The 57,671-nt window shown below is 53.5% G+C and carries 47 protein-coding genes and 1 tRNA gene (1 of these 48 running past the window's edge); 24 read left to right on the forward strand and 24 right to left on the reverse strand.

From position 1 onward, the window contains the following. Positions 1-208 precede the first annotated feature (208 nt). The 4 genes from ACQ4M4_RS23120 (at position 209) to hpsP (ending at position 6,116) form a co-directional block, all read left to right on the forward strand. Entirely contained in the window at positions 209-802 is a 594-nt protein-coding gene (locus tag ACQ4M4_RS23120; protein WP_430686834.1) for a DUF924 family protein, read from the forward strand. Continuing rightward, positions 802-1,380 carry a DUF3122 domain-containing protein gene (locus tag ACQ4M4_RS23125; RefSeq protein ID WP_430686835.1) on the forward strand — a complete coding sequence of 193 codons (579 nt, stop codon included), beginning with the start codon at positions 802-804 and terminating at the stop codon, positions 1,378-1,380. The genes ACQ4M4_RS23120 and ACQ4M4_RS23125 overlap by 1 nt, the downstream gene beginning before the upstream one ends. A gap of 176 nt (positions 1,381-1,556) precedes the next feature. Beyond that, positions 1,557-4,907, forward strand: a complete 3,351-nt coding sequence (locus ACQ4M4_RS23130; protein ID WP_430686836.1) for a UPF0182 family protein — start codon at positions 1,557-1,559, stop codon at positions 4,905-4,907. A gap of 24 nt (positions 4,908-4,931) precedes the next feature. After that, on the forward strand, positions 4,932-6,116 hold the full coding sequence (hpsP, locus tag ACQ4M4_RS23135) for a hormogonium polysaccharide biosynthesis glycosyltransferase HpsP (RefSeq protein WP_430686837.1): 1,185 nt from the start codon (positions 4,932-4,934) through the stop codon (positions 6,114-6,116). A gap of 21 nt (positions 6,117-6,137) precedes the next feature. On the opposite strand, the gene ACQ4M4_RS23140 is transcribed toward hpsP, so the two are convergent. Next, positions 6,138-6,842 carry a phosphoribosyltransferase gene (locus tag ACQ4M4_RS23140; RefSeq protein WP_430686838.1) on the reverse strand — a complete coding sequence of 235 codons (705 nt, stop codon included), beginning with the start codon at positions 6,840-6,842 and terminating at the stop codon, positions 6,138-6,140. 294 nt (positions 6,843-7,136) lie between these two features. Here ACQ4M4_RS23140 and ACQ4M4_RS23145 point away from each other — a divergent pair, with 294 nt between their 5' ends. Continuing rightward, entirely contained in the window at positions 7,137-7,829 is a 693-nt protein-coding gene (locus ACQ4M4_RS23145) for a uracil-DNA glycosylase (protein ID WP_430686839.1), read from the forward strand. Between the two features lie 268 nt (positions 7,830-8,097). Here the strand turns inward: ACQ4M4_RS23145 and ACQ4M4_RS23150 are convergent, their stop codons facing one another. The 4 genes from ACQ4M4_RS23150 to tyrS form a co-directional block, all read right to left on the reverse strand. Next, a complete protein-coding gene (locus ACQ4M4_RS23150) occupies positions 8,098-9,489 on the reverse strand; it encodes a BamA/TamA family outer membrane protein (RefSeq protein WP_430686840.1) in 1,392 nt (463 codons plus the stop codon). A gap of 252 nt (positions 9,490-9,741) precedes the next feature. Continuing rightward, entirely contained in the window at positions 9,742-10,332 is a 591-nt protein-coding gene (locus ACQ4M4_RS23155; protein WP_430686841.1) for a hypothetical protein, read from the reverse strand. Next, positions 10,329-11,072, reverse strand: a complete 744-nt coding sequence (gene pyrF / locus ACQ4M4_RS23160; protein WP_430686842.1) for an orotidine-5'-phosphate decarboxylase — start codon at positions 11,070-11,072, stop codon at positions 10,329-10,331. Before pyrF ends, ACQ4M4_RS23155 begins: the two co-directional genes overlap by 4 nt. Positions 11,073-11,166: 94 nt before the next feature. Next, positions 11,167-12,387 carry a tyrosine--tRNA ligase gene (gene tyrS, locus ACQ4M4_RS23165; RefSeq protein WP_430686843.1) on the reverse strand — a complete coding sequence of 407 codons (1,221 nt, stop codon included), beginning with the start codon at positions 12,385-12,387 and terminating at the stop codon, positions 11,167-11,169. A gap of 529 nt (positions 12,388-12,916) precedes the next feature. Here tyrS and ACQ4M4_RS23170 point away from each other — a divergent pair. Further along, entirely contained in the window at positions 12,917-14,830 is a 1,914-nt protein-coding gene (locus ACQ4M4_RS23170; RefSeq protein ID WP_430686844.1) for a transglycosylase domain-containing protein, read from the forward strand. 218 nt (positions 14,831-15,048) lie between these two features. Here the strand turns inward: ACQ4M4_RS23170 and ACQ4M4_RS23175 are convergent, their stop codons facing one another. Further along, positions 15,049-15,366: a DUF1825 family protein gene (locus tag ACQ4M4_RS23175; RefSeq protein ID WP_430686845.1), complete on the reverse strand. Its 318-nt coding sequence runs from the start codon at positions 15,364-15,366 to the stop codon at positions 15,049-15,051. Between the two features lie 350 nt (positions 15,367-15,716). Between ACQ4M4_RS23175 and grxC the strand changes: the two genes are divergently transcribed. The 3 genes from grxC (at position 15,717) to ACQ4M4_RS23190 (ending at position 17,694) form a co-directional block, all read left to right on the forward strand. Beyond that, the gene (gene grxC / locus ACQ4M4_RS23180; protein ID WP_430686846.1) at positions 15,717-16,034 is read left to right on the forward strand and encodes a glutaredoxin 3; all 318 of its coding nucleotides are present in this window, start codon (positions 15,717-15,719) and stop codon (positions 16,032-16,034) included. Positions 16,035-16,036: 2 nt separating this feature from the next. Next, on the forward strand, positions 16,037-16,537 hold the full coding sequence (gene tadA / locus ACQ4M4_RS23185) for a tRNA adenosine(34) deaminase TadA (protein WP_430686847.1): 501 nt from the start codon (positions 16,037-16,039) through the stop codon (positions 16,535-16,537). 101 nt (positions 16,538-16,638) lie between these two features. After that, the gene (locus ACQ4M4_RS23190) at positions 16,639-17,694 is read left to right on the forward strand and encodes a threonine aldolase family protein (protein ID WP_430686848.1); all 1,056 of its coding nucleotides are present in this window, start codon (positions 16,639-16,641) and stop codon (positions 17,692-17,694) included. On the opposite strand, the gene ACQ4M4_RS23195 is transcribed toward ACQ4M4_RS23190, so the two are convergent. Next, positions 17,691-18,095 (reverse strand): universal stress protein, encoded by a 405-nt coding sequence (locus ACQ4M4_RS23195; protein ID WP_430686849.1) that lies wholly within the window; start codon positions 18,093-18,095, stop codon positions 17,691-17,693. The two genes, ACQ4M4_RS23190 and ACQ4M4_RS23195, sit on opposite strands and share 4 nt — an antisense overlap. A 455-nt stretch (positions 18,096-18,550) precedes the next feature. On the opposite strand from ACQ4M4_RS23195, the gene ACQ4M4_RS23200 reads away from it, so the two are divergent. Beyond that, complete coding sequence (locus ACQ4M4_RS23200) at positions 18,551-19,756, forward strand: phosphoglycerate kinase (protein WP_430686850.1); 1,206 nt, start codon at positions 18,551-18,553, stop codon at positions 19,754-19,756. 374 nt (positions 19,757-20,130) lie between these two features. Here the strand turns inward: ACQ4M4_RS23200 and ACQ4M4_RS23205 are convergent, their stop codons facing one another. Then, positions 20,131-20,616, reverse strand: coding sequence for a hypothetical protein (locus ACQ4M4_RS23205; protein WP_430686851.1), 486 nt, complete (start codon positions 20,614-20,616; stop codon positions 20,131-20,133). Positions 20,617-20,823: 207 nt separating this feature from the next. Here ACQ4M4_RS23205 and ACQ4M4_RS23210 point away from each other — a divergent pair, with 207 nt between their 5' ends. Continuing rightward, positions 20,824-21,141 (forward strand): thioredoxin family protein, encoded by a 318-nt coding sequence (locus ACQ4M4_RS23210; RefSeq protein ID WP_430686852.1) that lies wholly within the window; start codon positions 20,824-20,826, stop codon positions 21,139-21,141. Between the two features lie 273 nt (positions 21,142-21,414). Here ACQ4M4_RS23210 and ACQ4M4_RS23215 read toward each other — a convergent pair whose 3' ends face one another. After that, positions 21,415-21,639 (reverse strand): hypothetical protein, encoded by a 225-nt coding sequence (locus tag ACQ4M4_RS23215; protein ID WP_430686853.1) that lies wholly within the window; start codon positions 21,637-21,639, stop codon positions 21,415-21,417. A gap of 33 nt (positions 21,640-21,672) precedes the next feature. Then, positions 21,673-23,463, reverse strand: coding sequence for a S8 family peptidase (locus ACQ4M4_RS23220; RefSeq protein ID WP_430686854.1), 1,791 nt, complete (start codon positions 23,461-23,463; stop codon positions 21,673-21,675). Positions 23,464-23,523: 60 nt separating this feature from the next. On the opposite strand from ACQ4M4_RS23220, the gene ACQ4M4_RS23225 reads away from it, so the two are divergent. From ACQ4M4_RS23225 to ACQ4M4_RS23255, 7 genes are all read left to right on the forward strand, one after another. Beyond that, positions 23,524-24,054, forward strand: a complete 531-nt coding sequence (locus ACQ4M4_RS23225; protein ID WP_430686855.1) for a hypothetical protein — start codon at positions 23,524-23,526, stop codon at positions 24,052-24,054. Between the two features lie 435 nt (positions 24,055-24,489). Continuing rightward, positions 24,490-25,533 carry an XDD3 family exosortase-dependent surface protein gene (locus ACQ4M4_RS23230; RefSeq protein WP_430686856.1) on the forward strand — a complete coding sequence of 348 codons (1,044 nt, stop codon included), beginning with the start codon at positions 24,490-24,492 and terminating at the stop codon, positions 25,531-25,533. A 543-nt stretch (positions 25,534-26,076) separates the two neighbouring features. Further along, positions 26,077-27,003, forward strand: a complete 927-nt coding sequence (locus tag ACQ4M4_RS23235; protein ID WP_430686857.1) for a cell division protein FtsQ/DivIB — start codon at positions 26,077-26,079, stop codon at positions 27,001-27,003. 800 nt (positions 27,004-27,803) lie between these two features. Beyond that, entirely contained in the window at positions 27,804-28,901 is a 1,098-nt protein-coding gene (gene ftsZ, locus ACQ4M4_RS23240) for a cell division protein FtsZ (RefSeq protein WP_430686858.1), read from the forward strand. 396 nt (positions 28,902-29,297) lie between these two features. Further along, complete coding sequence (locus tag ACQ4M4_RS23245) at positions 29,298-30,170, forward strand: M48 family metallopeptidase (RefSeq protein WP_430686859.1); 873 nt, start codon at positions 29,298-29,300, stop codon at positions 30,168-30,170. Then, a tRNA-Leu gene (locus tag ACQ4M4_RS23250) sits at positions 30,149-30,231 on the forward strand. The genes ACQ4M4_RS23245 and ACQ4M4_RS23250 overlap by 22 nt, the downstream gene beginning before the upstream one ends. Before the next feature lie 203 nt (positions 30,232-30,434). Further along, positions 30,435-30,707 (forward strand): hypothetical protein, encoded by a 273-nt coding sequence (locus ACQ4M4_RS23255; protein ID WP_430686860.1) that lies wholly within the window; start codon positions 30,435-30,437, stop codon positions 30,705-30,707. 65 nt (positions 30,708-30,772) lie between these two features. Here ACQ4M4_RS23255 and ACQ4M4_RS23260 read toward each other — a convergent pair whose 3' ends face one another. Continuing rightward, complete coding sequence (locus ACQ4M4_RS23260; protein WP_430686861.1) at positions 30,773-30,985, reverse strand: hypothetical protein; 213 nt, start codon at positions 30,983-30,985, stop codon at positions 30,773-30,775. 606 nt (positions 30,986-31,591) lie between these two features. Here ACQ4M4_RS23260 and ACQ4M4_RS23265 point away from each other — a divergent pair. Continuing rightward, on the forward strand, positions 31,592-35,176 hold the full coding sequence (locus ACQ4M4_RS23265) for a hypothetical protein (RefSeq protein WP_430686862.1): 3,585 nt from the start codon (positions 31,592-31,594) through the stop codon (positions 35,174-35,176). A gap of 613 nt (positions 35,177-35,789) precedes the next feature. Then, positions 35,790-38,393 (forward strand): response regulator, encoded by a 2,604-nt coding sequence (locus ACQ4M4_RS23270; RefSeq protein WP_430686863.1) that lies wholly within the window; start codon positions 35,790-35,792, stop codon positions 38,391-38,393. Here ACQ4M4_RS23270 and ACQ4M4_RS23275 read toward each other — a convergent pair. Together ACQ4M4_RS23275 and ACQ4M4_RS23280 are read right to left on the reverse strand one after the other, a co-directional pair. Next, the gene (locus ACQ4M4_RS23275) at positions 38,371-40,215 is read right to left on the reverse strand and encodes a ShlB/FhaC/HecB family hemolysin secretion/activation protein (RefSeq protein ID WP_430686864.1); all 1,845 of its coding nucleotides are present in this window, start codon (positions 40,213-40,215) and stop codon (positions 38,371-38,373) included. The genes ACQ4M4_RS23270 and ACQ4M4_RS23275 overlap by 23 nt on opposite strands. Positions 40,216-40,408: 193 nt before the next feature. Further along, positions 40,409-41,752 carry an ATP-binding protein gene (locus ACQ4M4_RS23280; RefSeq protein WP_430686865.1) on the reverse strand — a complete coding sequence of 448 codons (1,344 nt, stop codon included), beginning with the start codon at positions 41,750-41,752 and terminating at the stop codon, positions 40,409-40,411. A gap of 424 nt (positions 41,753-42,176) precedes the next feature. Here ACQ4M4_RS23280 and ACQ4M4_RS23285 point away from each other — a divergent pair, with 424 nt between their 5' ends. Both ACQ4M4_RS23285 and ACQ4M4_RS23290 read left to right on the forward strand, forming a co-directional pair. Continuing rightward, positions 42,177-42,482 carry a TMEM14 family protein gene (locus ACQ4M4_RS23285; RefSeq protein ID WP_430686866.1) on the forward strand — a complete coding sequence of 102 codons (306 nt, stop codon included), beginning with the start codon at positions 42,177-42,179 and terminating at the stop codon, positions 42,480-42,482. A 197-nt stretch (positions 42,483-42,679) separates the two neighbouring features. Then, on the forward strand, positions 42,680-43,378 hold the full coding sequence (locus tag ACQ4M4_RS23290; protein WP_430686867.1) for an alternative oxidase: 699 nt from the start codon (positions 42,680-42,682) through the stop codon (positions 43,376-43,378). A 724-nt stretch (positions 43,379-44,102) separates the two neighbouring features. Here the strand turns inward: ACQ4M4_RS23290 and ACQ4M4_RS23295 are convergent. From ACQ4M4_RS23295 to ACQ4M4_RS23315, 5 genes are all read right to left on the reverse strand, one after another. Then, positions 44,103-44,702, reverse strand: coding sequence for a CPBP family intramembrane glutamic endopeptidase (locus ACQ4M4_RS23295; RefSeq protein ID WP_430686868.1), 600 nt, complete (start codon positions 44,700-44,702; stop codon positions 44,103-44,105). Between the two features lie 61 nt (positions 44,703-44,763). Then, complete coding sequence (locus ACQ4M4_RS23300) at positions 44,764-45,876, reverse strand: DUF3326 domain-containing protein (protein ID WP_430686869.1); 1,113 nt, start codon at positions 45,874-45,876, stop codon at positions 44,764-44,766. 81 nt (positions 45,877-45,957) lie between these two features. Then, a complete protein-coding gene (locus ACQ4M4_RS23305) occupies positions 45,958-46,143 on the reverse strand; it encodes a hypothetical protein (protein WP_430686870.1) in 186 nt (61 codons plus the stop codon). Positions 46,144-46,214: 71 nt separating this feature from the next. Then, positions 46,215-46,541: a 2Fe-2S iron-sulfur cluster-binding protein gene (locus tag ACQ4M4_RS23310; RefSeq protein ID WP_430686871.1), complete on the reverse strand. Its 327-nt coding sequence runs from the start codon at positions 46,539-46,541 to the stop codon at positions 46,215-46,217. A gap of 183 nt (positions 46,542-46,724) precedes the next feature. Next, entirely contained in the window at positions 46,725-46,910 is a 186-nt protein-coding gene (locus tag ACQ4M4_RS23315; protein WP_430686872.1) for a hypothetical protein, read from the reverse strand. A 97-nt stretch (positions 46,911-47,007) separates the two neighbouring features. Between ACQ4M4_RS23315 and ACQ4M4_RS23320 the strand changes: the two genes are divergently transcribed. Beyond that, a complete protein-coding gene (locus ACQ4M4_RS23320) occupies positions 47,008-47,583 on the forward strand; it encodes a DUF2854 domain-containing protein (protein WP_430686873.1) in 576 nt (191 codons plus the stop codon). An 89-nt stretch (positions 47,584-47,672) separates the two neighbouring features. Here the strand turns inward: ACQ4M4_RS23320 and ACQ4M4_RS23325 are convergent, their stop codons facing one another. Together ACQ4M4_RS23325 and pdhA are read right to left on the reverse strand one after the other, a co-directional pair. Continuing rightward, complete coding sequence (locus ACQ4M4_RS23325) at positions 47,673-47,930, reverse strand: chlororespiratory reduction protein 7 (protein WP_430686874.1); 258 nt, start codon at positions 47,928-47,930, stop codon at positions 47,673-47,675. 183 nt (positions 47,931-48,113) lie between these two features. Then, positions 48,114-49,145 carry a pyruvate dehydrogenase (acetyl-transferring) E1 component subunit alpha gene (gene pdhA, locus ACQ4M4_RS23330; RefSeq protein WP_430686875.1) on the reverse strand — a complete coding sequence of 344 codons (1,032 nt, stop codon included), beginning with the start codon at positions 49,143-49,145 and terminating at the stop codon, positions 48,114-48,116. A gap of 612 nt (positions 49,146-49,757) precedes the next feature. Here pdhA and ACQ4M4_RS23335 point away from each other — a divergent pair. Next, a complete protein-coding gene (locus ACQ4M4_RS23335) occupies positions 49,758-52,154 on the forward strand; it encodes an IMS domain-containing protein (RefSeq protein ID WP_430686876.1) in 2,397 nt (798 codons plus the stop codon). A gap of 161 nt (positions 52,155-52,315) precedes the next feature. Here the strand turns inward: ACQ4M4_RS23335 and ACQ4M4_RS23340 are convergent, their stop codons facing one another. The 4 genes from ACQ4M4_RS23340 to ACQ4M4_RS23355 form a co-directional block, all read right to left on the reverse strand. Further along, positions 52,316-53,218, reverse strand: a complete 903-nt coding sequence (locus ACQ4M4_RS23340) for a tetratricopeptide repeat protein (protein ID WP_430686877.1) — start codon at positions 53,216-53,218, stop codon at positions 52,316-52,318. A 72-nt stretch (positions 53,219-53,290) separates the two neighbouring features. Beyond that, positions 53,291-54,514, reverse strand: coding sequence for a bifunctional phosphopantothenoylcysteine decarboxylase/phosphopantothenate--cysteine ligase CoaBC (coaBC, locus tag ACQ4M4_RS23345; protein WP_430686878.1), 1,224 nt, complete (start codon positions 54,512-54,514; stop codon positions 53,291-53,293). 87 nt (positions 54,515-54,601) lie between these two features. Then, complete coding sequence (locus ACQ4M4_RS23350) at positions 54,602-56,173, reverse strand: photosystem II high light acclimation radical SAM protein (RefSeq protein WP_430686879.1); 1,572 nt, start codon at positions 56,171-56,173, stop codon at positions 54,602-54,604. Between the two features lie 374 nt (positions 56,174-56,547). Continuing rightward, positions 56,548-57,671: the final stretch of a Calx-beta domain-containing protein gene (locus tag ACQ4M4_RS23355; RefSeq protein WP_430686880.1), read on the reverse strand. Its footprint extends 2,449 nt past the window's final position; only the last 1,124 of its 3,573 coding nucleotides appear in the window; its start codon lies beyond the right edge, outside the window; it ends in the stop codon at positions 56,548-56,550.

Genomic DNA, 57,671 nt, shown 5'->3' on the forward strand with positions numbered 1-57,671 from the left:
CTCGATTTCATAACCTTGGCCATATGGGGTTGGATGGGGGGGCGATCCCCCCCCAAACCAACCCCGCGTCATTTCATTAAGACTTCGCACGTTGGGTAGAGCCCAAGGTTCGTGAGTGATAGCTTGAACATAGGGCTGACCCAACATCACTCAACGGTGCGGAGGCTCTGTTCATATCCACTCAATCATTCACAACATGGTGAGACCCATGGCCGAAGTCGCTGAAATTCATGACATTCTTCTGTTTTGGTTTGGAGATGCCAATACCGAGGAAAGTCACTATGAGCAGCGCCGCAAGCTATGGTTTCGCAAACAGGATGAAACCGATGACGGGATTCGGCAACGGTTTTTGTCTACGTATGACCAGGCGACCAGCGGCGCATTGGATGGCTGGGCCACCACTCCCGAGGGGGCGTTGGCCTTAATCCTGGTGTTAGATCAGTTTCCCCGCAATATGTTTCGAGATACGGCTCAGGCATTTGCGACCGATGCAAAAGCACTGGCGATCGCCAAGCAAGCCATCTCACAAGGATTTGACCAACAGTTAGCCCCAATCCAGCGCATTTTCCTGTATCTGCCGCTAGAGCACAGCGAAGATGTGCAAGATCAGTTTCAGTCCGTCGTGTTGTTTCGCACCTTGCACCAAGCAGCACCTGAACTGACGGATGTGTACGACTACGCTCTGCGCCACCGCGAGGTAATTGCCCAGTTTGGTCGGTTTCCTCATCGCAACCGCATTCTGGGGCGCACCTCTACCCCTGAAGAAATTGAGTTTTTGAAACAGCCAGGATCGTCGTTTTAATGCCGCCCATTCACTCCCCAAACCGAGGTTGGTCGCTCCACGCAGGCGTGGCTGTTGGCCGCATTTTGATGCTGATGCTGGTTTTGGGGGCGATCGCCCTCACGGCAGTGCCAACAACGGCGTGGGCTTCCATTCACCGCTACCCCGAAGCCGAGGGTCGCGTCATGTTCCGCTCGCTGCAAACGTTGCGAGATGAAACGGGGCGCGCTTGGCAAACCGTTTTGTTTAAGCGGGTGGAGCAGGGCATGGTGCAGTCGGTGTCGCTGCGGCTAGTGGGCTTTCCAGGGGAACCGCTGCTGGCTCATCCACGATCGCTCTCCGTTGGCAATGGCAGCACGACCTGGCAGGCCCCCGATCGCTTTGAGGTGAGTCACCTAGATCCAGCTCTGGCTGATACGGTCGGTGAGTACGATGTATGGCCCATCCTGACCGAGTTGTCGTCAAACGCGCCATTAACGCTCAATTTGCCCATCCAAAGTTCAGTTCAGAGCGGCTCCGTTCAGCTGGTAGTACCGCCCTTTGCCGTGCGCGAGTGGCGGCAACTGCTGGATGCATCCGATGCCGATTTTGGCGGCTAACGGGCAGATGCATGGCGGCGGATTCATTACCAAAACCGGGCGATCGCACAATTTAGCCAGAGGAAATGGGGATTTGGCGTTAGCCTAAAAGAACGGGGTTACAGTTCCGCAGGATAGTGCCGATGGGCACCAGGCGATGGAATGGGTGATCTCGGTTGCTGCTTATTTCCGCTGCCATGGCTCTACAATCCTCTTCTCGCGAATCCCGTACCCATGTATCCAGCTCGGCCACGGCATCGGTTGGGCGATCGCACCGTTGGTGGCATCGGCTATACCCATGGCTCAGCGGCGGGTTGGGGATTCTCATTTTGCTGGACGTGCTGACCTACCTGCTGGCCGAGGGGTTTTGGTTTGACGAAGTTGGCTATGCTCAGCTGCTATGGGTGCGGCTGGGATTTCAGCTTGCGTTAGGCTTAGTCGTTTTTGTGATTAGCCTGAGTTCGCTGTGGGGCAATTTGAGGCTGGCGCATCGGCAGGTGGTTCGCGTGCGATCGCCCGAGGACAAGGGTGATGGGCGGTCGCCAGGTTTGCGATTGCGCTGGCTGCTGCCCATCGGCATCATTCTCAGTAGCTTGATGGGTTTTTTGCTGCTGTACCACGGACAAATCGCTGTGAGCCACTGGCAGCCCAACGTGCGGCTATACGGCAGTGAGCAGCAGGTGCCTGCCAACTTTAGCCCTGATGCCCTGATGCAGGTAGCAGTCCAAATTGGGCAACATCCCTGGTTGTTGCTGCCCGTTGTGGCTCTGGTCGTGGCCGTGTTGCTGTATCCCCGGTTTTCGCTGGGGGCGATCGCCCTCCTCATGAGCCTGGGCTTTGCACTGGTGCTATCAGAAAACTGGATTCGGATTTTGCCAGCGCTGCGTCCCGTTGAGTTCAACCGGGCAGATCCGCTGTTTGGCCTGGATGTGAGCTTTTTTGTCTTTCAAATTCCAGTGCTGGAGCTGCTGGTCTTTTGGCTGCTGGGGCTGTTCACTATTGGCCTCACGACCGTGGCCCTAATGTATTTGTTGGGCGATCGCAACCTGAGTGATGGCAAATTTCCGGGATTTACGCCGCCTCAAGTGCATCATCTGCTGCGGCTGGGTGGCTGGTTCTTGCTGGCGATCGCGCTCAACTTTTGGCTCGATCGATATGAGCTGGTGTACTCCAACCAGGGTTCTGTGTATGGCGCTGGCTTTACCGATGTGTTTGTCCGGCTACCAACCGACAGCATTTTAAGTATTGCCGCGCTCATTTTAGGTGGGCTCATGCTGCTTCAGGCGTTTCGCTGGCGCAAAACGCTCTCTGCACACGGGCCGAGTGACCCGCAAAGCGCAGCAAAACAGCCTGCCATTCCGGCTTCACCTGCGGCATCGCGTCCCCCCGGTCGGTATGCACGAGCGAACGGCAACCCCAACGGGAAATTCCAAGATCGGGCTCGTAATGCCATCTTGCGTCAGCCGCCTGCGGTGCTGATTGAGCGGCACCCGCTCCAGCCAATTCGTCCAGTCAGAATGCTGCCAAGCACGGCCTTGGCAAACGTTGCGTCGGTCGGTCGTTCTCTGTCGCCAGCACGGGCAAGCTTTCGGGCGATCGCCACTCCCTTTAGCGATGGTGTCGCTACAACCAAAGCACGGCCTTGGCTACTATCGGTGGTGGCCTATACCACAGTTGCCCTGCTGTCGCTGTACCTGTTGCCGGCCGTTGTCCAAAACGCGCTGGTACAGCCCAACGAGCTAGAGCTAGAGCTGCCATATTTGGAACGAGCGATCACCCTAACCCGCGAAAGCTTTGAACTCGACAAAATTCAAAGCGACGTTTTCAATCCATCTCAAACCCTAACCGAAGCTGGTTTGGCCGAAAACGACCTCACCATTAGCAACATTCGCCTGTGGGATGCGCGTCCACTGCTGCTCACCAACCGCCAACTCCAGCGGTTCCGCCCCTATTACGAATTTGCCGATGCGGATATTGATCGCTACCTACTCCCCACCGATAATGAAGATGGACGGCTGGGCCTACAGCAAGTGCTGATTTCGGCTCGTGAGCTGGACTATAACTCGGTGCCCGCCAGCGCCAAAACCTGGGTCAACCAGCATTTAATCTACACCCACGGCTATGGCTTTACCCTGACTCCGGTCAACACGGCGGCTCAGGGTGGCCTGCCCGAATACTTTGTAGAAGGGATCGAGCAAATTCCCTCCGATCCGCGCATTCGCGAGAGCATTCCTCTGGATAGCCCTCGCATTTACTACGGCGAGTTGGCCAATACCTATGTGATGACGCAAACTCGGGTGCTAGAGCTGGACTACCCCAGCGGCAGCGAGAATGTGTACAACAGCTACGATGGCCGGGGTGGTGTTTCGATTGGGGCGTACTGGCGGCGACTCGTATATGCCAAGCATTTGCGCGATTGGCGCATGCTGTTTAGCGCCGAGCTAACGCCTCAGTCGCGGCTGCTGTTTCGGCGCAATATCAACAGTCGGGTGAAGGCGATCGCACCCTTCTTGCGATATGACAGCGATCCGTATCTGGTGGTCGCCAATGTGGGGTGGAGCGACATTCCAGGAGGTGCATCAGCCACCGATCCAGCCCAAACCTCCAGTCACCTGTACTGGATGCTAGATGCCTACACCACAAGCGATCGCTACCCCTATGCCGATCCCAACGGCAACGACTTTAACTACATTCGCAACTCGGTCAAGGTGGTGATGGATGCCTACAATGGCACCGTTTGGTTCTTTGTAGCCAATGCCGAAGATCCCATCATTCGCACGTGGAGCGGCTTATTTCCAGGAATGTTTCGTCCGCTGGAGCAAATGCCCGCCACGTTGCGGAGCCACCTGCGGTATCCGGTTGATTTTTATGATGCGCAGTCTCGGCAGCTCATGGTGTATCACATGACCGACCCACGCGTGTTCTATAACCGAGAAGACCAGTGGCGATCGCCCAACGAAACCTACGGCGACCAGCAGCAACCAGTCGAACCCTACTACCTAATTCTGAACCTGCCCACCACAGGCACCTCAGAGGAATTCATTCTGCTGCGTCCATTTTCGCCGCTTCAGCGCACCAACTTGATTGCGTGGTTGGCGGCCCGCACCGATGGCGACAACTACGGGCGCATGTTGCTGTACCGCTTTCCTAAACAAGAACTGGTGTTTGGAACTGAGCAAATTGAGGCACGAATTAACCAAGACCCCGTCATTTCCCAACAGATTTCGTTATGGAATCGTCGCGGTTCGCGGGCCATTCAGGGCAATTTACTCGTCATTCCCATTGAGGATTCGCTGCTATACGTGGAGCCGCTCTATCTTGAAGCCGAGCAAAATCAATTGCCAACGCTGGTGCGGGTGATTGTGGCCTATGGCAACCAAATCGCCATGGCCGAGACCCTAGATCAGGCGTTAAGTGCCGTGTTTGCCAATCCATCGGGCGAAGGAGCAATTGTGCGGCCTTTGGAAGGCGATGTGCCCGCTGACACGGAATTCAACCCCGAATTACAGATACTTGAGGAATCGGAAACTCCGGTTGTCACCCCGTAGCGATCGCTCCAAACCAGGCTCATCATGACCTCTCTGCGGATACTGCACATCGTTCCTTCGGTGGCGCGAGTCTATGGTGGCCCCAGCGAAGCGGCGGTTAACCTGTGTGCGGCGTTGGCAGCACAGGGAATGCAGGTCACGCTGCTGACGACCAATGCCAATGGCGATCGCGGTCAGCCTCCATTACCCGCCCCGCTCAATCAGGCGATCGCCCAGGATGGATACGAGATTCGCTACTTTCGCTGCCAGCCGTTTCGGCGCTACAAATTTTCGCCCGGATTGCTGCATTGGTTGTGGCATCATGCCTCGGAGTTTGATGTGGCCCACATTCATGCGCTGTTTTCGCCCGTGAGCACGGCAGCGGCCATGATTGCGCGATCGCGCGGGGTGCCCTATCTGCTGCGCCCGTTGGGCACCCTCGATCCCGCCGATTTACAAAAGAAACGGTGGCTGAAGGATCTCTACGGCAGGGTGTTGGAACGGGGGAACCTGGCGGCAGCGGCGGCGATTCACTTCACGAGCGATCGCGAAGCTCAGGTTTCCGAACGATTTGGAGCCATCACCCGCGATTTGGTTCTTCCCCTGGGAGTGACATCTGCACCGTTCCCTTCAACTCCCGATCTCTCACTTATTCCCACGCGTCCATCCGGTACGCCTATCGTCCTGTTTCTGGCCCGCATCGATCGCAAAAAGGGACTGGAATTATTGATCCCTGCATTGGAACAGTTACAGGCTCAGGATGTGCCGTTTCACTGGGTTGTGGCTGGGGCCAATCCTCAAGATTCAGCCTACGAGCAGCAGATGCGCGATCGCATCCAACAGTCTCCCCTACAAACTCAAACGACTCTACTGGGATTTGTAACGGGCGATCGCAAGGCGCAGTTGTTGCAGCAAGCCGATGTATTTGTCCTGCCGTCGCATTATGAAAACTTTGGCCTTGCCGTGGCGGAGGCAATGCTGTCCCACACCCCAGTTGTCATCTCCGATCAGGTATCCATTGCGAACGCGGTACAGCAGGCAGAGGCCGGATGGGTCGTGCCATGTACGGTCAAAGCACTAGTAGAGGCGCTGGCCCACGCACTTCATCACCCTGCCGAACGGGAACGGCGGGGACGCAATGCCCATGCCCTTGCTCAGACAGCCTACAACTGGAGTGCGATCGCCCAACAGTTGATTCAGGTTTATCGGCAAATTGTGCATGAGGGCTAACCTCTTGAACGCATATCCTCGTTAGCGATCAACCGGGAAACGTCCAAACTGGCTATTGTGACGCTGCAAACAGGCGATCACATCCTCGGTTTCAACTTGGGTGAAACTTTGATAGAACCGACTCACGCTTGAAAAGGGTTCTGGTGTCGCCAACAAAATGCAGCGATCGCACCACACATTCAACAAGTCCACCATGCGCGACGGGGCGACAGGAGCACAAATCCACAAATGGGCCGGTTGTTGCAACCGCACAGTCCGAGCCGCAACTGCCATCGTCATCCCGGTTGCAATGCCATCATCTACCAAAATGGCCAGCTTGCCAGCGGAATTCACCTCTGGGCAATAGGGCGAAAATTGCTGCCATTGGGCTTTGGCATTCTCCTCGGCCCGCTGTCGGGCCTTAGCCCAGTCGGCCCCTCGCAATCGCGGATGCACTCGCGTACGAATCAACTGGCCACTGGCGGTAACGGCCCCAATCGCCAACTCTGGGTTCTCCAACGAGGCAATCTTTTTTGCCACCAACACATGCAGCGGAGATCGCAGCAGTTGGGCAATCGGTTCTGCAACAACGACCCCACCCCGGGGTAGGCCGTATACAACCACATCCATATCACCCACTTGGGCTACCAACTGGGTATAAGCAGAGAGAACTACCTGAGCTAACTGCTGGCCTGAATCTAGGCGATCGCGAAACAGTGGCTCAATCAAAGAAAGATGGGGAACCATAGCTCCCTCCTGCGTACGGCGGTGGGATCGTTGATTCCATCATGACGAATTTTGAGGCAGGTTGGGGCGCTTGCAACGGTTTGAAACAGCGTAAATCCTGGGCGATCGCAAAAATCTGTCGAAGGGGGTACCCAAATTTTGAGATCGGAAACAGAACTGCAAACCCATGGCAGATAATACCTGTGAGCGTGGAGAAGGGCGATCGCCAACGAACCAAACCATCGCCCAGTCGATAGGGCAAATCACCCTACAATAGAAGCCGGGTGAGAACACATAACGCATATTTTTTGAGCGATGGCGAGCGAACAGCAAATCGATCTCTTTGGCGCAGTCGCATCAGAGACCGGAACTCCTGCTTTTGATCCGGAACTGATTCCCACCAGCGCTGCAATTCCCATTCTTCCGGGCACCTACACCTCCATGGAGCAAATCAAGGTGCACTGCAATACCTGCCAGCGCTGTCCGCTAGCAGCAGGCCGCACCAACGCTGTGATTGGCCGAGGCAGCACCAGTGCTCCCATCATGCTAGTGGGCGAAGGGCCAGGGCAATACGAGGATGAGTCGGGTCAGCCATTTGTGGGCAAATCGGGCCAGCTCCTCGACAAAATTTTGGAATCGGTACGGCTCACCAGCGACGAGGTGTTCATTTGCAACGTGGTGAAGTGCCGCCCACCCGGCAACCGCACCCCCACCACCCAAGAGGCCGAGGCCTGTAGTGGCTATTTGCAAGAGCAAATTCGGATGGTGAATCCGCAAATTATTTTGCTCACGGGGGCAACCGCCCTCAAGGGCTTGCTGGGGATCAAGGAAGGCATTACCAAGGTGCGCGGCAAGTGGATTGAGAAGGATGGCCGTTTTTATATGCCCATTTTTCACCCGGCGTATCTGCTGCGCAACCCATCGCGTGAGCAGGGCAGCCCCAAGTGGCTTATGTGGCAGGATGTGCAGGCCGTGCGCACCAAGCTCGATGAGTTGCAACAGGTTTAACGCTCTACCTTCCGGTGGCGATCGCCCACCATCCACCAAGCAATAACCCAACCTGACTTTTGGACAAGCTGAAGTGCTCATTTTTGCGTGCGCGACGCGCACGCAAAAATGAGCTTTTCTGAGGTTTGCGCGACGCGCAAACCTCAGAAAAGCTCTTAACCAAAACTGACATAACCCTTATGCGAAGTGCCGAGAGTAGTCTGCTAACCACTCTCGGCACTTTTGCTGTCACTTCGGGCTACCCAGTGCAATGTTTTGCGGGTTTGCCCTAGAAGCGATCGCCCAAGGTCACAATAAAACGGGTATCGTCATCATCGGTAAAGGCATACTCAACTCGGGCAAAGCCAATGGGTAGTGCCGCTTGAAGCCCCGCACCAAAGCCAAAGCCAGTACCGGGTTTCTCGCGAGCGATCGCCGGTTGACCAATCACTTCGTCGCTGGTGTCGAAGTCGGTGCCAAAGTCCACAAACAACGCACCGCGCAGGTCAATTTCTTCGGAAAATACATTCAGTTGCGCGATCGGAAATCGGTATTCCGCCACGGCAATCAAAAAGCTGCGTCCGGTGCCAATACCGCCGCCACGAAAGCCCCGCACCGAGCGATCGCCCCCAACGTTAAAGCCTTCGTAGGGCGGCACATCTCCAAAAATGTGGCCCCCTTGCAGATTGAGCACCAGCGTGCGTGGCCCTTCGGCAAAACCAAACAGGTTGAACGGCACATACTGCACAAAGTTGGCTCCAACGCGGGTAAAGGTGGCATCGTCACCACTTACCACAAAGCCCTGGTCAATCCCAACTCGCAAAAAATTGCCTTCGGTGGACAGCACGCCATTATCGCGGCGATCGCGGTAGGCTGCAAAGTTGAGCGTCACCAAATCGTCGGTGCCATCGCTATCTACTGTCAGCGCATTGCCCAGCTCATCAAAGCCAAAAGCATCGCCACCAAACAAGTCATCCCGCACGGCAACCCGCTGATAGCTCACCCCAAAGGCCGAATCAATCTCATCGCCAATGGGGAAAAAGATCTCGGCACCAGCCCCCAGCCGATCCACCCAGGGAGTATCACCCCCCAGCAAATTGACCTCGCGATCGCCTCCCCGAAAGGCAGGCACATAGGATTGCGTGCTGAACACATTCACCCCAAAGCCTCGACGAGGATCACGGCTCATTTGCGTGTAGCCCAAATCCAGGCCCACAATACTTTCCCCACCTTCAACAATCAGGTTGATCGAGCCATTGCGGCCCACCCGTTGGCGCACGCCAGCATAGGCCGACAAGCCACCCGACTTAAAGGGAGTGCGCGTAATGCGGGGTCGTGCCGAGCCCTGAAGGACCGTGGGAGCCGACGGAGGCAGGGTGGTAAAGCGCAACCCCTCGTCGGGGGGAGTCACCACGGTGGGACTGGTGCCGCCTTCGGGGTTTTGAGTAGGAACCTGAGTCAGCTCAGGCAATGGGGTAGATGACTGCAAATCTTGAGCACGGGTTGAGACCTGCTCGGCCTTGAGGGTGTGGATATTTTCTGCAACTTGAGTCAGATCGGCAGTTTTGGTCAGGGCTTGCATATCCGCAGTTTGCGCCCAACTCGCGGTTGCGGTGGCAAAGCTGGCCCCTGCAACCAGCAGCGCTGCCAGAGATACGGATGAACGCGGGGTAGACGACATGAACTCTGCTCCTCACACGATAAATTTCTGATGGGCAACCAGAGCCTAGATCCTAGGTTGCCCGTTATCCGCTTCAATCAATTCCAACAGGGCTGACGCACGTCGTACGGAACCCAATGGATTTTCGATAACTTTTCGTGAGCTAACCCCACACAGAATTACCTAAATTCAGCAAAAATTTTTCTAGAGCGGTTAAACATCTCTAAGAATGCCCTATGTGGTCAAACTTTTGACGCTTGCGATCGCACAAATTCACGAATCGAGCGACAGCCGAATGGCACCAGCCTGACAGTCGCGCAGCCACAGTCGCATTGCCTGAGCCACAACTCCGTAGCTACTGTCGCGGGTGGGTGCCGGCGGGATACGGCTGGGATAGCTTTGAAACGCGGATTGCATGAGCACCAGTTGCCAGCCCGTGCTGGATGGGGTGAAAAAAGCCCAGTGATGCACTTGCAGTTGAGCAAAGCCACTAATGCCGTACTGACGCTCTAGGGTGGTGAAAAAGACCTGTCGCACGTTGCTAGCAGGCTGTTCACCTAGCGGCAGCGGCAGCGGCGTGAAATTGGGCTGGCTCGCCACCAAAATGTAGCCCGAAATATCTTCAGAACGATCGCGATCGCGAGCCCGTTGAATGATGCGGTTGCCATAGCTGGGCAAATCCCGCAGCATGAGCGCCATCACGTCCTCAAGCTCGGTTGGGCAGGCCACCCTGGGACGGATTGGGTCGGACGCCTGGGCTGGTGCACTTCCCAGCACGGGAAAGCATACCATCAGGGCGATCGCCCCACCCCAAACACCCCTCCACAACCAGCAGCGCCCTTGCTCACCCAAACCATCCATCACGGTGCTTCCTCCAACTCCGCGCAGACCCGAGCAAACGCCGCTGCCGGATCGGGATCGGTCGTAATGGGTCGGCCAATCACCATGTAGCTCACGCCTGCTTTGAGCGCTTGCGCCGGAGTCATAGTGCGGCGCTGATCGGCCTGGGCCGTAAAGGCGGGCCGCACCCCAGGGCAAACCAGCAAAAAGTCTGACCCGCACACCTGCCGCAGATGAGCCGCCTCCTGGGGAGAGCACACCGCCCCAGCCAGCCCGCTCTCCTGCGCGAGCAAGGCCATTTGCAAGGCATAGTCGGGCAGCTCTAGCGGAATTTTTAAATCCAGGGCGAGGGCATGCGAGGTAATGCTGGTGAGCACGGTAATAGCTAGCAAATTGGGCGACGCGCATCCGGCTTCAGCGGCTCCCTCTTGGGCAGAAGCAACCGATGCGGCGAGGGCATCTTTGCCTGCAGTGGCATGCAGCGTCAACAAATCGACTCCATAGCGGCCAGCAGCGCGGCAGGCTCCGGCCATGGTGTTGGGAATGTCGTGAAACTTGAGATCGAGAAAAATTCGCTTTTCGCGCTCTTTGAGCAGGGTGAGAATGCTGGGACCAACGCTGGTAAACAGCTCTAGCCCCACCTTCCAAAACGACACCTCGGGAATGCGCTCCACTAGCGCGATCGCTGCCGCTTCGGTAGACACATCCAGCGCAACAATCACACGGTCAGAAACGCGATCGGAAACACGGTCAGGTAGCGGCATAACAACGACTCAAGCAGGGGCAACCAGTAGCGCAAAAGAGGGTGAAAGCAAACACAGCAGACAAACGAGCCTGAACAAGCCTGCCTGATAAGTGTTACTGAACCAATCGCACGAACTTATTTTTGCCCATTTGCAAGACTTTGCCATGCAAATCTGCGGGACTCTCAAAGGTGAGATCGATATCCGAGACGCGATCGCCATCTAGCCGCACCGCCCCTCCCTGAATTTGTCGTCGGGCATCCGAGCTGCTTTTGCACAGTCCCGCTGCCGCCGCCAGGTAAAAGATCTTGACTGGAAACTGAATCGCCGCCAGCGAAAACTCAGGCACCGCTTCTGCTTGAGCCGCATTCCCCTGAATCAACGTCAGCGCCGCTTTTTGAGCTTCTAAGGCAGCATCTTTGCCGTGGTACTGGCTCACCACATCCAGGGCTAACAGTTTTTGGCGATCGCGCGGATTTTCCGGCAACTCATTGAGCGACCGATCCGTCAGCAGCTCCACATAGTTATTCAAAATGCTGTCGGGCGTTTTTTCCAGCTTGGAATACATCGTTAGCGCATCTTCTTGCAAGCCCACATAGTTGCCCAAAGATTTTGACATCTTCTGCACGCCATCCGTTCCCAGCAAAATGGGCATGAGCAACCCAAACTGAGGCCGCTGACCAAACACCCGTTGCAAATCGCGCCCCACCGCCAGGTTAAACTTTTGGTCGGTGCCGCCTAGCTCCACATCGGCTTGCAGAGCAACCGAGTCGTAGCCCTGCATCAGCGGATACAAAAATTCGTGCAGATAGATCGGCGTTTGCTTGTCGTAGCGCTCAGCAAAGCCCTCTTTGGCTAGCATTTGGCCAACGGTCATCGTACCCAGCAGTTCCAAAATCTTGGACAAATCCAAGGACGACAGCCACTCCGAGTTGTAGCGAATTTCTAGCCGACCTGGCGTGTCAAAGTCTAGAATGGGCCGCACCTGATCGATAAAGGTCTTGGCATTTTCCTTGACTTGCTCCTCGGTGAGCTGTTTGCGCACTTCGGACTTGCCCGTGGGGTCACCAATGCGGGCAGTAAAGTCACCAATCAGCAAAATGGCGGTGTGGCCTGCATCCTGAAACTGCCGCAGTTTCCGCACAACAATACTATGGCCCAGGTGAATTTCTGAACCTGTCGGATCAATACCCAGTTTGATCCGCAGCGGGCGATCGCTGGTGGCAAGGCGTTGAGCCAAATTCTCGTCAGGATTTTGAGAATCCTTTACATCTGGGAAAATTTCGCTAACCCCGCGATATAACCAAGAGAATGATTCGGCAGAAGAGGAGGCCATAGCTGGCATAACAAAAAGAGTTCGATATGATGTTCAGTACCCCAATGGGGTTTTGCGGATGGTGCAGGCGCAAATTATGCAGCTGACAAACTGGCCTTTTGCATGAATTTGAGCGATCGCGCAATATCCCTTTCACAACTTACTATTCATTGGTTCGTAAAGCCAAGCTAGTATAAAAGCCAAATCGCTGGTTTTTAGCGATCGCGCTTGTTTCCCTGTGCATCTCCACCAAACCACAAACCGTTTCGACGGGACGCCTTCAACCGTTAAGTAACCTGACCAAGAAATCGTTAAAAATCCTTAGATCAACCTGATTTTCTATCGGTAAGCTTGTAGGAGATTTTGCTCATCAGGGCCGAGCATTCCCGACATCAAAATCTCTATCGTAAGAGCGTTTTTTAACACGTTTATCTGTGAATTTATTAAGGAACCTGAGCCAGCCGTGTCGTCCAATACTGTTAGAAAAGGTAAAAAAGGACAACCTCAACCACCGTCGAGACTGCCCAACCGTTCGAAAGAAGAGAAACCTGTGACCAATCCTCCTTCTGCCCAAATCCGGGAAACCTCCCAAGAATTATCAGGCATTTTTCGATACTTTCGGGGAGTGGGCAAGGTAACAGCAGGGACACTGCTCAGCACAACCATGCTTGCAAGCTCGGTCGTGGCAGGTGGGCTGGTTGGCTTGGCCGTCAGTTTTCGCAACTTGCCCGATGTGCGGGTGTTGCGCAACTACATTCCTGCCGAAACCACCTACGTTTACGACATTAACGGCACTCTGCTCGACAGTATCCACGACGAGTACAACCGCGATGTGGTTGAGCTCAATGAGATTTCACCCAATCTCAAACGAGCCGTACTCGCCATTGAAGATAGCTACTTCTTCTCGCATCACGGCATCAACCCCACCAGTATTGCGCGGGCAATGCTGAGCAACCTGCAAGCCAAAGAAACGGTAGAAGGTGGCTCTACAGTTACGATGCAGCTGGTCAAAAACCTATTTCTCACCCCAGAGCGATCGCTCAGTCGTAAAGTTGCAGAAGCCGTGTTGGCTCTACGCCTTGAGCAAATTTTCACCAAAGACCAGATTTTGGAAATGTATTTGAATCAGGTTTATTGGGGACACAACAACTACGGGGCTGAAACCGCCGCCCAAAGCTACTTCAACAAAAGCGCATCAGAGCTGACTTTGGGTGAAGCCGCCATGATGGCAGGCCTAATTCAAGCCCCCGAAAACTACAGCCCCTTTGTCGACTATGACTTGGCCAAGCGTCGGCAAGCTACCGTACTCGATCGCATGCAGCGATTGCAGTGGATCACCCCTGGTGAAGCCGAAGCCGCCAAGCAGCAGCCGATTGAGCTAGGGCAAATTACCGCGTTTGAAGCGAGCAAATCGCCCTATCTGACTGAAGCAGTTGTTCAGGAGTTGCAAGAGCGCTTTGGGGCTGATGCCGTTTCAAAAGGCGGCATGCGGGTTCAAACTACTTTTGATCTGAACTTGCAGCAAATCGCCGAAGAAACGGTTCGCAATGGTCATCGTCGTTTGCAGCGATCGCTTCGGGCTGATCAGATGGCCCTCGTCGCAGTCGATCCCCGCACTCACTTTGTCAAAGCCATGGTGGGTGGGGTGGATTATCAAACCAGCCAATACAACCGAGCAATTCAAGCCCTGCGGCAACCAGGCTCTGCATTCAAGCCCTTTGTGTACTACGCCGCTTACGCCAGCGGCAAATATACCAACGATTCAACCGTACAAGATACACCCGTTAGCTATCCCGATGGCTACGAAACTTACTCGCCTCAAAACTACGACGGCCGCTTCTACGGCAGCATGAGTGTGCGCTCTGCACTAGAGCAGTCGCGCAATGTCCCCGCTGTCAAGCTAGGTCAAGAAGTCGGCATCAATCGAGTGATCGAGATCTGCCGAATTTTGGGGATCAAGAGCCCTATTGAGCCCGTCACCTCATTGCCACTCGGTTCGGTTGACCTCACGCCGTTGGAAATGGCCGCCGCCTATGCCACCTTTGCCAACGGTGGCTGGAAATCGGAAACAACGTTTATTGTGCGGGTAACAGACAGCTCTGGTCGCGTGTTGCTCGACAATACCCCCCGTCCCCAGCTCGTGCTCGATCCATGGTCTGTGGCGTCGCTCAACCAAGCCATGAGCGGGGTGATTACCCAAGGCACGGCAACCGCCGCCCAAATTGGTCGCCCAGCGGCAGGCAAAACCGGAACCACCTCTTCTGAGCGAGATATTTGGTTTGTGGGCTATGTGCCTCAGCTGTCGGTAGCCGTGTGGGTTGGCAACGACAATTATTCACCTGTGGGGCGAGGTGCAACCGGAGGTAGCTTTGTCGCTCCCATTTGGCGCGACTTCATGCTCAAGGCATTGGAAGGGGTACCTGCTGAAAGTTTCCAACCGCCATCCAATTTCGTTCGTCCCTAGGCCAGTTCTTGAGCCAACTCAATCGTGAGTGGTGCTCTAGATTCACAAAAATGGGGGAGCTGCATTCGCTGCAATTCCCCCAACGTTTGACATTTCACGACACCAACTCCTACAGGCTGCAGCAGAACTCTTGAAACAAGACCCGCAGTTGTGGATGAGTTTAATAGGTAGGTGCTTCGCATACTCTGCCGCGCTTGATAAATCGAGCTATGGCGACCCTATTTCTCGATATCTGCCTTCATGCGCTCCAGCGTCATGTTCATTTGCTGGAACATTTGGTCGGGGGTGACTCCAAACTGATTGAGCTGGGTTTTCAGCTGCTCCATCGTCATTTGCGCCATGAAATCTTCTGACAGCTCAAAGCGCTTCATAAAAATTCGATAGCGATCCATCATCGATTCCATTTGTTCGATGAATAGCTTTTTTCCTTCACGGTCAAACTTGCCGTAGCTTCCGCCCAACTGCATAAGCGATTGGTAATCTTCGAACAGTTGCCGCGCTTCTTGTTGCACAACCTCAGAATCAAAAAAGCTCATAATCCCCTCTTTCACCCACTGCGTTGAAACGGTTTAGGCAGGGCGATCGCGACTTACTCCATACACTCTCTATACAGACAGTCCACAACCTCCCAGCTAGTGCTGTGCGATACCAACTGGTTGCATTACGCTCATTTTAAGCTAGATGCTTGGCCATCCAAAGTTCGGAAAACGCTACCGCAGACAGATGGGAGTGCGATCGTCCCATTAACCACACTCCATCAGCCCTGCGGTGGAACTGAGTACACTGATAAGTAGCACCAAGTGAATTGATAGCTGATCGAGATTGTGTGGGCTCTGTGGAGTTACCCAATCTACCTTGGGCCATGGGAAATGGGGAGGATAGAGAGATGTTGAATCGATTGAAAGCATTGCTAGAGCGGCATCCTGAACGGGTGAATGCCCATGTAGAGATTTACACATGGCAAACCTGTCCATACTGCATTCGGGCCAAGATGCTGCTGCGCTGGAAAGGCGTGAAGTTTGTGGAATACAAAATTGATGGCGATGGGGCCGCCCGTGTGAAGATGGCGGAACGAGCCAATGGTCGGCGATCGGTGCCGCAGATTTTCATCAACAATCAGCATGTGGGCGGCTGTGATGACCTGTATGCCATGGATCGTCAGGGTCAGCTTGATGCGCTGCTGAGCCAAGCTCCGGCAAGTTGAGTATGGAGCGGCTAACGATTCAGCAGCATTCTGAATATCGTCGCCATTGCGCTTGGATGGAGCGCGCGATCGCCCTTGCGCATGAGGCTGGGCAAGCGGGCGATGTGCCGGTTGGGGCCTTGGTGGTGAATGCCGCAGGCAACCTAATCGCCACGGGAGAAAATCGACGAGAGCGCGATCGCGACCCCACGGCCCATGCCGAAGTGCTGGCATTGCGAGCAGCAGGCCAAATCCTCAACCGCTGGGACCTGAGCGATTGCACGCTGTATGTCACCTTGGAGCCGTGCCCCATGTGCGCCGGGGCGATTGTGCTAGCACGGATTCAGCGGTTGGTGTATGGAGCCAACGATCCCAAAGCCGGGATGATTCGCAGCGTGGGCAATGTGCCGGATAGCCCAGCCTCCAACCATCGGCTGGAGGTCTTGCCAGGAATTTTGGAGTCAGCCTGTCGAGATCAGTTGCAGCAGTGGTTTCAGCAACGCCGCTCTACTGCTACCTGTTGAACCGTATTGTGGCGTCGTATCTTGTAGGGTGAGGCATCGCAACTCATGGGCATCACTCTTCAGATCTGCGATCGCGCCATTCTTACCCAGGAGCTGACTGCATGCAAGATTGGATACCGAACGGCCCAGAACAATTTGCCAGCGACAATTATTCGGGCGTGTGCCCCGAGGTTATGGAGTATATGCAGCGGGCCAACGAGGGCAGCGTTGCAGCTTATGGAAATGACGCGTGGACCCAACGCGCCGCCGATGCCTTTCGAGACTTGTTTGAGACCAATTGTGAAGTCTTTTTCGTATTCAATGGAACAGCCGCGAATTCGTTGGCCCTGGCATCCCTATGCCAGAGTTACCACAGCGTCATTTGCCACGAACTGGCCCACATTGAAACCGACGAATGCGGTGCCCCTGAATTTGCCTCCAACGGCTCCAAACTACTGTTGGCCAGCGGCGCGCATGGCAAGCTCAGTCCGGCGGCTGTTGAGGCGATCGCCACTCGTCGCACCGATATTCACTACCCCAAACCCAAAGTCATTAGCCTAACGCAAGCGACCGAGCTGGGCACCCTGTATACGATCGAGGAACTACAGGCCATTCAGCAGGTAGCCCAACGTTACAGCTTGAAAGTGCATATGGACGGAGCCCGATTTGCCAATGCGATCGCCGCATTGGATGTCACACCAGCAGACATCACCTGGAAAGTTGGCATCGACGTGCTGTGCTTTTGTGGCACCAAAAACGGAATGGCAATCGGAGAAGCCATCCTCTTTTTTGATCGGAAACTTGCAGAAGACTTCGACTATCGCTGCAAACAGGCCGGACAACTCGCTTCCAAAATGCGCTTTATCTCGGCCCCATGGCTGGGGTTGCTAGAGACAGGAGCCTGGCGACGCAACGCCCAGCACGCCAACGATTGCGCCGCCTATTTGGAACAGCAACTTTTGCAAATTCCTGGAATAGAGTTGATGGTTCCCCGACAGGCCAATGCTGTATTTATCACCATGCCCGACGCCATGATTCAACATTTGCGCGATCGCGGTTGGCAGTTTTACACCTTTATCGGGGTCGGTGGCGTGCGGTTTGTATGCTCGTGGAGCAGCGCCTATGCCCGCATTGATGCGCTCATTCACGACATCAAAGCGGGAGTCGCGCCCTCCTAGGGCACAACCATGACCGGGCAGGGCGACAGGTTAATCACGCGATTGGTTACGCTGTGGGCTACGCCTTCATCCGTCAACCCCATGCCACGACAGCCCATAATGATGAGATCGGCATTGATTTCATCTGCCACATCGCAAATGATGAATGCAGGCTTGCCATCCCGCTCGTCGATTTCAGCCTCAATGCCCTGATTGGCAAACAGCGACTTGGCCCCTTGCAACAACTTGGCGATCGCCTCTGGAGATGCCGATTCCCCCTCCGCAGAGTCTAGCTCGGTAGAATCCACCACCGACAAAATGACCAATCGACTGCCATAGGTTTTGACAATATCAGCCACTGTATCCACCGCTTCGCGCGATTCGCGGCTTTGGTCAATGGGAAATAAAACAGTTTTGAACATAGAGCCGCCTCACAGGACGCAGATTCTTGTAGAGTTTTGAATGAGTAGCGAAACCGTCAGCGGTTTTTCGATCAGGCCAGTGGGATTGTTTGAAACATCTTGAACCTTGGAGGAACCCACGCTGATCCCGCATGAAAAGGGATGACTGAGCGCTTATAGCTTGAGTGTAGAACCTATCCCCGCTGTCATTCACATCTGTTGAAAAAGTTGAATTTCTGCAGATCTGCTGCATAGAAATTCAAGCGCTTTTCACCCGAGTGGCTGCCAAGCTTGGAACGGGGGTTCCAGGCTGAGATAGTATGCGATTCGTCATATCATAGGCAAAATTTATTGGTTTCGGCTTGTTCGACAAGTTTAAAAAACAGTAAATTGACCCTATTTTCCCTTTTGTGAGTAAACCCTGACGTTTTACAATACTTAACTAGGTATAAAGACTCATTTAGGGGGTAAGTGCGGTGTCTAAAAAATCCATTGCCAGTTTGACAGCAGCAGATTTACAAGGTAAGCGCGTATTAGTACGGGCTGACTTCAACGTCCCGTTGGATGACAACGGAAGCATTACCGACGACACCCGCATTCGGGCCGCCTTACCAACCATCAAGTACCTGACCGACAACGGCGCAAAAGTCATTCTCTCCAGCCACTTCGGTCGGCCCAAAGGGAAAGTGGTAGACAGCATGCGGCTGACCCCCGTTGCCAACCGTTTATCGGAACTGCTGGGCCAAACTGTGGTGAAGTGCAACGACTGCATTGGCGATGAAGTCGCTAGCCAAATCGCCAGCCTCGACAATGGCCAAGTAGCGCTGTTAGAGAACGTTCGCTTCTATGCCGAAGAAGAAAAGAACGACCCCGAATTCTCCAAAAAGCTGGCCGCTAACGCTGATTTGTACGTAAATGATGCGTTTGGAACAGCTCACCGCGCCCACTCCTCGACCGAAGGCGTAACCCAATACCTCAATCCTTCCGTCGCTGGCTTTTTGATTGAAAAAGAGCTGCAATACCTCCAGAGCGCGATCGAAGCACCTCAGCGTCCCCTAGCAGCCATCATTGGGGGTTCCAAAGTCTCCAGCAAAATCACCGTCATCGAAACCCTGCTCGACAAAGTTGACAAGCTCCTGATCGGCGGCGGCATGATCTTCACCTTCTACAAGGCTCGCGGCCTCAGCGTCGGTAAGTCTCTGGTGGAAGATGAATTCCTGGATCTCGCTAAGTCTTTGGAAGTCAAAGCCAAAGAAAAGGGCGTTGACCTGTTGCTGCCTACGGATGTGGTTGTCGCCGACAACTTTGCACCCGATGCCAACTCCCAAACCGTTAGCGTAGAGACGATTCCCGATGGTTGGATGGGCCTAGACATTGGCCCCGATTCCGTCAAGGTTTTCCAAGATGCTCTCTCTTCCTGCAAAACCGTCATCTGGAATGGCCCCATGGGTGTGTTTGAATTTGACAAATTTGCCGTGGGAACCGAAGCGATCGCCCGCTCCCTGGCCGACCTCACCAAAACGGGTGCCATTACCATCATTGGCGGTGGTGACTCTGTAGCCGCCGTTGAAAAAGTGGGCGTGGCCGACCAAATGAGCCACATCTCCACCGGAGGTGGGGCCAGCCTGGAGTTGCTGGAAGGTAAAGTCCTTCCTGGCATCGCCGCTCTGAATGATGCCTAAGCCATTCTTCCACCTTCACAAGGGCTGATTTCTCTGAGTTGCCGTAAGCTGGTCGGCAATCTTTCATCCGTACCCTTTGAAGGATGATCGGCTCAGCGACGCAGGTTTCTTCTGAGCCGATCAGAATTGACGTGAGTGGATAAGCTAAAGTGTCCCTTCTTGTGTGCGCATCGCGATGCAGGAAGGGACTTTTTTTGACGGTTGCGCGACGCACAGACATCAAAAAAGTTCCTGCGATAGCCAGTTTGATTAGGACATTTTTGGGGGATGGCGAAGCCATCCCCCAAAAATGTCCTTGTCTCAACTAAGCTGGCGACAGCTATAACAATCCTTCACGACTTCACTGGCAGTAGAAGCGGGGTATCAAGCCAGGGTCATTCCCCGCTTCTAGTGCAGAGATACCAATTCGACGATACAGAGCGATCGCCCTGAGAACCTTCACAGGCAAATGGCTCCACGTTCCCCGATTCCCGCAGGCCAAATGTGACCGTCCAGTTCGTTTGCATGCTGTAAAACGTGACCAAACTCACAGTTCGACAGCCCTCTACAACACTCGTACTTACCTGGTTCAACAGCCATGATGAGTGAGCCACCTGATCCGTATTCTCCCCATCAATCAGCAGAATATAGCCCATCGGCCGATCCGCCGGATAACTGGCCGCATCCCCCAATTGCGACATATCCGTCCTCAATATTTGTATGACCAGTAAATCATTCACGGATTCCAACTGCCGCTTGGCATGGGCAATGGCGCGATCGCATTCCTGTACCTCTGCTGATACTTCTTGCACTGGCAACCCCGACGGCATCATTGGAAACACATTCACCGCCAACAGCCCGCTCGATATCCAGCGCTTCATGGTTTGTCCTCAATGGCATTTCATCAGCATGCCCAGCGCCACACCGAACAGACCATCGCAAACAAATCACCGCGCGATCGTTTGTAGCGATTTACTACATTCAGTTGTCGTCTATCCATCCTTCTTGGCAATGTCAGGTATAGGATAGAGAACCGTACCCAACCTTGCAAAATCTCTGTCTCATCAGTCAATTTCAAGGAATACGCTATGAGCTTGACGGTTTTAAAGTTCTCTTCAGAAGAATGCGGTATCTGCCACAAAATGGCGTTTTATGACCAAAAAGTTGCCGAAGAACTAGGACTCGAATTTGTTGACATCAAAATGCAAGACACTGCCACCTATCGCAAATATCGGCAGGTTTTGCTAACGCAGTACCCCAACAAAGCCGACATGGGATGGCCTACCTATATTGTGTGCGAGTCGCCCGAAGGCGATTTCAAAATTGTGGGCGAGGTTAAAGGCGGACACCCCAAAGGCGAGTTTCGAACCAAACTACAAGCGGTCATGGAACAAGCCACCGCTTAGGTCTCATTCGAAACAGGACTTACGCAGTTGAATGATGTTTGGGGCGCTAAGCGCTCCAAACATCATTCAACCCCTTGTTTTTTCCAATGAAGTGCGTAAGTCCTATCGAAAGTTGACGACCGAACGATCAATCTAACGAATGCGAGGGGTTGCAAATTTTTGCCAATTTGGAATCGCCACAGCCCATAGCAACATACAACAAATCCCCAAGGAACACTCCTTGGGGATTTTTGGCTTTGGGAGTCGGTTAAAGCTGCGGGCAGAAACTGTGCTTTACTGCTGCTCAAATTTCTGGACTTCCAAGACAGGGCCAATCATGGCAATCGTCATCACATCCTCACGAATTTTGCCCTCCACTTTGACCTTGAGGCCATCTTTTAGCAAATCATCGGGCGCACCTTGGTGGAGCTCGTAGGTTTGGCCGTTGGAGCCGATCAGTGCCCATGTGCCTGCGCCCATAGTGGATTTTTGCACTGTCCCTTCTACATGAATACTCATTGGTGGGGGTTCCTTAAATGCAACCCTTATACGCTAACCCCATTGCTCGTGTTCGTGCGCTGCCTTGGCGGCCAACGTGGCAATGCCCATGCATAACACGGCATTGATAATGAGAAAGCCACGGGCGATCGCTCCGTTGCCCAACAACATCATCGCCGGATCCACCGCCGCACTCACCAACAAGCAAGACGATACCCCAACCGACAGTGCGATCGAAAACCACTTCAGCGATGGATGCATCAGCAACAGCGCAATCAACCCAAATGGAATGAGCACACTCGCCGTTAGGGGATTCAGCAGCGAGCTCCCAAACAACACCCCACCCCACTCTGGCAACGAGCTGCCCAATACTCGAAATGGAGCCTGGGGTAAGTCAAATACATAAAAGCCGCGCAGAAAGAACAGCCCCGAACTCCCCATGATCAAACCACCCGACACGGCCCAACCAAATCCTGGCAGGTAATTTCGTAAAAACCAGGCCAGCAGGTACGATCCCAACACCATTGCAATTTTGGTCGGCAATGCATACACACCACCATCCACCCAAAAGCGCAGATTGAGGTAGCCATTCTGCTGTAACCACCGCCAAAAGTCACGAACCGTAATCTGTCCTTTCAACGCCAGTTTTACGGCCCCATCGGCATCGAGTTGACCTGCACCAAAGTGGTTAAGCTCATCGCCCTGGACCACCCGCGCCGACTGCTTTAGGATTTGGGCAATCTCATCTGGCTCGGTTACCCCAACCGACTTAACCAAAGCGGCTACCGCCGCCACATGGGGTGCGGCCATGCTAGTTCCCTGAAAGGCGCGAAACACTGACTCTCCCGTTTCGGGATCGATTGTGTTTTGCAAAATGCCGCCGAGGTCGCTATCTGGGCCAGTCACACCACCCGGCGCGGCAATATCCACTCCAGCTCCAAAGTTGGAGTAGGGAGCCTTGGCTCCGCTGGCATCTGTGGCGGATACGGCAATGACATTTGGGTAGCGCGCTGGGAAACTAGCCGAGTTGCTGCCTGCATTGCCCGCTGCAGCCACAATCACGACCCCTTTGCTGTAGGCATAGTCAATGGCTTCGCGCATCACATCCGCATCACCACCACCACCCAGACTCATGTTAATAACATCTGCTCCGTTGTCGGCGGCGTAGCGAATCGCTTCGGCAATATCCGTAACGGTGCCACCGCCTTGCTTGCTCAATACCTTGAGCGGCATGATTTTGGCTTCGTAGGCGATACCAGCCACGCCCAAGTTATTGTTTGTAGATTGGGCAATGGTGCCGGCAACGTGGGTGCCGTGGCCATTGTCATCGGTTGCGTCTTCTCGATTGTTGACAAAGTCATAGCCTTTGACGAACTCAGTGTTCTCCAAATCGGGAACGCGGCTTACGCCTGTGTCAATAACGGCAACGGTTACACCACGGCCTTTGGTTTCGGCCCAGGCGGGTTCAAGATTAATGCTGCGAAAATTCCATTGTTTGGGATAGTCGGGATCGTTTGGCGCATCTAGGGTGGTGTAAATGTAGTTGGGGCTGATGGATTTAGCGTAGTCTCTCAGCTCCGATCGCTTGAGTTCTTTGAGCAACGCGCGATCGCCCTCAAAGACATAAATTTGTTGAGCGGCAGAAAAGTCGCTGTTAAGCCGAGGGAAAACGCCATACTGTTGGGCGATCGTCCCCAGTTCTTGCTGCACCAACTCAGGCGATACATCATCACGAAAATCGATCACCAGCGACTCGTACACGCCACGATTGGCCAGGCTTGGCGCGTACCACAATGCCGCTACCAAACTCGCCAAAAAGAGAAACCCCAGAAGCAGCTTTTTCATGGTGAAGGAGAGGAAGTGTTAGGATAGCGAACCGTTCTCCCCACCATAGCTCACGGCCAAGTGATTGCGGAGACAATCTCACGAACCGAAACGTGGACGACATACCCGCTTCAGCCCATTGAACCGTACACTGAAAAAGCGATCGCCTTACCGCTCTTTATCGATGGATGCGCTATGGAACGTGGTCTTCTTTGGTTTCCGTTGCTGATCTTTTTCTTTGGGCTGGCCTATGCCGGATGGAATGAGTATCAAAAGCTGGAGGCCTATAAAATTTGGGCTGAGCAGTTTGATCGCGCCAAATACGATATTCGAGCCGTGTTAGGCCAAAAAGATGACACGATCACTTGGGGCAAACCCACCCGCAAAGGCCCCGTGAACTTGCAAACATTCTCTCTCCGACAGGTGAAGACGATTCAGCTATGGGTTGATGGGGCGATCGCCTCGTTTGATAGCCCACCTGAACAGGGACGAGTTGTTTGCCTTCGGTTTGAAACTTCAGAAACTGCAATTGAAATACCGTTTACCGATGTTGCTTTAGCCGTTCAGTGGGGTCAGTTTTTACAGCAACATTTAACCTCTTTTCAGATATAAAACTACTGCCCGTACAGTACTGAGAAAACAGCGTCCATGCGATCGCAGAATGAAGCCTGGATTAAGCAAGCAAAACCTCACAACCTTCTGCAATGAACACCCACAGAAAACAATGGATTTTTCGGGGTTTTCAGCCTTTAGCACTGGGGATCGATAATCTCAGAAGTAAAGGATAGGCAAAGCAGCCAGCTACATCACCCCTCAAGCCTGTGCCAGCGCCTCCAATTTCCCCCAAAACCATCTAGTTTTTTGAATCTATTGCATCAAAACATGGCCGTTAGCGATCGCCATATCTTTGCAATAAATCCGCAGAGTTACGCTCATGATCTTGATTGCGGTCGTGCCAGCATTTTAGAAGCAGCATTTCAGGATTTGAATGACATCACAAGGATAGTCACCTGTGTTTCTTACATAGGATGAGCAAAGAGCAAAGGTATGAAGAAGTTAGCCTTGAAAGCATTGGCAACCGCAGCAATGAGCGTTGCCATGTTCACCTCGATGGGGCAGTCTGCCCACGCCATGAAACTGGGTGGATGGAACTACGCCCTCGATTCGTTTCAAGACGGTGCAACAAAAGTCGGCAATAAAACGGTTACTGGCTCCAAAAGTCCATTTGAATTTTACGGAATAGCCTATCAAGAGACTAAAACCAGCATCAACTTTGCGATCAACGCAAATTTATTGCAATCTGGCTTTCTCAACCAAAGAGCACTGAATGGGCGCGTCAGCTACGGGGATTTGTTTTTGAGGTTCGGCAATGGAACCAAGAATTCTTCCCTCCTAGCTGTTCGCTTTGACGGGCTGAACGATTCACGCAAAATCATGCAGTCTCAAACCGTTACCCAGCGTGTTTGGAATGCCCGCGCCAAACGTTGGGAAACCAAAACCACGATCAGAAACCAACTGGTTAATGCAACAGGCGTCTACAGCAATGTTGTAGGAGCAGACCTCACGAAACAGAACGCAGCTCCCAAAGCCGCTCCTGGAAAGCAAAACCCGGTCAGACTCACGAATATCGTACGGGGTAAACGGGTTGGCCGAGTCTCTTCGCTCACTCCCAAGCAATTGGCAAAGTTGGGGCTCAACTTTGGTCGGTTTGGGGCCAAGGGTCGCACCACATTTGGCTTTTCCATTGATAAGGCGCTGTTGCCCAAGGGCCAGTTCTTGGCCAGTTTGTTTGCCGAAAATGGCGCTGATGGCATGACCCTGAAAGGGCGGGTTGGGCCTGCACCCGCACCCAAGCCCAAGCCTCCGGTTCCCGCTAACCCATCCACGGGTAGCACGGTCACGCCGATTCCCACAAAGCCGATTGGCCTACCGCCCAAGCCGCCTACTGTGGTGGTCACTGCGCCTAATGGCGTGCAGCCAGTCCCCGAGCCGTCTACCATGGCAGGCACAGCGGTGCTTGGGACCTTCTTAGGCCGACGGTTCATGCGGCGGAACAACCAGCAAAAGCCCACTCAAATGACGCCCTCCTGATGGCTACCCACTAGGAATCTGTCAATTTTGTTGCTTTAGGGTAAATCTTTGTAGATTTACCCTAAAGCATTTTCAGGATAGTGCAGTGAATTACGGATGTGCCCTGGCGGATGGTTTAAGTCCCTCGACACCATTAAAAACTAGATCCTAAAACCCTGTGTCGCCCGCACAGCAGACGGCACAGGGTTTTAGGGTTTTATATTTGACTAACCTGAATTTTGGATAAGCTGAAGTGCCCATTTCTGCGTGCGCGATGCGCACGCAGAAATGCTCTTAACCGAAACTGACGTTTGACTATGGCTGATCACTCAGAAGCGCTTTGTGAAGGGCGATCGCTACTAAGGCTTAAGACATGGTCAAACCCTGGATGTGCCGGGTTCTCTGAACCATATAACATTTTTTTGGGGAGGGGTTTTTCTTTATTCCTCCCTGAATCATCCCATCCTGTCGATCACAGAACTCGCACCAAAAAAGGCATTCACAGATAGGGCAAGTATGTACCATGATTGGGATATGATGTCTGCCCCCTAACCCCGTGCGCCCATGGCTAACCTTCCTTACGTCTCTAGAAATGAACTGATACAGCGACGGCGGCGATTGCGCTGGCAGCGACGACTCAAAGCGGCGCAATCGTTTTGGCGGTTGATCGTGCTGCTTGGGCTAACGGGCGGAGCGGTGTGGGTCATGAGACAACCCGGCTGGGTGATTCGTGATGCCAGTCAGATTGTTGTAGAAGGATACGAGCTGTTGTCGCCCGAAATGGTGCGATCGCTCCTGCCACTTGAGTATCCCCAATCCTTGTGGGAAGTCGAAGTTGATCAAGTTGCTCAAGAGCTAGCATCTCGTGGTCCTGTTTCAGCCGCAACGATTTCTCGACGGTTGTTTCCACCCAGCCTGGTGGTAGAAATTACTGAACGGACGCCTGTGGCAATCGCTCTCGACTTTGTTCCTGATGTGACGAGTCCCACTGGGGCGATCGCCACCAATCCTTCTCGCGGGTTAATTGACGCAACTGGAGCCTGGTTTCCCCTCGAAAACTACACCACCATCAGCCCATCCTTACAAATTCCAAATTTGACAGTTGTGGGCATGCACGCCCAAAACCGCGAACAGTGGGCCACTCTCTACCAGGAGCTCAGCCGCTTTCAGCAAACGGTTGCCAACCCCGTCACTATTTCAGAACTCGATTGGCGCGACCCCACAAATCTCATTGCTCGCACCGAAGTTGGTAGCGTGCATCTTGGGGCCTTCAGCAATGCCCAAATGTTTGCGCAGCAGCTTCAAGCCCTCAACCAAATGCGCCAGCTCCCCCAAAACATTAACACTAGCCGCATTGCTTACATTGATCTAAAAAATCCTGCCAGCCCGCTCATTCAAATGGTTGGCTTTCATCAAGCTGTTTCCTACGAAAATCCAAATGCAACTTCAGCCGATGGGGATAGCGATTATTACAATGACGACGAGTTCTAAAACGTTGCATCAAATCATCGGCTAGCCCAATACACACTGCGCCAGTAGCGTATACCATCATTTTTTTGCGTTACCTCATCCTCAGCATGCACACTAGGCAATATCTAATGTGCTGAAATCTCATCCGCCGAATCAACGTACTAAAGTTACGATGCTGATTGTGGGCAGCAATTTTAAGTGTGGCGATCGCTCAATGCACAGCCGCTCATCCCAACTGTTCAGCAAACTCAAATCATCCTCAAACGCCATTCACACAAGGGTCATCTCTAGCGCGATCGCTAAAAATAGGGTCATCCCAGGGTCATCCATTTCGCTGTGGCAACGCCCACCAATCGTCCGCAAACCATTATTTTGAATAGAAAAACTACATACCGCTCCCAATAGCGGTCTAAACCTTAAGCAAATCACTATCTATATCGAATTTCGGGAACGCTGATTGGTTTTTCAGACGAGTTATCCTAAGATGTTTAGAACTAAATGCCGTCCGTGTGTTTAAGAATGCTGAAGAATTAGCAGTCTTTTACAAACCTATTGCAACAATAAGTTGGCGGTTCAGTTCTAAGTTCGCTGTGGGCTTGTCCAGGTTTATCGACTTTAGCCTGTGACCCACCCAGTAGCACTTATAGTTGACTCATGGGCCATCGCCAAAGTCGGCTGCCATGCCAAACGATATACCTAAAATGTCAGGTTCAATGGATACCGAAAAATCTTTTACTAACTCTGGACTACACTTGGGTCAAGTTGGCGACATGAACAACACAAACAACAAGCCAGCAACAGAAGCCAGGGGTAGTGAGATCGTGCCAGGTAGTTTTGCCAGAATTAAAGTGATTGGTGTTGGCGGTGGTGGTTGCAACGCCGTGAATCGCATGATTGATAGCGGAGTTGCCGGGGTTGAGTTTTGGACCATTAATACCGACGCGCAGGCCTTAACCAACTCTGGGGCAAACAACTGTCTGCAAGTTGGGCAAAAGCTAACCCGTGGACTAGGGGCTGGTGGTAACCCTGCCATCGGCCAAAAGGCAGCCGAAGAGTCTCGCGATGAAATTGCTGGTGCGCTCGAAAATGCCGACCTCGTATTCATTACCGCAGGGATGGGCGGTGGCACTGGAACGGGAGCTGCTCCGATTGTGGCAGAGGTCGCCAAAGAGGTCGGTGCACTGACTGTCGGTGTGGTCACTCGTCCTTTTACCTTCGAAGGGAAGCGTCGCACTACCCAAGCCGAAGAAGGAATTGGCGCATTGCAGAGCCGAGTGGATACGTTGATTGTGATCCCCAATGACAAGTTGCTAAGCGTTATTTCAGAACAAACCCCCGTACAAGAAGCCTTTCGGGTTGCGGATGATATCTTGCGGCAAGGGGTGCAGGGGATTTCCGACATCATTACCATTCCTGGGTTAGTGAATGTGGACTTTGCCGATGTCCGTGCTGTAATGGCCGATGCGGGTTCTGCGCTGATGGGAATCGGTATTGGCTCTGGCAAGTCGCGTGCCCGCGAAGCTGCCATGACTGCAATTTCTTCCCCCTTGCTGGAATCGTCTATCGATGGGGCACGTGGGGTCGTCTTCAACATTACTGGTGGCGAAGATCTAACCCTACACGAGGTCAATAACGCTGCTGAGATCATTTACGAAGCCGTAGATCCCAATGCCAACATCATTTTTGGTGCGGTGATTGATAACCGCTTGCAGGGTGAAGTGCGCATTACGGTAATTGCCACTGGTTTTGCCGCCGATGCCACGAGTTCTGCAGCTGGCGCACGGGTTTCTCCACTGAAGCGATCGATTGCGGGCCCGCCTATGGGTTCGGTGCCTCCTGCAACCGAGCCTCGCACACCGGGCGGTAAGCCAGATCTTGATATCCCTGAATTTCTACAGCGTCGCCGTCCTACTCGTTAGGTTCTACTCGTTAGGACGTGTTTTCCGCAGAGGAATCCCCAGACCTTGGGCTCCAATCATAGGGCTTACGCAGTTCGATGGTTTTTCTGGCGCAACGCTCTCGAAAAATCACACAAGCTCTGAGAAGGGCTTTGCAGAAACTGCGTCCGCTCTGGTGGAGTGATAGAGGCAGAGTTTGCCATTTTAAGCAAAAGCTTTGATTACTTTTTCTGCGCTTTGTTGGAACTTTTGGCGAAGGAAACCGTCAAAGCTCTTGGGGCCTCGTGTCTCCACTCAGAGGGTTTGGGGGGCTAAACCCTCTGAGCTACCGCCAACCTAGGTTAGATGGATCTCGCTACAATAGAACGAGTGATCCCTCTAAGTGGTTGAGCGAACAGCTCCCCCAATTATTTATCCATGGCTGATCAAAAACTTGTGTTGGTTGGGCTGAAGGCTCACCATTTTCGCCATCCTCTTGATTTACAGGCAACCCAGGCTCTTCAGCAAATTCCTGGACTTGACCTAGCAGTGCGGGCAATTTTGGGTTCTTTTGCAGAGCAGTTTTTTCAGTTAGAGAATCTGGCTTCGGGGGTTTTGGTGAGCGATCGCCAACTCCCTGATCTCCATCAGTTATTGCTAAACGCTTGCGAAATTTTGGACTTGGAACCGCCCCAGCTTTACATTCGACAGCATCCGGTTCCCAATGCGTATACCTTTGCAATGCGAGGCAAGCAGCCTTTTATTGTACTGCACACATCACTCATCGATTTGCTGACCCCCGATGAGATTCAAGCGGTGATTGCCCATGAACTGGGACACCTAAAGTGTGAGCACAGCGTTTATATGACCTTGGCCAATCTCATTGTGCTGGCAGCTAGCACCACGGTATGGGGTGGGGTTTTAGCCCAAGGTTTGCAGGAGCGCTTGATGGAGTGGGTGCGTTGTGCAGAATTTACCTGCGATCGCGCGGCTTTGTTGGTTGCTCAAGATCCGCGAATTGTGGCTTCGGTGCTGATGAAACTGACGGGTGGCTCACCCAAATTGGCAACTCAACTCAACTTGGATGCTTTTTTGGCGCAGGCAAGAGATTACAATGAGCTAAGTACCAGCGAAATTGGTCAACTGCTGCGGCAAGCTCAAACCGCACAGCTGACTCATCCCGTGCCTGTCCTGCGGGCTAAGGAGATTGAACGCTGGGCCAGCAGTAAAGATTATCAATCTTTACTAAAATCGCGCCCAGTGCTCTATAATGGTGAAATTAAGGTTACGGGCGGATGGCGAAATTGGTAGACGCACCACACTCAAAATGTGGCGGCCTTTGGTCATGGGAGTTCGAGTCTCCCTCTGCCCATCTCTAACCATCAAGAAAGAGCGGTTCATCTTATATGCATCGCTCTTTTAGCTTGAAGATTTCAAGGCGCTGAATGCTTGGTGGAGTGGCGATCGCCCATTCTATCAAACTCAATTTGAAATTTGGTTGCGGAAAGAGACTGAACCAAGTTGTAGCTCAAAGGAACAACACGTTATCACCACCTACCCACTGATGAGGTCCCCATGTCAAATTGGCTGAAGCGATGGGAATCGCCACGGCGGTCGGGTCGCAATGACAAAGGCAAAGGCGGTAGTGCCCGACAGCGACAACTCCGCAAACAATTCAAAACCCTGCAACAAAAACTGAAGCAGCAGCCCAAAGAGGGAAGTGGACCAACTCCGCTTCCCTCTTTTTTACGAGTTGTACGAGTAGGACTTATGCACTTCATCCAAAAAACCAGTGGGTTGAATGATGCTTGGGGCACTAAGCGCTCCAAGCATCATTCAACTGCGTAAGTCCTGATAAGTTTAATCTCAAACTGACAGGCGCAACCACCCTTAAAACAGGCTTGTCAGCGACCTTAAACAGGCTTGTCAGCATCAGAGGGTTTGAAATGCAGCACGGGCAAGCGGCTTCCTCGAAATAGCTCCTCACTTGCTTCGCCAACCGACAGCAGCACACCATTCACGGCGCGAGCTACCACTAAACCGACCAACACAGGAACCGTTGCCAAGCCGACTAGCATTTCAGCATTGACATTCAACTGGTCTGACTTTGGGTTGGAATCTGCCATGGCTAAAATTCAACCTCCTCAATGAACAAAGCTGAACTCTTTTTCGTCTTAAAATTCAGAGTTTTCAAGCAAGCTAGCTACTCTGGGTTGATCTCAATCGTTTAAGAGGTTGTACTTCCTTCAGTCTAATACCGTTCAGGAGTTCTGCAAGGGAAGGATAGGGCGCGAACCCAGCTCATTCTCACGCAGAGATCATGAGACCCAGTGAGCAAAGCGCATGGGTGCAAATCCAACCCCCACACGGTCTAGAATTCGAGTCGCTTACGCGATCCACGCTGTAACATGGATGCCATCGCCCTAAATTTCTTTCATGTGAACGACGACAGATCGGTAACGAGACCCTCCATATAGAGGCAGCGATAAAACATGGGCGATCGCCCCTGAGTGGCTCAATGGGTCAAAGATTTGAAGCCAGGGCGACTCAAGCCAACGTTGCTCGGAATCTAGCTTGAATGAGCAATGTAGATGGCTCCTCAGTTACGCTAAATGTTGAGAAAAATTGGTCACTTTCTCAAAGATTGTGCTATCTCTGGTAGGCAGATTTGTTGCAAATTCTAGGGTTGGGCGGGTCGCCTCGCTTTACGCTTATTCGTTGGTACTTAGTCCATGGGAATTGAACATACTCGCAGCCAAGGAAATTCACCCCTGGCTCAATGGTTTCATAAGACCGTTGATCTCGAATCCGTTCGGGTGCAGTTTCGCCTGCGAGGCAACATTCTCCATATTTTGTGTGAAGGGTACCCCAGCCCAGATCTAACGCTGGTTCTGTCGCAACTGTTGCCCGCCCTCAAAGGTGTGGATTTAAATACGCTGATTCCGCCCAATCAACCCAAAATTTATCAGCTATTCGTCTATGGGCGCAGACCTGGACACGGTAAGCCAGACTGGACTGCTCCCATTGACCTCAATCAGTTGGACTATCATCTAGAGCTGTTGAAGCATGCCCAGGCAGATATGACCCAGGCTTCGCGGGTTTTAGTAGGTCTGGGTGCCAGTGCGGCTCCGGTCACCAGCAACGATGGGCCGCCACTGCCGGGAGCCAACTATGCACGGGTCAAGCCACCCCATGTACCGCAGCGGCCGAATACTTCGGCAATTCAGCTGTCTAACTTTAGCTTGGCAAAGCAGGGAAATACCGATGCGATCGCGCGATACCTCAGCGAAACCTTGAGTGCCTTGGGGGTCGCTGTGCAGGTGAGTGCCAAAACGATTCCCTATCGCCCTACTGCGACTGCGACGGTTGTGGCGGCAGCGGCGGCTCCTGCCGAGTCGTTGCGTCGCCTGTGGATTGTGTGCGATGCCACCTATAGCCCCGATCCAACCTTAATTGCCGAGCCGATTGCTCAGCGCTTGCGCAACTTGGAGCTAGAAAAAGTTCGGGATGCCATTGTCATTGTGCAGGTACGGGGGGAATTGCAGCCCGACTGGCGCTTGCGGGTTGACCTTACCCCAACCGAAGAAATGCTGCGGGAACTGGCCCGGTGGGGAGACGTGCAGGCCATCACTCGATTGCTAGATCATGCGCTGAACCCCGAAGGAATGGCGATCGCCACGGCCTCCCTCAAGGAAGCGACGCTGCACCTGTTTTGTGGATATCGCATCGAGCCAGATTACGCTCCTAAAGAAGGCGCACCGGAACAGGAAGCCGTGCGAACGTTGATTGCGCCCCTACTGGATGCGATCGCGCCTCAAGGCATTGAAGCTGCCACCCTTTATGGACAGGTTCCCGACGCGGATGAACCCGCTTGGGTAATGTGGCTGAATTTGCCAGCCCATGAGCACACAGCGCTGGCCGATACAGCCATTACCCTGGCTCGACAAGGAGACTGGGCGGCGATCGCCTTTTTGCTCAACCGATTGCTCAATCCCGATTTAGATCGACAGTTGGCAACCGGAGGAATTCGGCTGCAGCTATTGCCCAAAGTTGACCCCTTGGCCATGCGAGCCAACAGCAGTGGCGAACAGCAGTACGTTCTGCACATCATGACCGATGCCCCCATCTGCCCCGACCAAAAGCAGGTAGGCAAAACAGCCATCAAGTTTTTGCAAGATTTGCGCCTATCCAATGTCAGCGGGATTCGAGTATATGGGCGTCGGGCTGGCCAAAAGCGACCGCTATGGACCGAAGGCGTTGACTTGGTTTCGCGCCGGAGTGGTGGCACGGAAGTGGCCCCCGAATTTGCAGCCGCCGAAGCCTTTATGGGCGACTTGCTGAGTTCTACCACAGAGCTTGCGCTCCCAGACGAAGCAAGCGAAGGCCAGATTGAGCAATCTTGGCAACAGAATCTTGAACGTTGGAAGCAGTCAACCCAGCACTGGTTGGTGCGATCGCAACTGTTCGTCAATGATGAGGCCGCAAGTGCTGCATCCCCAGCCACAGCCGGAACGAGCGATCGTCAGGCAACCTGGAAGCTTGCACTTATTTGGGGAGCGGCTGGGTTGCTGTTGGCCCTGCAAATTGACTGGGGCTTAGGTCGTGTGATGCAGCCACCCCCAGATGATGCAGTTGCCGCAGAGGTTCCAAGCCCCATGCCCACGGCCACAATCCCCGCTTCGCCGACGGCTGACGTGCTGCCAGAAGCCGTTCCTGGCGGTACCCGGGATGATCTCGATTCCATGGCGGATGAACCCTCTACCACGGAAGAACCCACCGCAGCAGCCACCCCAGCAGCCAGCCCACTCGCGTCGGGTTCACCAACCGCTTCACCAACCGCTTCACCGACGGATGCGTTGCCCAATTTGGAATTGAATCGCTCAGGGCGCGATCGCACTCAGGTGTTTGATGAAACTGGCTTCACTCAAGCCGATGAGCCCTCAGCATCTCCAGGTTCAGAGCCTTCTTCCAATCCAACCGCTGTTGCATCACCCTCAGCAGATCAACCTGCAACGAATCAGCCGACCGCCGAGCGATCGCCCCTGCCCAGCCCCACGTCCCCAACAGCCGCTCCCGCAGCATCGCCCAGCCCAACGGCTTTGGTTGAGCCCCCTGCTGCTAACGAGTTACCCTATTCTGTTCCCAATCCACGGCTTCAGGCTATTACCACGGCCATTCTTTCGGCAGAGCCATCGTTACCAACCTTTAACACGCGATTGCTCGATGAAAAGTACATGCTGTACCGCGATCGCCTGTTGCAGTATGGCCCGGTCGATGTGTTGATCGTGGGTAGCTCTCGAGCGCTGCGAGGCATTGACCCTGCCGCATTGCAGCAAGAGCTGACCAAGCTAGGCTATGCCGATGTCAGCATCTTTAACTACGCCATCAATGGGGCAACTGCTCAGGTTGTCGATCTCACCCTACGGCAAATTTTGCGCCCTAATGAGCTGCCTAAACTCGTGATTTGGGCAGACGGAGCCCGTGCCTTTAACAGTGGCTCTGTGGATGTCACCTACAACGGAGTAATGGTCTCCGAAGGCTACCGTGAGCTTGTGGCGAGCCGACGAGTCGATGGCTCTGGCGAAGCGGTAGTCGCCGAGCCATCGATGGACTCCGCCCAGCCTCAAGGCATTGGAGAATCTTTAAATCAAAGCTACCAAGCAATTGATCGAGCCATGAGCGATCGCCTCGGCCAAATCTCAGCCGCTCACAGTTACCGCGATCGCCTCAAAACATTGGTCAGAAATGTCTTTGGAGTGTTCTCCCCCCTGATCAACAGTTCAACTGCTGCCAAGCCCTTTCCCAATGCGGTGCAGTCCTTGTCCGATCAGGGGCGCGACATGATTGACTTCGATGGCTTCTTGCCATTAGCTCTCAAGTTCAACCCGGCCACCTACTACCAGGAATATGCTCGGGTGGAAGGACGCTACGATGGCGACTATACCGACTTTCGGATTGAAGGAGCACAAGAGCAAGCATTTGAATCGCTGCTCAGCTTTACCAGCGATCGCCAAATTCCCGTCGTCTTCATCAACCTCCCACTAACCGACGAATACCTCGATACAAGTCGCCGCCAGCACGAGCAAACGTTCCGTCAGTACATGCTGCAGCAAGCCGCTGAGCAACCCGGCTTCGTTTTTCGTGACTTGTCCGACGTGTGGTTGTCAAACTACGATTACTTCTCCGATCCTAGCCATCTCAATCGCTATGGAGCCTATGAGATTTCGCGCCGCATCGCCCAAGATCCACTCATCCCTTGGGCCGACGCTGCAGCACCCGCAGCCAAAACACCTTCCCCAGTCCAAGCCCAACCGTAAAATCACTGACTGAGGCGAAAGCGAGTTAACACCAAGGGTTGTACACCTTCAGCCAATTCCTTTGCCAGAAAAAATGATGCGATCGCACGATTTTGTGGCATTCTAAGCGCAAAGCAACCTCCATCGACATTCGCCACCTCGTTGACGACCGCAGTGGAGAGTCTCGGTTGGGCGAAGCAAGATGGACAGCATCCTTCATGGCGATCGCACCTTACATTGCTCCAATCCCCTCGACAACTAGACCGGATCGAGCTTAATGTTAGGTTCGCAACTGCGACTACGCTGGCACCGAGTTTCCTGTGTATCCCTGTGCAAGCTTGTTCACAAGCTATGCTCTGTGTTCCGATCCATTGATTCGCTCTACGAATCTGACCATTGGTCCGACCCCATGAATCCGGCTCACTGATGTGCGATCTCTTGACGGCGATCGCACCACTGACCTCCATCCGAGTTACCTCTCATCAGAGATAACTTCGATCAGAATGGCTTAAAGCGGTTGGATAGTCTGAAGTTGTTTTCGGACAAGATTGCAACGAACATTCATCCATCATCTTTTCAGTGTTAGTTATTGCCAGGCTCATACACCACCTCATGCCAACTTTTTTGCATCTCCATGCTTGATCGCCTAACACCCGAATTAGTAGCTTGGCTGGAAGCTGAAATCGAGCGCCGGGTTCACAATCAACTACAGGCTCTGTCGTCTCAACACGAAGCCCTCAAAAAAGATCTCGTCGAACGAGAACGAACCCTGCGTGAGCGGCAGCAAGCAGACTCCACCTTGCAAGAAAATCAACACTTCATTCAGCAAATTCTGGAAACCACCCCCAACCTGCTCACACTCTACGAGCTAGACACCGGCCAAATTGTCTTTGTCAATCGGCAAGTATCCGAGATCTTGGGTTACGCCGCTCACGAAGTGCGCAACATGAGCACCGACGAAATGGCAAAGCTCATTTACACCGACGACTTATCCAAGCTCACTCTGGCATTGCAGTGTATTGCCGAACTGTGCGAAGGCAAGGTCGTCGATTTGGAATACCGAGTGCGGCACAGCTCAGGCGATTGGCGCTGGCTTCGAACTCGGCATACCGTTTTCGATCGCCATGATGATGGAAGGCCCAAGCGCATTCTAGGCACCTCGACCGACATCACCGACTGGAAGCTGGCCGAAATCAACCTAGAGCAAGCCCGCCTGCAAGCCGAGCAAGAAAACCGCTCCAAAAGCAACTTTTTGGCCACCATGAGTCATGAAATTCGGACCCCCATGAATGCCGTTTTGGGCATGGCAAATTTGCTGCGGGGTACCGAGCTATCGCCACCCCAACAGGACTGTGTAGATACAATTTGCGCTAGCGGCGAAACCTTACTGTCCATCATTGACGACATTCTTGACTTTTCAAAAATTGATGCCGGCCAGCTCGATCTGGCGCAAGTACCATTCAACCTGCGGCACTGCATTGAAAGCGCCCTTTGCCTGGTCGCAGCCAAAGCCGCCGAAAAAAATTTGGATTTGGTCTACTTCATCAATACAGATGTGCCCGATATCATTGTGGGCGACGCCATGCGAGTCCAGCAGGTGCTCATGAATCTGCTGAGCAACGCGGTCAAGTTTACCCCTTCGGGTGAGGTAACCGTTAACGTATCGGCTCGCACGCTTAGAGCCGAGGTAGCCGGTGAACCTCGCCTCACCTACAGCATTCGCTGTTCAGTTCGAGATACTGGCGTTGGCATTCCCTCGGACCGAATGAACCGATTGTTCCAACCCTTCTGCCAGGTGGATTCATCGATCAGCCGTACTTACGGCGGCACCGGGTTGGGACTGGTGATTAGCCAACGGTTGAGCGAGTTGATGGGCGGTCGAATTTGGGTTGAAAGCGAAGAGGGCGTAGGCTCGACGTTTCATTTTTGTATGATGACTCAGGCGATCGCTTCTGAAACTGTATCCACCCATCAGGCTTTGGGCTGTTTGGTGAGCAAGCGACTCCTCATTGTCGATAACCATTCCTTGCGGCGAGCCAGTCTAGCGCTTCAGGTTAAACAATGGGGGATGGTTCCCTGCGGGGTCAGCTCAGGCGAGGAAGCTCGCACATGGCTGCAGTGCTATCCTCACTTCGACGGAGTGATGATCGATCATCAGCTGGCTGACGAAACGGGACTGTCATTGGCAGCGCACATTCGCCAGCTCCCGGGTGGTCAGCTGTTGCCGCTAGTTTTGCTCATGCCGTACAACAGCGGCCTGTACGAAGCAGCCCCATCGGGGGTAACCCGTTTTTTGTCGAAACCGGTACGGCAATCCCAGCTGCAGCAGGTTTTGCTGGATTTGTTTGCAGAACAAGATCACCCCATGGCAGACGAGACGCCAGAAGCGCCCTCATCCATGCAGGAGGTTGCTACCCCGACCCTCAGCATTTTGGTCGCCGAAGATAACTTGGTCAACCAAAAAGTGATCTTGCGCTTGCTGGAACGATTGGGCTATACCGCCGATGTTGTGGCCAATGGGCAGGAAGTGTTGGCACAACTGCGGCGGCAATCCTACGATGTTGTGCTGATGGATGTGCAAATGCCCATTATGGATGGGATGACAGCGGCAGCCATCATTCGTCAGGAATGGTCCGATGATGTGCGCCCTCGGCTGATCGCGGTGACCGCCAATGCCATGCAGGGCGATCGCGACGAATGTTTGAACGTTGGCATGGATGACTATCTCAGTAAGCCTATCCGGTTAGAGAAGTTGGAGAAAGCGCTGCAAGCTTCTATCTCTCAGCGATCGCGCACCCAACAGTTCTCCCCCAACCCCAGCATCATTGATCTCAACGTTTTGGCGACCTTTAAAGAAGATTTGGGAGATGAAGCAGAGACCATCTTTGTAGAAATGGTCGTGTGCTACTTGGAAGAGACCCCAACCTTGATTCGAGAAGTCGAGAAAGCCTTGCACAGCAAAAATGCAGAGGCGATGACCCGCCTCACCCACACGCTAAAGTCTAGCAGCACGGTGGTTGGAGCCGTTCAGCTTGCCAACCTGTGCAAACAAATTGAGCGCTATGTCAAAGACATGTTCACCGCAGAGGGGGTGGCCCGCATTGAGCAACTTGTCACCTATTACCAGTCGGTTGCCCAAGCATTGCAGCACCTACTGGACTGGCTCCAGGATGGGCAACCAATCTCGGAGTTCGGCAAATCGGGTTTAAAGAACACTAAAACCGATAGTTCACACTGAAGTACAGAGCGCGATCTTGTGCATTTGTGCTGCGATCGCGCAAGTCTATCAGCGGCAGTGCCCCATCTACCCGAATGTTGAGTCGGGGGAGTGGTTCCCACAAAATGCCCAGGCCCACTCCGGCCAAAAACGCTTGATCTGGCGTGTCAGCAGGATTGTTGCCATCATTCCAAACCGCGCCCGCTTCAATAAACGGAGCCAACTGCAAAATGGTTGCCCCAGCCGCATTGCGCTGAATGGTGATGCGGTCTTCAGCCGAAATGCGAAAGCCATTGTCGCCCAAGCGCGCATTTTGCCGGAAGCCCCGGAGCGACTGCCCACCTCCAATCGCAAATTGCTCGGAGGTGAGCAATGGATCGGGCGTGAGCTGCACGTCTCCTTGCAAAATCAGCACATTGTCATCATTGAGCAGTTGCACCCGCTGAACTTGTCCCAACCAGCTGAAAAATTGACCATCTGGCGTACCTTGCGTGGCATCAAACCAGTCAGTTCCCAGGCTAAATTGCGATCGCACAGCCCATGCCCCAGCCACATCACGACTAACCAACTCCTGACCAAACTTGATCACACTAGTGGTCGTGGTTCCCGTAAACACCTCACCAATGACCGTTTCGCCATTGCGGTAAGTAAAGCCCAGCGATAGCGCAAATTCTTGTCGGGGCGATCGCACCAGGGGTTGCCGGAAGCTGATTTCATAAATGTCGGCATCGCCTTCTACCGATAAGCCTTGAAAATCTAGACGATAGTCACTGGGAGCGGCGCGCAGCTCTAGCGTGCCATCCATCGGGTTGACCGGAATGCGATAGCGAAGGTCGTACACATTTGCCCCTCCCGTGGTGGTGCGACGGTAACTTGCCAACAGCCCATCGCCAAAGCCCAGTGGGCTGCGGTAGCCCAACTCCACCCCCATACGCTCGGAGCCTACACTAGGCGGAGAGAAATTGTCGATGCCCACCTGTCCAAAAAACGGTCGTGACTCGGCAACTCGAACCACCAAAATACTTTGACCAATTCCGGTTCCGGCTCGTAGGCTGGCTTCCACATTGTCAAACAAAGGATTGAGGCGCAGTAACCGCAGCTGATCTTCGAGATCGCGCTGGCTTAGGGGTGTACCACCCCCTAGGGCAATGCGGCTGCGAATATACGCATCGTTGACCCGGCGATTGCCTTCAATATCGATGCGCTCCAGCGAACCCTCCAACACTCGAAATTGCACCACCCCATCCGCGATGGTTTGATCCACTAGAATGGCACGCGAGGTCAGGTAGCCTTCGTCCAAATACAGCTGGGTCAGCGCATCGGCAACGGTTCGCAATTCTTCTAGAGTGAGCGATCGCCCTTCATACGGTTGGACAATCGGTGCAAAGTCATCTTCTTGAAAGATCGTGCTGCCAATGACCTCAATCTCGTCCACTTGAACACGAGCCGCCGCATCGGGAATGGCTGGCTCTGGGGCGGACTCTTGGGGAGCCAACACTGGAGGCTCGTCGGGTTCGACTGGCTCGGGCAATGGGGCAGGCTGTAAAAAGGGCTCGGGCTGGCGCACCGGATTGGGATCGGCCGCAGGCAGCTGGGCAATCGCCTCAGGGGGTGCCATGTTGGCCGTAAATGGCAAAGGTTCCCCCCCGGTGAACACCGTGTATGGACCGAATATGGATGCGGTATCGGGGGCTTGGGCGATCGCCTCCGCCGTAGACAGCGGGCTCGCATAGGAAACATCAGCCTGAACCGCCAGCGAGGCTAACGGCAGCAGCATCCATTTCAGCGGTGTGCTCAAAGATGACAGTCCGGCACTCGGTGGATAGGACGGCGATCCGTGCATCCGTTCACTCCTCATCGTTATCAGTCGTCGCAATATGTGGGGGATTGCGCCAATCGCGAAATAACCACCGTCATCATACGCATGGGGCAAGAATGATCCGTAAAAATGCAGCGAATCTTTAGGACTACCGTCAATGTTGTCCCAGTTGAGCAATGCCCTTGATAGACAGACCTTCACCCAAACGGATGGTGCCCTAGGGAGCTTTGTCCAAATGCCACTCCGCTTGCAACGCATCGACAAACTGCCGCGCGGTACGTCCCGATCGCCCGTTATGACGGGTCGCCCATTGCAAGGCTCGAAACTCAAGATCGCTGGTTTCAATCTCGATGTTGGCGATCGCCGCCAAGTGCCGCACAATCTCCAAATAGGCAGTTTGGTCTGGCGGTTCAAAGGTGAGCGTTAAGCCAAAGCGATCGCTAAAGGACAATTTTTCTTGCACCGTATCCCAAGAGTGAATTTCGTCGGCATCGCTAGGCCGAGGGCGATCGCCAAAAAATTCGCGAATTAGGTGACGACGATTGGACGTGGCATAGACCACCACGTTTTTAGGGCGTGCCGTCACATGGCCTTCCAGCACCACCTTCAGCGCTTTGAACGCATCATCATCCTCTTCAAAGGACAAGTCATCGACAAAAATAATAAACCGCTGAGGTGCATCTCGTAGCCGTTCTACAATCGTGGCCAAGTCTGCCAACTCTGCTTTCGACACTTCAATCAATCGCAAGCCGCGATCGCCATACTCATTCAGCAGCGCCTTCACCAGCGACGACTTGCCCGTTCCACGACTGCCATACAGCAGCGTATGCAGAGCAGAGTAGCCCGCCAGTAGTGCTTCTGTATTCTGAATCAATGCCTGCCGGGGAATGTCGTACCCAACCAAATCAGTCAACCGCACCGCATCGGGCTGGGGAATGCCCTGTAGCTGCCCCTGCTGCCAGCGAAACGCTCGGTAGCGGGCAAACAACCCAACTCCAGCATGGCGATGATATTGGGCCAGCTCTGCCACCATATCTGCCCAATTGGGGCTTTGGTGCAGCATTGCAATGATGGCTTGATCCATCGTCGCAATCGGTGCGGCAGCCAACTCCCAAGCCGGAAGCGGAACTTCCAGCCCAGCGGCTGCCGCCACCCACTGACTCATCTGCTGAGGATCGAGTTGGTATAGGGCTTGTAGCGCTTGCAAATCGTGCTGAGCTGCCGCCACCAACGCCGGAGGCAAGGCTACAAAATCCTGACGCTGGGCCTGTTGGGTAAACGCATTGGCAGACCACAAAATCTCGGTCAGCAGGTGGGTCGCCCAACTGCACGATTGTGTCGCCAACGCCCGAAACCACTGACCATAGGCATGCAAACAGTCCAATCCGTGCTGCATGGGCGTTGGGGCGATCGCTGCCTGCTCCAGATGAGCCAGCAGATTGACCAGGGCGATCGCGGGTTCTGTCGTCAATACATCTTGATACACCAACAGCGTGGCCACCTGGTGCTGAAGCAATCGAATTGTTGAAAGATGGGACTGAAGCTGGGATCGTTCGCCCATATGCACCTGTCAAAACAAAGAAACTCAACAGCAATTCAACCAGAACCTACGCACTTTATCCGAAATCTCCTAGATTTTTGTGCGTAAATCGCCAGACTGGCTCGCAATCCAACAGCAACCCCCACTAGTTGCACTAATAAAAACACATATCGAGCTGCGAACCCTGCCCATCATCTCATTTCTGTTGATGGGGATAGATCAGAATTGACTGGGGTTGATGGGGATCGCTGTTGTACCAGGAAGAATGGGGCATATGGCTGTAGATTGGGCGGGGAGGACCTTGGCAGTGTAATGTAGACCATAGGTGGTAGGCAGGGGGCGCAGTCAGGGGAGCGTCTGTGCACTTTGCCTATTGCCTATCGGCGCAGTCGCGCATCTTGAACGGCTCCCTATTCACCCTCAACCGCGTATGAATGCAGGCGTTATGAATGCAGGTATTGTTGCTGCGATCGCCTATGGCATCTTGAATCTTGTGGGCGGCTTTATTGGGTATCAGCAAGCCCAAAGCCAAAAGTCCCTCATTGCTGACAGTTTTAGCGGTATTTTTCTCATTCTGTGTGGCGCAGTTTGGGCGCAGGGGCAGTTGTGGGCCAAGGCTGTTGCCATTGTTGCAGCCGCCATTCTCATTCAAGTCTTCATTTGGCGATATGTAAAAACCCGAAAGTTTATGCCGGCGGGCCTGATGATTGCAGTCGGAGTTGCGGCGATCGCCGTCATGGTGGCAAGCTAATCTCTCTTATGACAAGTGAATTAAGAAACGTATGGCGTTGCTAAGTTCAGCAACGTCATTTTTATAACCATTGATACTCACAAGATCCCCAAATTTCGTCCCTACGCTGACAGTTAGTTAGGCCATTGGGCTGAGTTCATCAACCGCTCTATGCTTTCCATCGCCTAATTTCTCCCCAACATAAGGATTCTGTCACCATGATTCGTCTACTTGTGGGTGTTCTTGTTTTTGTCATGAATACCGTTTACCACGATCGCCCGTATCCCCGCTTTTATGTGCTGGAAACCGTTGCCCGAGTTCCGTATTTCTCCTACCTATCGGTGCTGCACCTGTACGAAACATTGGGCATGTGGCGCAGAGTGGATTGGCTCAAAGTTCACTTTGCCGAATCCTGGAACGAGCTGCACCACCTGCTCATCATGGAAGAACTGGGCGGTGGTGACAATGGCATCGATCGCATATTGGCCCGCAGTGTAGCGTTGCTGTATTACTGGATCATTTGTGCGCTCTACGTCTTTAGCCCTCGTGCCGCCTACCACTTTATGGAACTCGTGGAAGGACATGCCTACCGCACCTACAACAAATTTTTGAAAGAAAACGAAGCCGAACTGAAAGCACTCCCTGCACCCGCGATCGCTGTACAGTACTACCGCGATGGAGACCTATACATGTTCGATGAATTTCAGTCTGCTCGCGTTGCGTGTGATCGCCGCCCCGCCGTCAACAACCTCTACGATGTATTCGTTGCCATTCGTGACGACGAACAAGAACACGTTAAAACCATGGTGGCCTGCCAACGGGCCGATGCCAACACCACACTTAGCCCACACACCGAACCCACGGTTGTGCTGCTTCCCACCGAAGCCAACACCGAAAAAGTGTCCGCGTCTTCATAGTCCACTTCGCACAAAATAGCGAAATCAACCAATTCTCAACCGCTTCAAACTATCATCCTTTGAGAATCCTGATTCTACCCAGAATGGATTCTCTTTTTTTACGTCCGGTTTGGTTACAGGCTTTTCTAAGAGTTTGCGCCATGGATCTCAGAAAAGACCATGTTGAAAGAATAATGGCTTTCATTTTGATGTAGCACTTGGCGGGATGGCTAATGTTTGCTTCGTTTGTCAGTCTTTGGGAAGGATGCATGGATAGTTGCGACTGGTGTGGCCAATGGTGCAGTAGCGATCGCATCTGGCTACCCAGCTAAGCTTGAGGGAGGCTCAGCAACCCTGGCATCATGAACCATTGACCATGCAATTAACCAAAACCATTACGCTTCGTTGCGATGCAGCATCAAAAGTAAACACACCATGGTACGGTCTATATCGTTGATAACAGAACTTATACTCAACACCTGAGCGCGCAATGAGGGAGAACACTTTGACACCGCATCAGCAGCCATCCAGCCACCTTCCTGCTCGAGAAGACTTCAGCGAGTACGTAGCTCATCTTCAACTACATATGGCACTTCATGCCCGCAAGCTCGTACCAACGCTAACCGAGACTGCAGACAGCCGAGAGCAACTGCTTCACCAAACTCAAGCAAACTTTGAAAAATTTGTCTCTCGTCAGGCAATATAAACCCGTAGAATTAAAATCACTAACTCCAGGCGCTGGGAATCAAATCCCAGCCCTTTTTTGTATTTGGTCAAACTTCCACAGAGCACTTGACAGCAGATTGGTGGTCATGTGGGCCGTAATGGGAACCAGCAAGTTGTGCGTGTAAATTGCGCTAACCCCCAACACAGCGCCAATCACAGCAGCCCAGACAATGTAGGACCAGTGCTTGGCCCCGCTAAAGTGCAAAACGCCAAAACAGAGACTAGACACCGCCACCCCAAACCAGTTCAGGCCAATCGCAGGCAGCATCACGCCCCGGAACAGGAGTTCTTCACTAAGACCGGGCAAGATACCCAACCATAGCAGGTCGGGCAAGGCCAACGGTTTGAGGACAAGGTTGAGGTAAAAGTCAGCGCTGTCGCGGTAGGCGGGCCACAGGCGATAGGCGATCGCACTCATGGCACTAATTCCTAGCCCAACCGCAATTCCTAGCCCAACCGCAGGCAGGGCCAAGTCCACCGGAATCATCTCAACGGGATCGACGGCCAACCATACCTGCGACACAATCAACAGCACGACGGCAGTAATGCCCATCGCGATCAAAATTTGGGAACGGTTGAGGCTATCCGGATTCGACGGAGGAGTAGGCAAATTTGACACGGGGTATCTCGCAGCGAGGCACAAGAACGTAGTGTGTGAACGCCACTAGCTCATCAAGCGGTCACACAACTTGGTTTAAGCCTAGCACCTTGGGAGTGTGGGCTTCTCCATCTAAGGCAGCGATCGCCTGCAGTGGCTCTATCGTGGGATGCAAAGCCTGGGGGTGCAAACCAGCCTTGTGTGCCACCAACATACCTACAGCTTCTAAATAAGACTGAGCGGCGATCGCCGGAATGCCTAGCTGTTGAGCCGTTACCTGCATCCGAGTGGTGTTGTCGCGCACGGTAATTAGCTGCGATCGCCCCTGGCTCAAGGTCATGACAGCACTACCGCCACAGGCCGTTTCGGGCACCACCAAGGCATCCACCTGATCAGCCCATAGGGCAGTTGAGTTGGCAGACTGTCGCTGAGAAATGAACTGAGGCGCACGGCTCAAGCCCGCCAGCACGCAGGGCAAAAAGGTATAGCCCAACTCTTCGGCCGCAGATTTGGGCGATAAGTCAGGGTCAAGCGGTAGCGGCGACAGCGCCGGAGCATGGGCGCACGGCACCTGAAAGGCCCGCACCACCAAGTGGCTAATCACCGCCTCAGCTCCGGCAAGAGGATCGACACCCTGACCATGGCGATAGGCCTGTAGAGCCTCGCTGCCCTCATCATCGGGAAACCGGGCAACGATAGCGATCGCCTCCGCGCTGGCCCGGTGAATCAACTTGTCAGCAGCCCGCAGCAGACTATCAGCTCGCTGAATGGTGCCCCACGTTGCCCCCGAAGCTGCCGTTCGTAGTTCCACCCCTAGCGGAGCATCCGTCACAACATAATCCGTCAGGTGTAAACCCAAGGTTGCCCGTGCCGCATCAGCGACTTGCAAATGCCGCTGCCGCAGTTCTGGCTCGATGCCGCTATCGAGCAACAGGCCAATTCGGTTGCCACGCACAGGGTTAAGACCCCAGCGCCCTGCTGCAAACTGGTCAAGTCCATAGCCCTCTACATAATAGGCATTGGGCATGGGCCAATAGAGGCTGGCACCGTTGAGCACATTGGGATGGGTAATGAGGCGATCAGCGACGTGAGCGATCGCCCGAGCCACAGGCAAGGCATCCCCCGCATAGCCGCCAACCGCCGCCCCAATACCAGTCGGCACAATCAATACAACAGTATAGGGACGCTGAATCATCACAAATGACACCAGGGGCTCATGGCAACAGGAACAGAGAATAGCGCCAGGAATAGCAGCAGCAGCAGCACCAGAGAGACTTTACGCAAGAACCGTAGAAATGGTGATCACAGCTTCCACCAAAGCAATCCGCCGCTTAGCATCCACCGCCGTAACAGCCCATCGCAGCGGTTCACCGTGGCGCTGAACCGCTTGCACAATTGCCGACTCTAACTGAGCTGAGGTTGCAGGCAACTGCACTTCCAACGAAACAAATTGCGTCATCATGGCGATCGCTCCTGATGGGTCACTTCAGCCTCTACACATCCGCAATAAAGGCATCTATACGCCTCAACCCATTAACGGTTCTGATATTGACCAAACTGCAAGTTGTAAACCGTTTCTTCTTTTTCGGTTTCGATCTTGAGATCGGAGCGTGGGAAGGCCACACACAGCAAGGCATATCCCTCTGCCTGCAAATCTTTGTTGATGCCCATGCAGTCGGGTTGATCCACAGTGCCCGACACCACTTTTGCCGCACAGGTGGTGCAAACTCCAGCACCGCAAGACGTTGGCAAATCTATCCCTTGGGCATGAGCCGCCGACAGCACCGTTTCATCTTCCGAGACCGTGATGGTGTGGGAAGCGCCTTGATGAAAAATTTCGACAGTATACGTTTGAGCCATGGTTCAAAAACTGCTTTTCGCCAGGATGATGGGAGAGAAACCAGATTCAAGTTGAAGAATCCGTTTCTCATTTTTTCATGAGTGCGGCGCGAGATAGCGATTTTTCAGCGGGAATTCTGGCTGAGCGATCGCCACCCCACATCCCCGCACGTCCACCCAATTGGTCAGCGAGCTCTCTACCAACTAGCTTTCGCCCTCTTTGGGAAAGGTCCGCTGAAATTCATCGATTAAATCATCAAACTCTTCCAATGCCTGGTTCACATCAATGCGGAGCGTACCCAAATCGGGTTGCTCTAGCAAGCGCACCAACACATCTCGCTTGCGGGTAATCGCCTGCATTTGCTCGCGCAATACTTGAGAATCTTGCATGATTTTGCCCTGTTCCAACAACATCCCACCGTTCATCCTAACAAACCGACCCAACAATGTTGAATAATTGTAAACAGTCTATCGCCGGATGAATCTCATGCTTGGTCGCTTTTCTCTTGGCAAGTTGGGTCTGTATGTGGGTGGTGCGCTCACCATAATGGGGTTTGTTGCCTACTTTACTAATCACCCCACGATCAACCTTATTGGCTTTTTCTACGGCATTCCGGTCTTGCTGGGGGGGCTAGCGCTGATTGCATCGGAGTTGAAACCCGTTCCGTATTCCCAGCCCACATCGCCCGATGTGCTGGCGCTGCGGGAACAGCAGGCCACCGACACCCAAAACCAAATCCGTAAAGATGTGACGCGGTACCGCTATGGGCAGCCCATTCACCTCGATAGCTCGCTAGAGTCGCTAGAGTTGGGCCAAACCGACGATGAGCATCCCGTCCTCAAGGGTGTGCGCGAAGAAAATCGCGATGGCTTCTATACGCTAGTGCTAGAGTTTGATTCGCCAGCCGTTGAGTTTGAAACCTGGCAGAAGAAGCGCGAAAAGATTGAGCGTTTTTTTGGCCCTGGCTTACGGGCAGAAGTGAACCAGCCCGAGCCTGAGTCGGTGGAAGTGGCATTGATTACCAATCCCGTTCAAGCCGATATACCCGCTCAGGCGGTGTAGATTCAAAGCTATCTCAGGGTCATTGCTATCTCGGGATCATTCAGGGGAGAAATGGGCGATCGCCCATTTCTCTTATTACTTTTCAAGCCTTACTTTTCAAGCCGCACGGCGTACCACTGCAAATAGCATCCTGGCCCGGTATTCAACTCGCAGGTTGTTTCCATCAAAAACTGAGCCTGAGCTTCTACCTGGGCGATTGTCTCCAGTTCAGGCGGTCGCTCATGTTCCATTGTGTTCAATGTATGGATGAGTTTTTGGACTAATTCTTCGGCACTGAGGATTTGCTCCGGTTGGTTGCTTTCCAGCACCACAAACGCATCCTCTTGGAACATAATGGGGTTTGGCATCGCAATTTAAGGTGACGGGCTAACGCGAAAACAAGGGCGGTTTTCTAAATTTCGACATAAAGTAAAGCACCCAAGCAAGGCTAGTGCGGGTTCGCCCCAAGCCTATACTCAGATGCTTTCATCCTAACGCTGACACCTGACCCATAGCATTGGGCGCGATCGCACCCAACGCCATGGCGATCGCTACTCGTCTTCAGCAAACACGTAGCGATAAAGATCCTTGGGATCGGGCTCTGGGCTTTCCAGCGCAAACTGCACCGCTTCCTCAATCAAATTTTGGATCTTCTTATCAATCGCTTTCAGTTCATCCGCCGAAGCCAAATTTTGCTCGATCAAATAGTTGGCCAAGCGCTTGATGGGATCACGGGCAAACCAGAACTCTTTTTCAGCCTTGGAGCGAAGTTCGTCGGGATCGGCCAAAGAGTGGCCCCGGAAGCGGTAAGTTAGCGCCTCAATCAACGTAGGGCCTTCGCCAGCACGGGCACGAGCGACCGCTTCCTGTGCCACCGCACGGACTGCCAGCACATCCATACCATCAACCTCAACTCCAGCCATGCCAAACACACTGGCCTTTTTGTAAATCTCCTGTTGAGAGGTAGCGCGATCGTGGGCCATCCCAATCGCCCACTTGTTGTTCTCTACCACAAACAGAATCGGCAGCTTCCACAGCGCAGCCATGTTCAAGCATTCGAAAAACTGTCCGTTGTTGCTAGCTCCATCCCCAAAGAAGCAAGCCGTTACCTGATCGGCGCTCTCATCGCCCAACGCTTCACGACGATACTTGGACTGGAAAGCTGCCCCCGTAGCAACGGGAATGCCCTCTGCCACAAAGGCATAGCCGCCCAACAAGTTGTGCTCTGCCGAGAACAAGTGCATCGAGCCACCCCGACCCTTGCTACAGCCGGTTGCCTTACCAAATAGCTCAGCCATGACCTCGCGAGCAGGCACGCCACTACTCAGCGCATGCACGTGATCCCGATAGGTGCTGCACACATAATCATCGGGGCGCATTGCTTTAATCACCCCGCTCGAAACGGCTTCTTGACCGTTGTAGAGGTGAACAAACCCAAACATTTTGCCGCGATAGTACATTTCGGCACACTTATCTTCAAAGACACGGCCTAGCACCATGTCTTCGTAAACCACCAACCCTTCTTCACGGGTGATGTTCGCTTGAGAAGCCGAAAATGATGGAAGTACTCGCTCTTGAACCATCCCCTTTGTCCTGTTTTCCTGCTACAACGTCAGCGCACATATCTTTATAAAAATAACCTGAACTGTTGCATCTGTTGCAAGCCTTCGGCAGGGGAATGCAAGATTGGTCAGGCGATCGCCCAGTTTCTAACATTTGGCGATCGCCCCATCCATAGGCGCAACAGCCTAAAGCGCTCAGCTGCATTTATCCCAATTTTCAATTAACCTTTCAATAAGCTTAAGTATTCCAGCGTTGATACCAAGATAGACTGAATCAAAATTAGACTAAATGAGTACTACAACATCGTCACTCTGGCTATTAGCAACCACACCGCGCTGTAATGCATCGATGAATTTCAATACCTGGGTTGCATCAAAACGAATTGGATTTCGCGGATGAGCAATCTCATCGCAGCCTAGACCAATGAACAAGCTCTGAGCTTTGGGTCTAGATTCTTTCGTTTTCTATCAACTTATGGATAAATTTCCTTCGTGAATATGCGTCGAATGTGAAGAGAGCCGCTATTGTATAGAATGCAGAACCGAGGCAGTTACTCTTGAGGCTGTTGGGTTATCTGCTGTGGTGCGCTGGCCGATTGAAATTTATAAATAATAATGTTGGGGAAGTGGACCGTGAGAATTCCGCTTGACTACTACAGAATCCTAGGGTTGCCCATTCAAGCAACTGCCGAGCAGCTACAGCAGGCGCATCGCGATCGCGCGCTGCAACTTCCCCGGCGCGAATATTCAGAAGGGGCGATCGCTGCCCGCAAGCAGCTGCTCGACGAAGCCTACTCCGTCCTGTCAGATGCGGAGCAACGCCGCGCCTACGATGCCAAGTTTTTGGCCAGCGCCTACGATACCCAAGAATCAGGAGCCCCAAAGGGGATTCGGCTGACCGATGCCGATCCCACTCTGGACCCCTACGCTCCCAGCATTGATATTCACGACTCTCAGCTCGTTGGGGCGCTCTTGATCCTGCTTGAGCTGGGTGAATATGAGCTAGTGCTAGAGCAGGGTCGCGGCTTTTTAGCACGCCACGCCAACCATCAAGGTTACGCCCCTCAAGAAGATGCGAACCGAGGTGACATTGTGCTAACGGTAGCGCTTGCTTCATTAGAACTTGGGCGCGAACGGTGGCACCAGGGCCAGTACGAAGCTGCTGCTGCTGCGCTCAGCGCAGGTCAAGATCTACTTCAGCGCGAAGGGGTTGTTCCCAGCATTCGACAGGAGATGCAGGCCGACCTTTACAAGCTACGCCCTTACCGAATTTTGGAGTTGCTCTCCCTGCCTGAGCAAAACCAGCTAGAGCGCCGCCAGGGTCTGTCGCTACTGCAAGAAATGTTGAACGATCGCAGTGGCATCGATGGATCTGGCAATGATCAATCGGGGCTGCATGTTGACGACTTTTTGCGGTTCATTCAGCAATTGCGGGGTTACCTAACCGCAGCCGAGCAGCAAGCCTTGTTTGAGGGCGAGGCCCAGCGGCCCTCAGCCGTGGCGACCTATTTGGCAGTGTATGCCCAGTTGGCTCGTGGGTTTGCCTACCGTCAGCCTGCACTCATTCGCCGAGCCAAGCATATGCTCATGCGCTTGAGTAACCGTCAAGATGTGCATCTTGAGCAAGCCGTTTGTGCTCTGCTGCTCGGCCAAACGGAAGAAGCAAATCGCGCCCTTGAGCTTAGCCAAGAGCAAGAATCGATCTCGTTCATTCGCGAAAATTCGCGGGAATCGCCTGATTTGCTGCCGGGGCTTTGTCTATACAGCGAGCGCTGGCTACAAAATGAGGTGTTTCCCCATTTCCGGGATTTGGCTCAGCAGCAAGCATCCTTGAAGGAGTACTTCGCGGATCAGCAGGTGCAAGCCTATTTGGAGGAGCTCCCCAGCGAGCCCGAAGTCATCCGCTCCCGAGAGCAGATGTCGGCTCCGACCTTGTCACGGGGTAGCTCAGCAGACTATGCCAGCAATGGCAGCACCAACGGTACTTACAACCGGCAATACAACGAAACGCGCGATCGCACTGACACGGTGAACCCAACCAGCCGCACAGCGACCATAGAACCCAATCGGCCCTTGGTTCCGCCTGCCGCTGAGGTGGGCGCATTACCAACTGCAGAGCGCGTTGCCCAGCTGTCGCCTGAAGGCCGTTTAACCAGTAATGCACCTCAAGGAGGCAATCGTCGTCCCGTTCCACCACCCCCCCTCGAACGACGCAATCCCGATGGGCTAAGGCTCACCCCGTCCCACGGTTCCGGGGGGGCATCGCCGAAACTCGATCGCTTGCTCTTCCTGATTGCAGTCGGAGTTTTGGGGCTATCGCTGGTGTTCTTTTTACTGAGCCGCATTGCCAATGCCCTGTTTGGGGGGCCTTCTTTGCAGGGCGATCAGCTTGCCATTAGTCTGATCGAGCCTCCAGTTGCCATTCCCGATCCGGCTACCGAGTCACCTGCTGCATCCACTGACCCCAACGCCCCTCTCTCTGCCGATGCCGCCCGTACCGTCGTGGATGGATGGCTAGCCGCTAAGCGCGCTTCCATGGGCGAAGGACACGACACGAGCCGTCTTAGCACCGTATTAGCGGATCCGTTCCTATCTCAGCGTATGGCTGCCGCAGAGGACGCCCGCATCACTGGAACCACCCAAACTTACCGTCACTCGCTGTTAGAGGTGCAGGTACTACCCAGCACGTCGCAAAATGCAGACCAGGCTCAGGTGAAGGCGCTGGTTGTAGAATCGCTTGATGGCGAGTCAGAGCGCTTGGACGTAACCTATCAAATGGTTCGCCAAAACGGCCAGTGGCGCATTTCAAGCATTGCAGACCTTCAAGTGGCACCGGATACCGGAGCAACTACCGCACCCGGTAACAGCGATTCTGGTGCTGGCACCGGAGCCGATGCCATGACGACACCCTCCGAGGGAGAGGGCTTCGCCAATCCAAGTGGGGCACCCAGTAACGGCATACCGCCCACTGCTCCCGGACAGCCCACTTCTCCCGATCTGTCGGAACCTGTGGGTAGCAGTCCTCAATAGCCCTTGCTCACGCTTGTTGTGAGCCCCATCTCCACACAATATCACCGCGAGTTTCAGAGCAAATTTTGCAGAAATGCACTCTAAAACTCGCGGTTTCAACGCTTTTCGGGCAGAACCTGCTGCTGACTCCACAAAACACTCTTAACCAAAACTCAGATTATTTAGAATCGTTGTTGTTGAGCCTGCTGTAATTGCTGAGCGGCGATCGCCGCCCACTGGGCATTTCCCTGAGCAGTGTAGAGATCGCGAGCGTATTGCAATACTTGTTGGGCTTCGGGGAACCGTTGCTGCTGCAAAAATGCCATACCCGCCGCATAGTAAGCATTGGCATAGGTTGGGTTAGCCTCTGCTGCTTGCCGAAAGGCCGCGATCGCCCCCTCCATATTGCCCTGTTGGTACCGTAGCGCTCCCAAGCTATAGTGAGCGGCGGCATAGCCAGATTTCAGCGCGATCGCCCGCTGAAATCCTTGTTCAGCCTGAGCAATTTGTCCCAATTCTTGATAAATTAACGCGGCGTGATACGGAGGTTCTGGCGCATTGGGGCTGAGCTGAGCCGCCCGCTGGAAGGCAGGCAACGCCGCTTGAGAATTGTCTTGCAGCCGATACACCAAACCCAAGTTGTAGTGGGCCATGCCTAAATCTGCATCGAGCGCGATCGCCCGCTGCAGGTATTGCTCCGCCAAAGGTAAGTTATTGCCCTCCAGCAAAGCAGCCCCCAAGTTGCCGTAGGCCAGCGCAAACCCCGGATCGGTCACCGTCGCTTGATAAAAAGCATTGGCGGCTTGCTGCAAGTCTCCCTTTTGCCGCAGCGCTAAACCCAGGTTGTAATGGGCTGGAGCGAGTTCTGGGTTGACCTGAGTTGCCCGCCGAAACGCAATGATGGCATCATCCACCCGCCCCAACTGGATAAACTGAATGCCCTGATTCAGGTCTCCTTCTCCCGGAATTTGGGTAGTCTGGGCCACCACTGGAGCCATCAGTGGGCTATTCGGCAGCGCGATCGCCCCTACCACACCACCCATCGCAACTCCGTACACCAACCACCACTTCAGGGAATGACGCATCACCAAAACTCCAATCACAACCTTACCTTACCGGGAATGCCGCCTAGGCAACCCCCGTCTCACCTCTAAATCCTAGTCTCCTGCCCCCATTTCTTTCACAAAGTCATACAGCTGATGCGCCATCTCTAACTTGCTCCCCAACGCAACAGCAACCTGCCGTCCGGTTCGATCCAGCAGGATGGCCTGATTGCGATCGCTCCCAAATCCACCATCCGGCTGATCAATTGGGTTAGCGGCGATCGCATCCAAATGTTTGCGATGCAGCTTCTCCAACGCAGGTGTGACGATGTCGCCGGTTTGAGCAGCAAAGCCCACAAGCATTTGATGGGATAACTTATCGCGGCTCAGTTCTGCCACAATATCGGGAACATCGGCCAGGGGCAATTCCTTGGGCAATGCGGCTTTGGGCAATTTAGCAGCATGAACTTCGGCCGGTTTTACATCAGCCACCGCCGCCGCCATTACAATCCAATCCGCCTTGGGCAGTTCATCCTTCATGGCATGGTGCATATCCTCAGCCGAAACGGTTGGCACCAGCCGCACATCCCGCAGAATTTGCAGCCGTTCGGCCTCCATTGGCCCATGCACCAGGGTCACCGCCGCGCCCCGATGCCGAGCCGCCAGCACCAGGGCAATGCCCATCTTGCCAGTCGATGGGTTGCCAATAAACCGGACGGGATCGAGAAATTCTCGCGTTCCGCCAGTACTAATGAGAATGTGCTTGCCAGCCAAATCACGATCGCCCTGCGTGTGGAACAGTGACTCGATGTAGCTCAACATTTCAGCAGGTTCGGCCATGCGTCCTGCCCCGGTGCGATCGCACGCCAACACCCCTTCACCTGGCCCAACCCCATGCATGCGCGGATCAGCCAAAATCTGTGTCCAGTTTTGCTGAACAGGCGGTTGCAACCACATGTCAGTATTCATCGCCGGAGCTAGCAGGATCGGACACGTCGAAGCCAGCACCGTATTGGTGAGCAAATTATCTGCCAGCCCATAGGCCAGCTTGGCCAGCGTATTGGCCGTCATGGGCGCAATCAGCATCAGCTCGGCCCATTCCCCCAGCTCAATGTGCAACGGCCTGCCGTGAACAGGTTGCCAAAAATCTTCATCCGTATAAGCAGCGTGGCGACTGAGCGTAGCAAAGGTGAGCGGAGTCACAAACTGCTGCGCCCCCTCCGTCAAAAGCACCCGCACCTCGGCCCCTGCCTTCGCTAAGGCCGACACCACCTCGCAAACTTTGTACGCGGCAATGCCCCCACTCACCCCAATCAAAACCCGTCTACCAGCAACCATAAGCCAAGCCAGAGCACTGTTGTTTCACCACAACTGCCCTCATCATAAAACCTGGCCTACCCTTCCTTCAGCGTGCACGAGATTCGTTTAGGACTTGGAACCCACCAACTGCGACTCCTGAGGGGCGATCGGTGCCGTCAGCGCTTCTTCCAGATCGGCTCGGCCTAGCCGCTGTTCCAAAATATTCATCACCTCGCGGCCAAAATCGTTGGGATTTCGTTGCCATGCCTGTAAGCACACTTCCCCAAAGAAGGACCCCAACGGCTCAGGATTCCACAGCAATTTTTGAACTGTCCAGGGTTTCACATTCATTGGATCGTATCCTGGCTTTAAAATCTCCTGTTTCAAGGCGTAATCTTCCAAATGGGTATGCGGTTGTAACCCAATGAAGAAGATGGCAGGTTCTACCTTATCGGCTCCAAAGATGGCTTCTAGCTCTCGGTGGTAAGCGATCGTTTGGCGAATGGTGTCAAAGGTTTCGTCAATCACGTTGAAGGAGTAGTTGACCGAAACTAAATCATTAAACCCAGCAGCTCGGAGATCTCGACAGTTTTGCAGCACCGTTCGCAAGTTGTAGCCCATCCGCATTTTGCGCACCAGCTCCTGCGAACCGCTGGTAATGCCGATCTCAAAATAGTTCATGCCCGTCTTCACCATAAGGTCGGCCAATCGCGGCGACAAATTATCAGCCCGAATGTAGGCAGCCCAGTGAATATCGGTCATGCCCGAATCCAGCACTTTTTGTAGCAGGTCCTCGGCATCGGCAATGAACCGCCGTGCTGGAATAAACTGAGCATCCGTAAACCAAAAGTTGCGAATGCCGCGATCGTAGAGCTGACGCATCTCTGCGACCACTTCATCCGCTGGGTTAATGCGAACCTGCTTGCCTTCCACCACGGTATACACACAGTAGCAGCAGTTATGGGGACAACCGCGCTTGGTTTGCACCCCAATGTAGAAGTCTTGATCTTGCAGGTAATATTCAAATTCGGGCCAAATGCTGGCGATATAGTCGTAATTGCACGCCGATTTTTCCAACGGGGCGGGTTGCTCATGAATCAACCGTTGACGAGGTGCTCGTTCCCCAACCACATAGCACCGTTCTGAGGAAATATCCTGTCCTCGCACGAGCTTTTCTAGCAGCGCTTCCCCTTCCCCAACCGAAACGATCGCCCCTTTGGGCAACGACTTTCCAAGCTGCTCATAGAAAACGCTAACCGCCCCGCCCCCAATCACCAGCTGAACATTGGGGGTGTAGCGCTCGGCTCGACGAGTTCCCCGCTTGATTAAGCCGAGATTGCGCCAAAGCTCGCCGTAGTAGCTTTGGGCAATACGGGTCAGCCCGACCGCACCCCGCGCCTTCACCAAAGGATTACGCGAGTAGAAAAACTCGAAAGTGTACTGGAGCGGATTGCCACCCCGTCCACCAACTGGTGCATAAATTTGAATATCTCGCCACGAGAAGACCAGATGCGTTGGCTGAAACTCGTCAACGCAGCGATCCAGTGCCGCCGAAAAATCTAGCGGTGGCACCGTTCCCAGATCAAAAATACGCTGTTCTACCTCGGGAAAAACCTTATGAATGTGGTCGGCCAAATAAACCACACCAATGGGGAAGATGGGATTGCAGGGAAGCCGAACGTAGAGGATACGAGCCATCGCAGTACAACTCTGGTGGGGAGTAATATCAAGTTCTGCTGAGAGTTCTCAGATTTCGATTCACATAACTTCACCATAGCACTGTGAATAGGAGTTACGCACTTTCGCTACTGGGTTCGCAGTCCCCGATCCTGCAAATTCGAACATGCTGCAAACTTTACTTTAAAGGACGACGCACTTCATCCGAAAAACCAGGGGGTTGAATGATGTTTGGGCGCTAAGCACCCAAACATCATTCAACTGCGTAAGCTCTGTTTTAAGTGGATGATGCGATCGCCCCGCCCATTTTCACGCAACCAAACACAACAGCGAGGCCGCGTTTGTATCACGACCTCGCTGAATTTTATCGTCACCATTAACCAGGCCAATGGTCCCTAGGGGAACACATTGCCTTCGCCGGTAAACCCACCCGTAATAGAGTTCGGGCTATTGAACGGTGTGTTTTTGAAGTTGCTATTGTTGACCGTCAGGTTTGTCTCTCCATTCAAGTTTGCGATCGCTCCGCCGCCAATTCCGGTATTGCTGGTGGAGTTGTTAATAAAGTTGGCGTAATCAATCACAGAAACACCGTCATTGAGAATACCGCCACCACCCGAGCCAGCAGAGTTGCCGTTGAACTGAATCAAATTATCCGCAACCCCAGCGACATTGAGCGTCCCCAGGTTGCGAATTCCGCCGCCAAATTGGGATGCAGAGTTGCTGTTAATTTGGGTATCGCCTTGAATGGTAACGATACCGCTGTTGTAGATGCCTCCACCGTTGGCAGCAGTATTTCCGGTTAGGATCACATCTTCCAGGGTGAGGTTTCCTTGGTTTAAGATGCCACCGCCGGTTCCAGTCGAGACCGATCCATTGGTAATCGTCAATCCACGAATCACCACAACCCGGTTGGCATTGACTGTAAAGATGCGGAACTCGTTTTCGCTTGCCCGCTGAATGGTGAGATTGTTGGCTCCCAAACCTTCAATAATCACATTCCTGTTAATAACAGGTAGGGCAGTGGCCAAATCAATCGTTCCCGACAGATTGCCGGCAAAGGTAATAGTGGGCGTTGCGATCGTGGCATTGTTGGCAGCGATGATGGCTTGCCGCAAGGAGCCAGGCCCTTCGTCGTTGAGATTGGTAACGATGCCGTCATCGTTCACAATGGTTCCTGTTGCGGTATTGTTGGCACCCGCAACATAGCCTGCCCCATCGTTGAGCGTGAGAATCACCGTTTCGTTGGCTTCGATAGAGTTAATGTCTGCAACCGGAGTAAGCGTGAGCGTGGCAGCCGTTTGCCCTGCGGCGAAGGTAATGGTTCCGGTACCCCCAGCAATGGTGCCACCCGTAACGGTGTAGTCGCTGTTAAAGCTAGCCGTTCCTTCCACATCGAAGCTAACCGTCAACGCTTTGTTGAGGAAACCACTCCGGGTGAAGTTAAACGTGAGAGGCTGTCCGCTATTTTCTAATCGAGATGCCGGAGCTGCGATCGCCAAGGCAATGGTGGCATCATCAT

The organism is Leptolyngbya sp. AN02str (assembly GCF_050565595.1).
In the GTDB taxonomy this organism is placed as follows: domain Bacteria; phylum Cyanobacteriota; class Cyanobacteriia; order Elainellales; family Elainellaceae; genus Kaiparowitsia.

Bases quoted from the DNA above. Each gene is read 5' to 3' on its own strand.
- ACQ4M4_RS23315 (WP_430686872.1), bottom strand. From the start codon at position 46,910: ATGCAAGATTCTCAAGTATTGCGCGAGCAAATGCAGGCGATTACCCGC.
- ACQ4M4_RS23275 (WP_430686864.1), bottom strand. From the start codon at position 40,215: ATGCACGGATCGCCGTCCTATCCACCGAGTGCCGGACTGTCATCTTTG.
- ACQ4M4_RS23280 (WP_430686865.1), bottom strand. From the start codon at position 41,752: ATGGGCGAACGATCCCAGCTTCAGTCCCATCTTTCAACAATTCGATTG.
- ACQ4M4_RS23325 (WP_430686874.1), bottom strand. From the start codon at position 47,930: ATGCCAAACCCCATTATGTTCCAAGAGGATGCGTTTGTGGTGCTGGAA.
- ACQ4M4_RS23150 (WP_430686840.1), bottom strand. From the start codon at position 9,489: ATGTCGTCTACCCCGCGTTCATCCGTATCTCTGGCAGCGCTGCTGGTT.
- ACQ4M4_RS23290 (WP_430686867.1), top strand. From the start codon at position 42,680: ATGATTCGTCTACTTGTGGGTGTTCTTGTTTTTGTCATGAATACCGTT.
- ACQ4M4_RS23215 (WP_430686853.1), bottom strand. From the start codon at position 21,639: ATGAGTATTCATGTAGAAGGGACAGTGCAAAAATCCACTATGGGCGCA.
- ACQ4M4_RS23255 (WP_430686860.1), top strand. From the start codon at position 30,435: ATGTCAAATTGGCTGAAGCGATGGGAATCGCCACGGCGGTCGGGTCGC.
- ACQ4M4_RS23190 (WP_430686848.1), top strand. From the start codon at position 16,639: ATGCAAGATTGGATACCGAACGGCCCAGAACAATTTGCCAGCGACAAT.
- ACQ4M4_RS23285 (WP_430686866.1), top strand. From the start codon at position 42,177: ATGAATGCAGGTATTGTTGCTGCGATCGCCTATGGCATCTTGAATCTT.
- ACQ4M4_RS23205 (WP_430686851.1), bottom strand. From the start codon at position 20,616: ATGAAGCGCTGGATATCGAGCGGGCTGTTGGCGGTGAATGTGTTTCCA.
- ACQ4M4_RS23260 (WP_430686861.1), bottom strand. From the start codon at position 30,985: ATGGCAGATTCCAACCCAAAGTCAGACCAGTTGAATGTCAATGCTGAA.
- tyrS (WP_430686843.1), bottom strand. From the start codon at position 12,387: ATGGCCTCCTCTTCTGCCGAATCATTCTCTTGGTTATATCGCGGGGTT.
- ACQ4M4_RS23175 (WP_430686845.1), bottom strand. From the start codon at position 15,366: ATGAGCTTTTTTGATTCTGAGGTTGTGCAACAAGAAGCGCGGCAACTG.
- ACQ4M4_RS23300 (WP_430686869.1), bottom strand. From the start codon at position 45,876: ATGATTCAGCGTCCCTATACTGTTGTATTGATTGTGCCGACTGGTATT.
- hpsP (WP_430686837.1), top strand. From the start codon at position 4,932: ATGACCTCTCTGCGGATACTGCACATCGTTCCTTCGGTGGCGCGAGTC.
- ACQ4M4_RS23320 (WP_430686873.1), top strand. From the start codon at position 47,008: ATGCTTGGTCGCTTTTCTCTTGGCAAGTTGGGTCTGTATGTGGGTGGT.
- ACQ4M4_RS23130 (WP_430686836.1), top strand. From the start codon at position 1,557: ATGGCTCTACAATCCTCTTCTCGCGAATCCCGTACCCATGTATCCAGC.
- ACQ4M4_RS23235 (WP_430686857.1), top strand. From the start codon at position 26,077: ATGGCTAACCTTCCTTACGTCTCTAGAAATGAACTGATACAGCGACGG.
- ACQ4M4_RS23140 (WP_430686838.1), bottom strand. From the start codon at position 6,842: ATGGTTCCCCATCTTTCTTTGATTGAGCCACTGTTTCGCGATCGCCTA.
- ACQ4M4_RS23145 (WP_430686839.1), top strand. From the start codon at position 7,137: ATGGCGAGCGAACAGCAAATCGATCTCTTTGGCGCAGTCGCATCAGAG.
- ACQ4M4_RS23350 (WP_430686879.1), bottom strand. From the start codon at position 56,173: ATGGCTCGTATCCTCTACGTTCGGCTTCCCTGCAATCCCATCTTCCCC.
- ACQ4M4_RS23125 (WP_430686835.1), top strand. From the start codon at position 802: ATGCCGCCCATTCACTCCCCAAACCGAGGTTGGTCGCTCCACGCAGGC.
- ACQ4M4_RS23230 (WP_430686856.1), top strand. From the start codon at position 24,490: ATGAAGAAGTTAGCCTTGAAAGCATTGGCAACCGCAGCAATGAGCGTT.
- ACQ4M4_RS23310 (WP_430686871.1), bottom strand. From the start codon at position 46,541: ATGGCTCAAACGTATACTGTCGAAATTTTTCATCAAGGCGCTTCCCAC.
- ACQ4M4_RS23340 (WP_430686877.1), bottom strand. From the start codon at position 53,218: ATGCGTCATTCCCTGAAGTGGTGGTTGGTGTACGGAGTTGCGATGGGT.
- ACQ4M4_RS23120 (WP_430686834.1), top strand. From the start codon at position 209: ATGGCCGAAGTCGCTGAAATTCATGACATTCTTCTGTTTTGGTTTGGA.
- grxC (WP_430686846.1), top strand. From the start codon at position 15,717: ATGTTGAATCGATTGAAAGCATTGCTAGAGCGGCATCCTGAACGGGTG.
- pdhA (WP_430686875.1), bottom strand. From the start codon at position 49,145: ATGGTTCAAGAGCGAGTACTTCCATCATTTTCGGCTTCTCAAGCGAAC.
- ACQ4M4_RS23305 (WP_430686870.1), bottom strand. From the start codon at position 46,143: ATGATGACGCAATTTGTTTCGTTGGAAGTGCAGTTGCCTGCAACCTCA.
- tadA (WP_430686847.1), top strand. From the start codon at position 16,037: ATGGAGCGGCTAACGATTCAGCAGCATTCTGAATATCGTCGCCATTGC.
- ACQ4M4_RS23265 (WP_430686862.1), top strand. From the start codon at position 31,592: ATGGGAATTGAACATACTCGCAGCCAAGGAAATTCACCCCTGGCTCAA.
- pyrF (WP_430686842.1), bottom strand. From the start codon at position 11,072: ATGCCGCTACCTGACCGTGTTTCCGATCGCGTTTCTGACCGTGTGATT.
- ACQ4M4_RS23210 (WP_430686852.1), top strand. From the start codon at position 20,824: ATGAGCTTGACGGTTTTAAAGTTCTCTTCAGAAGAATGCGGTATCTGC.
- coaBC (WP_430686878.1), bottom strand. From the start codon at position 54,514: ATGGTTGCTGGTAGACGGGTTTTGATTGGGGTGAGTGGGGGCATTGCC.
- ACQ4M4_RS23245 (WP_430686859.1), top strand. From the start codon at position 29,298: ATGGCTGATCAAAAACTTGTGTTGGTTGGGCTGAAGGCTCACCATTTT.
- ACQ4M4_RS23195 (WP_430686849.1), bottom strand. From the start codon at position 18,095: ATGTTCAAAACTGTTTTATTTCCCATTGACCAAAGCCGCGAATCGCGC.
- ACQ4M4_RS23220 (WP_430686854.1), bottom strand. From the start codon at position 23,463: ATGAAAAAGCTGCTTCTGGGGTTTCTCTTTTTGGCGAGTTTGGTAGCG.
- ACQ4M4_RS23270 (WP_430686863.1), top strand. From the start codon at position 35,790: ATGCTTGATCGCCTAACACCCGAATTAGTAGCTTGGCTGGAAGCTGAA.